At 70.8% G+C, this 56115-nt stretch carries 57 protein-coding genes and 2 pseudogenes (2 of these 59 running past the window's edge); 29 read left to right on the top strand and 30 right to left on the bottom strand.

Going from position 1 to position 56115, the window contains the following annotated elements; translation table 11 throughout:
- The 3 genes from paaA to G567_RS0112505 all read right to left on the bottom strand — a co-directional run.
- Positions 1–698, bottom strand: the 5' portion of a protein-coding gene (gene paaA / locus G567_RS0112495; protein WP_028930259.1) for a 1,2-phenylacetyl-CoA epoxidase subunit PaaA. 259 nt of this gene lie to the left of the window's left edge; only the first 698 of its 957 coding nucleotides appear in the window; the start codon lies at positions 696–698; the stop codon falls past the left edge of the window.
- Positions 699–789: 91 nt separating this feature from the next.
- Entirely contained in the window at positions 790–1449 is a 660-nt protein-coding gene (locus G567_RS28460) for a TetR/AcrR family transcriptional regulator (RefSeq protein ID WP_037057003.1), read from the bottom strand.
- Between the two features lie 34 nt (positions 1450–1483).
- Positions 1484–2284, bottom strand: a complete 801-nt coding sequence (locus G567_RS0112505; protein ID WP_186814207.1) for an enoyl-CoA hydratase/isomerase family protein — start codon at positions 2282–2284, stop codon at positions 1484–1486.
- A gap of 203 nt (positions 2285–2487) precedes the next feature.
- Here G567_RS0112505 and paaZ point away from each other — a divergent pair, with 203 nt between their 5' ends.
- From paaZ to G567_RS28465, 3 genes are read left to right on the top strand one after another with little or no spacing between them, the layout of a single operon-like run.
- Positions 2488–4518: a phenylacetic acid degradation bifunctional protein PaaZ gene (gene paaZ / locus G567_RS0112510; RefSeq protein ID WP_028930261.1), complete on the top strand. Its 2031-nt coding sequence runs from the start codon at positions 2488–2490 to the stop codon at positions 4516–4518.
- A 14-nt stretch (positions 4519–4532) separates the two neighbouring features.
- Positions 4533–5870: a phenylacetate--CoA ligase PaaK gene (paaK, locus tag G567_RS0112515; protein WP_028930262.1), complete on the top strand. Its 1338-nt coding sequence runs from the start codon at positions 4533–4535 to the stop codon at positions 5868–5870.
- Positions 5871–5917: 47 nt separating this feature from the next.
- Positions 5918–6328, top strand: a complete 411-nt coding sequence (locus G567_RS28465; RefSeq protein ID WP_037057004.1) for a hypothetical protein — start codon at positions 5918–5920, stop codon at positions 6326–6328.
- Positions 6329–6347: 19 nt separating this feature from the next.
- Here the strand turns inward: G567_RS28465 and G567_RS0112525 are convergent, their stop codons facing one another.
- Positions 6348–6572 (bottom strand): hypothetical protein, encoded by a 225-nt coding sequence (locus tag G567_RS0112525; RefSeq protein ID WP_028930263.1) that lies wholly within the window; start codon positions 6570–6572, stop codon positions 6348–6350.
- Positions 6573–6804: 232 nt separating this feature from the next.
- Between G567_RS0112525 and G567_RS0112530 the strand changes: the two genes are divergently transcribed.
- Both G567_RS0112530 and G567_RS34190 read left to right on the top strand, forming a co-directional pair.
- Positions 6805–7044: a DUF397 domain-containing protein gene (locus G567_RS0112530; protein WP_028930264.1), complete on the top strand. Its 240-nt coding sequence runs from the start codon at positions 6805–6807 to the stop codon at positions 7042–7044.
- A gap of 106 nt (positions 7045–7150) precedes the next feature.
- A complete protein-coding gene (locus G567_RS34190) occupies positions 7151–7528 on the top strand; it encodes a helix-turn-helix domain-containing protein (protein WP_425414252.1) in 378 nt (125 codons plus the stop codon).
- Here the strand turns inward: G567_RS34190 and G567_RS37170 are convergent.
- Positions 7504–7771: pseudogene (locus G567_RS37170) on the bottom strand (SAM-dependent methyltransferase); the annotation flags it as partial. The gene G567_RS34190 and the pseudogene G567_RS37170 sit on opposite strands and share 25 nt — an antisense overlap.
- Positions 7772–8004: 233 nt before the next feature.
- Here G567_RS37170 and G567_RS0112545 point away from each other — a divergent pair.
- Both G567_RS0112545 and G567_RS0112550 read left to right on the top strand, forming a co-directional pair.
- Positions 8005–8631: a carboxymuconolactone decarboxylase family protein gene (locus G567_RS0112545; RefSeq protein ID WP_028930266.1), complete on the top strand. Its 627-nt coding sequence runs from the start codon at positions 8005–8007 to the stop codon at positions 8629–8631.
- A gap of 90 nt (positions 8632–8721) precedes the next feature.
- On the top strand, positions 8722–9330 hold the full coding sequence (locus tag G567_RS0112550; protein WP_028930267.1) for a class I SAM-dependent methyltransferase: 609 nt from the start codon (positions 8722–8724) through the stop codon (positions 9328–9330).
- Positions 9331–9384: 54 nt separating this feature from the next.
- Here G567_RS0112550 and G567_RS0112555 read toward each other — a convergent pair whose 3' ends face one another.
- On the bottom strand, positions 9385–10500 hold the full coding sequence (locus G567_RS0112555) for a VIT1/CCC1 transporter family protein (protein WP_028930268.1): 1116 nt from the start codon (positions 10498–10500) through the stop codon (positions 9385–9387).
- Positions 10501–10612: 112 nt separating this feature from the next.
- Here G567_RS0112555 and G567_RS0112560 point away from each other — a divergent pair, with 112 nt between their 5' ends.
- Genes G567_RS0112560 through G567_RS0112575 form a run of 4 tightly spaced genes read left to right on the top strand, consistent with a single transcriptional unit; the run spans position 10613 to position 13237 of the window.
- Positions 10613–11017 carry a hypothetical protein gene (locus tag G567_RS0112560; protein WP_051232890.1) on the top strand — a complete coding sequence of 135 codons (405 nt, stop codon included), beginning with the start codon at positions 10613–10615 and terminating at the stop codon, positions 11015–11017.
- 40 nt (positions 11018–11057) lie between these two features.
- Positions 11058–11924, top strand: a complete 867-nt coding sequence (locus G567_RS0112565; RefSeq protein ID WP_028930270.1) for an alpha/beta fold hydrolase — start codon at positions 11058–11060, stop codon at positions 11922–11924.
- A 16-nt stretch (positions 11925–11940) separates the two neighbouring features.
- Entirely contained in the window at positions 11941–12363 is a 423-nt protein-coding gene (locus tag G567_RS0112570) for a hypothetical protein (protein ID WP_028930271.1), read from the top strand.
- Between the two features lie 13 nt (positions 12364–12376).
- Entirely contained in the window at positions 12377–13237 is an 861-nt protein-coding gene (locus G567_RS0112575) for an alpha/beta fold hydrolase (protein ID WP_028930272.1), read from the top strand.
- A gap of 61 nt (positions 13238–13298) precedes the next feature.
- Here G567_RS0112575 and G567_RS0112580 read toward each other — a convergent pair whose 3' ends face one another.
- The 5 genes from G567_RS0112580 to G567_RS0112600 form a co-directional block, all read right to left on the bottom strand.
- Positions 13299–14030: an ABC transporter permease gene (locus tag G567_RS0112580; RefSeq protein WP_028930273.1), complete on the bottom strand. Its 732-nt coding sequence runs from the start codon at positions 14028–14030 to the stop codon at positions 13299–13301.
- Positions 14027–14989 carry an ABC transporter ATP-binding protein gene (locus G567_RS0112585; protein WP_028930274.1) on the bottom strand — a complete coding sequence of 321 codons (963 nt, stop codon included), beginning with the start codon at positions 14987–14989 and terminating at the stop codon, positions 14027–14029. Before G567_RS0112585 ends, G567_RS0112580 begins: the two co-directional genes overlap by 4 nt.
- 130 nt (positions 14990–15119) lie before the next feature.
- Positions 15120–16226 (bottom strand): globin domain-containing protein, encoded by a 1107-nt coding sequence (locus tag G567_RS0112590; protein ID WP_028930275.1) that lies wholly within the window; start codon positions 16224–16226, stop codon positions 15120–15122.
- An 87-nt stretch (positions 16227–16313) separates the two neighbouring features.
- A complete protein-coding gene (locus tag G567_RS0112595; protein WP_161631699.1) occupies positions 16314–16826 on the bottom strand; it encodes a universal stress protein in 513 nt (170 codons plus the stop codon).
- 125 nt (positions 16827–16951) lie between these two features.
- Positions 16952–18184: a PucR family transcriptional regulator gene (locus G567_RS0112600; protein ID WP_028930277.1), complete on the bottom strand. Its 1233-nt coding sequence runs from the start codon at positions 18182–18184 to the stop codon at positions 16952–16954.
- 214 nt (positions 18185–18398) lie between these two features.
- Here G567_RS0112600 and G567_RS0112605 point away from each other — a divergent pair, with 214 nt between their 5' ends.
- The gene (locus G567_RS0112605) at positions 18399–18743 is read left to right on the top strand and encodes a hypothetical protein (RefSeq protein WP_028930278.1); all 345 of its coding nucleotides are present in this window, start codon (positions 18399–18401) and stop codon (positions 18741–18743) included.
- 48 nt (positions 18744–18791) lie between these two features.
- On the opposite strand, the gene G567_RS0112610 is transcribed toward G567_RS0112605, so the two are convergent.
- The 3 genes from G567_RS0112610 to G567_RS0112620 form a co-directional block, all read right to left on the bottom strand.
- Positions 18792–19112: a hypothetical protein gene (locus G567_RS0112610; protein WP_028930279.1), complete on the bottom strand. Its 321-nt coding sequence runs from the start codon at positions 19110–19112 to the stop codon at positions 18792–18794.
- Positions 19113–19210: 98 nt separating this feature from the next.
- Positions 19211–19486 (bottom strand): DUF3040 domain-containing protein, encoded by a 276-nt coding sequence (locus G567_RS34835; RefSeq protein WP_037057010.1) that lies wholly within the window; start codon positions 19484–19486, stop codon positions 19211–19213.
- 223 nt (positions 19487–19709) lie between these two features.
- On the bottom strand, positions 19710–20210 hold the full coding sequence (locus G567_RS0112620) for a GreA/GreB family elongation factor (protein ID WP_028930280.1): 501 nt from the start codon (positions 20208–20210) through the stop codon (positions 19710–19712).
- A 400-nt stretch (positions 20211–20610) separates the two neighbouring features.
- On the opposite strand from G567_RS0112620, the gene G567_RS28480 reads away from it, so the two are divergent.
- The 4 genes and pseudogenes from G567_RS28480 to G567_RS37175 all read left to right on the top strand — a co-directional run.
- Positions 20611–21090, top strand: coding sequence for a universal stress protein (locus G567_RS28480; protein WP_161631700.1), 480 nt, complete (start codon positions 20611–20613; stop codon positions 21088–21090).
- Positions 21087–21410, top strand: coding sequence for a WhiB family transcriptional regulator (locus tag G567_RS33190; protein WP_084796100.1), 324 nt, complete (start codon positions 21087–21089; stop codon positions 21408–21410). Before G567_RS28480 ends, G567_RS33190 begins: the two co-directional genes overlap by 4 nt.
- 61 nt (positions 21411–21471) lie before the next feature.
- Positions 21472–21960, top strand: a complete 489-nt coding sequence (locus tag G567_RS0112635) for a SixA phosphatase family protein (protein WP_211223910.1) — start codon at positions 21472–21474, stop codon at positions 21958–21960.
- A 195-nt stretch (positions 21961–22155) separates the two neighbouring features.
- Positions 22156–22296: pseudogene (locus G567_RS37175) on the top strand (anti-sigma-D factor RsdA); the annotation flags it as partial.
- A gap of 284 nt (positions 22297–22580) precedes the next feature.
- Here the strand turns inward: G567_RS37175 and G567_RS36200 are convergent.
- The gene (locus tag G567_RS36200) at positions 22581–23774 is read right to left on the bottom strand and encodes a hypothetical protein (RefSeq protein WP_028930284.1); all 1194 of its coding nucleotides are present in this window, start codon (positions 23772–23774) and stop codon (positions 22581–22583) included.
- Between the two features lie 60 nt (positions 23775–23834).
- On the opposite strand from G567_RS36200, the gene G567_RS28485 reads away from it, so the two are divergent.
- Complete coding sequence (locus tag G567_RS28485) at positions 23835–24974, top strand: MSMEG_0568 family radical SAM protein (protein ID WP_084796102.1); 1140 nt, start codon at positions 23835–23837, stop codon at positions 24972–24974.
- A 52-nt stretch (positions 24975–25026) separates the two neighbouring features.
- Here G567_RS28485 and glmS read toward each other — a convergent pair whose 3' ends face one another.
- From glmS to G567_RS0112680, 6 genes are all read right to left on the bottom strand, one after another.
- Complete coding sequence (glmS, locus tag G567_RS0112655) at positions 25027–26862, bottom strand: glutamine--fructose-6-phosphate transaminase (isomerizing) (protein WP_028930285.1); 1836 nt, start codon at positions 26860–26862, stop codon at positions 25027–25029.
- Positions 26863–26873: 11 nt separating this feature from the next.
- Positions 26874–27143 carry a hypothetical protein gene (locus G567_RS0112660; protein ID WP_028930286.1) on the bottom strand — a complete coding sequence of 90 codons (270 nt, stop codon included), beginning with the start codon at positions 27141–27143 and terminating at the stop codon, positions 26874–26876.
- A 275-nt stretch (positions 27144–27418) separates the two neighbouring features.
- Positions 27419–31279, bottom strand: coding sequence for an ABC transporter ATP-binding protein (locus G567_RS0112665; protein ID WP_051232894.1), 3861 nt, complete (start codon positions 31277–31279; stop codon positions 27419–27421).
- A gap of 40 nt (positions 31280–31319) precedes the next feature.
- Positions 31320–32162: an ABC transporter permease gene (locus tag G567_RS0112670; protein WP_028930288.1), complete on the bottom strand. Its 843-nt coding sequence runs from the start codon at positions 32160–32162 to the stop codon at positions 31320–31322.
- Positions 32159–33070, bottom strand: coding sequence for an ABC transporter ATP-binding protein (locus tag G567_RS28490; protein ID WP_037057012.1), 912 nt, complete (start codon positions 33068–33070; stop codon positions 32159–32161). The genes G567_RS0112670 and G567_RS28490 overlap by 4 nt, the downstream gene beginning before the upstream one ends.
- A gap of 77 nt (positions 33071–33147) precedes the next feature.
- Positions 33148–34080, bottom strand: coding sequence for an alpha/beta hydrolase (locus G567_RS0112680; RefSeq protein ID WP_028930289.1), 933 nt, complete (start codon positions 34078–34080; stop codon positions 33148–33150).
- Between the two features lie 195 nt (positions 34081–34275).
- On the opposite strand from G567_RS0112680, the gene G567_RS0112685 reads away from it, so the two are divergent.
- The 4 genes from G567_RS0112685 to G567_RS0112700 all read left to right on the top strand — a co-directional run bounded on the left by G567_RS0112685 (position 34276) and on the right by G567_RS0112700 (position 39720).
- Positions 34276–35832, top strand: a complete 1557-nt coding sequence (locus G567_RS0112685) for a long-chain-fatty-acid--CoA ligase (RefSeq protein WP_028930290.1) — start codon at positions 34276–34278, stop codon at positions 35830–35832.
- The gene (locus G567_RS36850; RefSeq protein WP_084796103.1) at positions 35718–36341 is read left to right on the top strand and encodes a DUF2382 domain-containing protein; all 624 of its coding nucleotides are present in this window, start codon (positions 35718–35720) and stop codon (positions 36339–36341) included. Before G567_RS0112685 ends, G567_RS36850 begins: the two co-directional genes overlap by 115 nt.
- Positions 36342–36447: 106 nt before the next feature.
- The gene (locus G567_RS0112695; RefSeq protein ID WP_028930292.1) at positions 36448–38577 is read left to right on the top strand and encodes a molybdopterin-containing oxidoreductase family protein; all 2130 of its coding nucleotides are present in this window, start codon (positions 36448–36450) and stop codon (positions 38575–38577) included.
- A gap of 111 nt (positions 38578–38688) precedes the next feature.
- Positions 38689–39720, top strand: a complete 1032-nt coding sequence (locus tag G567_RS0112700; RefSeq protein ID WP_028930293.1) for an LLM class F420-dependent oxidoreductase — start codon at positions 38689–38691, stop codon at positions 39718–39720.
- Here the strand turns inward: G567_RS0112700 and G567_RS36855 are convergent.
- Positions 39717–40049 (bottom strand): hypothetical protein, encoded by a 333-nt coding sequence (locus G567_RS36855; RefSeq protein ID WP_307724137.1) that lies wholly within the window; start codon positions 40047–40049, stop codon positions 39717–39719. The two genes, G567_RS0112700 and G567_RS36855, sit on opposite strands and share 4 nt — an antisense overlap.
- Complete coding sequence (locus G567_RS36860) at positions 40046–40300, bottom strand: POT-type proton-dependent oligopeptide transporter (protein WP_342662923.1); 255 nt, start codon at positions 40298–40300, stop codon at positions 40046–40048. Before G567_RS36860 ends, G567_RS36855 begins: the two co-directional genes overlap by 4 nt.
- Positions 40301–40974: 674 nt before the next feature.
- Here G567_RS36860 and G567_RS0112715 point away from each other — a divergent pair.
- Positions 40975–44676, top strand: coding sequence for a multifunctional oxoglutarate decarboxylase/oxoglutarate dehydrogenase thiamine pyrophosphate-binding subunit/dihydrolipoyllysine-residue succinyltransferase subunit (locus G567_RS0112715; protein WP_051232909.1), 3702 nt, complete (start codon positions 40975–40977; stop codon positions 44674–44676).
- Positions 44677–44687: 11 nt separating this feature from the next.
- Complete coding sequence (locus G567_RS0112720; protein ID WP_028930296.1) at positions 44688–44888, top strand: DUF6104 family protein; 201 nt, start codon at positions 44688–44690, stop codon at positions 44886–44888.
- Positions 44889–45027: 139 nt separating this feature from the next.
- Here G567_RS0112720 and G567_RS0112725 read toward each other — a convergent pair whose 3' ends face one another.
- The 4 genes from G567_RS0112725 to G567_RS32045 all read right to left on the bottom strand — a co-directional run bounded on the left by G567_RS0112725 (position 45028) and on the right by G567_RS32045 (position 50040).
- Positions 45028–45888 (bottom strand): hypothetical protein, encoded by an 861-nt coding sequence (locus tag G567_RS0112725; RefSeq protein ID WP_037057013.1) that lies wholly within the window; start codon positions 45886–45888, stop codon positions 45028–45030.
- Positions 45889–46134: 246 nt separating this feature from the next.
- On the bottom strand, positions 46135–46503 hold the full coding sequence (locus G567_RS28500; protein WP_051232896.1) for a hypothetical protein: 369 nt from the start codon (positions 46501–46503) through the stop codon (positions 46135–46137).
- Positions 46500–49232 carry an FtsK/SpoIIIE domain-containing protein gene (locus G567_RS0112735; protein ID WP_028930298.1) on the bottom strand — a complete coding sequence of 911 codons (2733 nt, stop codon included), beginning with the start codon at positions 49230–49232 and terminating at the stop codon, positions 46500–46502. Before G567_RS0112735 ends, G567_RS28500 begins: the two co-directional genes overlap by 4 nt.
- A gap of 124 nt (positions 49233–49356) precedes the next feature.
- A complete protein-coding gene (locus G567_RS32045; protein ID WP_051232898.1) occupies positions 49357–50040 on the bottom strand; it encodes a TetR/AcrR family transcriptional regulator in 684 nt (227 codons plus the stop codon).
- A 49-nt stretch (positions 50041–50089) separates the two neighbouring features.
- On the opposite strand from G567_RS32045, the gene G567_RS34195 reads away from it, so the two are divergent.
- Positions 50090–50281: a VOC family protein gene (locus G567_RS34195; protein ID WP_186814205.1), complete on the top strand. Its 192-nt coding sequence runs from the start codon at positions 50090–50092 to the stop codon at positions 50279–50281.
- Between the two features lie 81 nt (positions 50282–50362).
- On the opposite strand, the gene G567_RS0112750 is transcribed toward G567_RS34195, so the two are convergent.
- The 3 genes from G567_RS0112750 to G567_RS32050 form a co-directional block, all read right to left on the bottom strand.
- Positions 50363–50632: a hypothetical protein gene (locus tag G567_RS0112750; protein ID WP_028930300.1), complete on the bottom strand. Its 270-nt coding sequence runs from the start codon at positions 50630–50632 to the stop codon at positions 50363–50365.
- A complete protein-coding gene (locus G567_RS0112755; protein WP_028930301.1) occupies positions 50629–50889 on the bottom strand; it encodes a hypothetical protein in 261 nt (86 codons plus the stop codon). Before G567_RS0112755 ends, G567_RS0112750 begins: the two co-directional genes overlap by 4 nt.
- Before the next feature lie 96 nt (positions 50890–50985).
- Positions 50986–51609, bottom strand: a complete 624-nt coding sequence (locus G567_RS32050) for a DUF5134 domain-containing protein (RefSeq protein WP_028930302.1) — start codon at positions 51607–51609, stop codon at positions 50986–50988.
- 240 nt (positions 51610–51849) lie between these two features.
- Between G567_RS32050 and G567_RS0112765 the strand changes: the two genes are divergently transcribed.
- The 5 genes in view from G567_RS0112765 to G567_RS0112785 are tightly spaced (at most 60 nt apart) and all read left to right on the top strand, a layout consistent with a single transcriptional unit that may run on beyond the window.
- The gene (locus G567_RS0112765; protein ID WP_028930303.1) at positions 51850–52920 is read left to right on the top strand and encodes an NADH-quinone oxidoreductase subunit B family protein; all 1071 of its coding nucleotides are present in this window, start codon (positions 51850–51852) and stop codon (positions 52918–52920) included.
- Positions 52921–52933: 13 nt separating this feature from the next.
- On the top strand, positions 52934–54742 hold the full coding sequence (locus tag G567_RS0112770; protein WP_028930304.1) for a nickel-dependent hydrogenase large subunit: 1809 nt from the start codon (positions 52934–52936) through the stop codon (positions 54740–54742).
- A complete protein-coding gene (locus G567_RS28515) occupies positions 54742–55245 on the top strand; it encodes a hypothetical protein (RefSeq protein ID WP_051232899.1) in 504 nt (167 codons plus the stop codon). Before G567_RS0112770 ends, G567_RS28515 begins: the two co-directional genes overlap by 1 nt.
- 60 nt (positions 55246–55305) lie before the next feature.
- A complete protein-coding gene (locus G567_RS0112780; RefSeq protein ID WP_028930305.1) occupies positions 55306–55920 on the top strand; it encodes a DUF5947 family protein in 615 nt (204 codons plus the stop codon).
- A 1-nt stretch (position 55921) separates the two neighbouring features.
- Positions 55922–56115 carry the start of a DUF6084 family protein gene (locus tag G567_RS0112785; protein ID WP_028930306.1) on the top strand. 433 nt of this gene lie beyond the right edge of the window, so 194 of the gene's 627 nt are visible here — the first part of the coding sequence; the start codon lies at positions 55922–55924; its stop codon lies beyond the right edge, outside the window.

A 56115-nucleotide genomic window follows, 5' to 3' on the forward strand; every position in this document is an offset into this window, starting at 1 on the left:
ATGTCCACGAAGCGCTGGCGCAGCTCGTCGTTGGTGTGCCGCTTGATCCGCCACGCCATCGACTGCCGGGTGTTGGGCGAGTCGCCGTCCGGGGGGCCGAACATCATCAGCGACGGCCACCAGAACCGGTTGGTCGACTCCTGCACCATCTCCCGCTGCGCCTCGGTGCCGTTCACCATCGCCAGCAGCAGCTCGTAGCCCTGCCGCTGGTGGAACGACTCCTCCTTGCAGATGCGGATCATCGCCCGCGCATACGGGCCGTAGGAGCAGCGGCACAGCGGCACCTGGTTGCAGATCGCGGCGCCGTCGACGAGCCAGCCGATCACCCCGACGTCGGCGTAGGACAGCGTCGGGTAGTTGAAGATCGAGGAGTACTTCTGCTTGTTCGCGATGAGCTTCTCGGTGAGCTCCGCGCGGTCCACCCCGAGCGTCTCGGCGGCGGCGTAGAGGTACATCCCGTGGCCGGCCTCATCCTGCACCTTGGCCAGCAGGATCGCCTTGCGGCGCAGACTCGGCGCGCGAAGGATCCAGTTGCCCTCCGGCTGCATGCCGATGATCTCCGAGTGCGCATGCTGCGCGATCTGGCGGATCAGCGTCCTCCGGTAGGCCTCGGGCATCCAGTCCCGGGGCTCGATCCGCTGGTCCGCTGCGATCGTCTGCTCGAAGACCGCGGAAAGCTCCTGCTCGGTAGCGGCCAACTCAGCCTCCTACAACCGAATGTTCGTTCGCCTGATGATGACGCACTCCGCCGCCGGGTGCAAGGCGAAACCCCGAACGATCGGTCGCGAATCAGTCGCGCGCGAGAACGCCCTCGAACACGGTGCGCACCACGTCCTCCGGCAGCGCATCGGCGCCGGGGCGCCCGGGGCGATACCACTCGACGATGGAGTTGACGGTGCCGGACAGCAGCTTGGCCGCGACCGCGGGGTCCACGTCCGCGCGCACCTGCCCCGCGCCGGCGGCCTCCCGGACCAGTTCGGCGATGGCGGCGTCGAAGCTGCGGCGGCGCTCCAGGGCCCAGCGCTCGGTCTCGGTGTTGCCGCGCACCCGTAGCAGCAGCGTCACGTACGGCAGCTCCGCCTGCAGCACCTCGACCTGGCGGCGCACGATGTAGCGGAGCCGGTCGACCGGCCTCCCGGACGTCGCGTGCCGCTCGTCGAGTATCGCGAACAGGCCGTCGAGCGAGCGTTCGAGCGCCGCGCGCAGCAACTCTTCCTTGCCGCTGACGTGGTGGTAGAACGAGGACTTCGTGATGCCCGCGGCGCGCGAGAGGTCCTCCATCGAGGTGGCGTCGTAGCCGCGGGTGTTGAACTCGGCGACCGCGACGGCGAGCAGGGAGGCGACATCGTAGACCGGGCGGCGCGCCCCCGCCGCGCCTCGCGCCCGGCGGCTTCGAGGCCGTGCCGGGCCGATCCGCGGCGCGGTGCCGGACGCTGCATCGGCGCTCATGCCGCCTCCGCCGGAACGAGCGCGTCGGCGGGGCTCATACGCCCTCGAACGTCGGCCGCTGCTTGGCCAGGAACGCCTCGACGGCACCGGCGTGGTCGCGAGTCCGCCCGAGGCGGGCCTGCGCGGCGGCCTCGGCGGCGAGGGTCTCCTCCAGCGGGGACACCGCGCCGATCGCGACCGCCCTCTTGATCTCCGCGTACGCGGCGGTGGGCCCCGCGGCCAGTGTGCGCGCCAGGTCCAGTGCGGAGTCGAGTACCTGGTCCGCCGGCGCGACGGCACGTACCAGGCCCCACCGGGCGGCCTGCTCGGCGGTGAACGACTCGCCGAGCAGCAGGAGCTCCAGCGCCCGCGACGCACCGAGCGAATGCACCAGGGACGCCGACAGTCCCGAGTCGGCCGTCAGACCGATCGCGGAGAACGCCGTCGCGAACACGGCGCCCTCGGCGGCGACCCGCAGATCGCAGGCCAGCGCGAAACCGAGCCCCGCCCCGACGCAGACGCCGTTGATCGCGGCGACGACCGGCTTGGGCATCCCGGTCAGCCCCCGGACGATCGGGTTGTAGTGCCGCTCCACGGTGTCGAACGTCGAACCCGCCCCGGCACGCAGCGCCTCGGCATGCTCGCCGAGGTCCTGCCCGACGCAGAACGCGTTTCCCGAACCGGCAAGCACCACGGCGCGCACCGACGCATCGGCCGCCACCTGCTCCACGGCGGCGACCAGCGCCTGTTTCAGCTCCAGGGTCAGCGCGTTGCGGCGGGCGGGCCGGTTCAGCGTCAGCACCGCGACCGCGGGAACCGTCGCGTCCTTCTCGACCAGCACCGCGTCGCCGGCCACCGGCCGGTTCGCGCTCTCGGATTCGGCTCTGTCGTCTTCGGCTCTGTCGTCGGCCACCGGGACATGCTAGCGTACCAAGCAACCGAACGATCGTTCGCCGCAGGGAGATTTCGCCACGCCATGAGCGATACCGCCACGAAACCGGCCGCGCTCGACGAGACCACGCGGAGCGCCGCGCTCGCGTTGACTGGAGGGGAGACGGGATGACCATGCTACGGAGCTACGTGCAGGGGAGCTGGCACACCGCACCGGACGAGGGCAGACCGCTGTACGACGCGGTGACCGGCGCGGAGGTGGCCCGGCTGTCCTCCGCCGGCGTCGACTTCGCCGCCGCCCTCGAGCACGGCCGCCGCGTCGGCGGGCCCACGCTGCGGGAGCTGACGTTCCACCAGCGCGCCGCGCTGCTCAAGGCGCTCGGACAGCACCTGCGCGAGCATCGCGAACAGCTCTACGCGGTCTCCGCGCAGACCGGCGCCACCCTGTTCGACTCCAAGTTCGACATCGACGGCGGCATCGGCGTGCTGCTGGCATACGCCTCCAAGGGCCGCCGGGAGCTGCCCAACGACACCGTCCACGTCGAGGGCGCGGTCGAGCCGCTGAGCAAGGCCGGCACGTTCGTCGGCCAGCACATCTGCACCCCGCTGCGGGGGGTCGCCGTGCAGATCAACGCCTTCAACTTCCCGGTATGGGGACCGCTGGAGAAGCTCGCCCCGGCGTTCCTCGCCGGCGTCCCGAGCCTGATCAAGCCGGCCAGCCCGACCGCCTTCCTCACCGCCAAGCTCGTCGAGCTGATCGTGGAGTCCGGGCTGCTGCCCGAGGGGACGCTGCAGTTCGTCGCCGGCGGGGTCGGCGACCTGTTCGACCACCTCGGCGAACAGGACACGGTCGCCTTCACCGGCTCGGCATCCACCGGGGCCAAGCTGCGCACCCACCCCGTGATCGTCAACCGCGCCGTGCGCTTCACCGCCGAGGCCGACTCGCTGAACCTGTCGATCCTCGGCCCCGACGCCACCCCGGGCACGCCCGAGTTCGACCTCTACGTCAAGCAGCTCGTGCAGGAGATGACGGTCAAGGCCGGGCAGAAGTGCACCGCCATCCGCCGGGCGTTCGTCCCCGAGCCGCATCTCGACGCCGTGGTCGAGGCCGTGTCGGCCCGGCTGGCCCGGACCACGGTCGGCAACCCGGCCAACAGCGAGGTGCGGATGGGCGCGCTGGCCGGCCTCGAACAGCGCGAGGAGGTCCGGCGCAGCCTCAAGGCCCTCGCCGACGCCGGCCGCATCGTCCTCGGCGACCCGGAGAAGGTCGACGTGGTCGACGCCGACCCGGACCGCGGCGCGTTCATCTCCCCGATCCTGCTGGTCGCCGACCCGGACCGCGCCGAACCGCACGAGGTGGAGGCGTTCGGGCCCGTCTCGACCGTCATGTCCTACCGCGACACCGCACACGTGGTCGAGCTCGCGGCCCGCGGCCATGGCAGCCTCGCCGGCTCGGTCGTCACCGCGGACCCGGCGTTCGCCCGCGAGGTCGTGCTCGGCGTCGCCCCGTGGCACGGGCGGCTGCTGGTGCTCAACGAGCGCAACGGCAAGGAGTCGACGGGCCACGGCTCGCCGCTGCCGGCGCTGGTCCACGGCGGCCCCGGCCGCGCGGGCGGCGGCGAGGAGATGGGCGGCATCCGCGGGGTGCTGCACCACATGCAGCGCACGGCGGTCCAGGCCGATCCCGACACCCTCACCGTGGTCACCGGCCGGTGGGTGCAGGGCGCGCAGCGGCACGAGACGCCCGTCCACCCGTTCCGCAAGCACCTCGAGGAGCTGCGGATCGGCGACACGATCGTCGCCGGTCCCCGCCGGGTCACCCAGTCCGACGTCGAGCACTTCGCCGAGTTCACCGGCGACACCTTCTACGCCCATATGGATGCCGAGGCCGCCGCGGCCAACCCGCTGTTCGGTGAGCGCGTCGCGCACGGCTATCTCGTCGTCTCGCTGGCCGCCGGGCTGTTCGTCGACCCCGACCCGGGCCCGGTGCTGGCCAACTTCGGCGTCGACAACCTGCGGTTCCTCACGCCGGTGAAGTTCGGTGACGAGCTGACCGTGACGCTGACCTGCAAGCAGCTCACCCCGCGGGACACCTCGGACTACGGCGAGGTCCGCTGGGACGCCGACGTGACCCGCCAGGACGGCGAGTCCGTCGCCCGCTACGACGTACTGACCCTGGTGGCGAAGAAGGAAGCGTGATGACGACTCCGACGATGACGTCGAGCGGCACCCCGACGAACCGGAGGCTGGGCGAGGCGCCCGACGCGGACCTGCTGGATCCGGCCGAGCGGATGTCGGTCGACGAGCTGCGCGCCCTACAGCTTCGGCGGCTGCAATGGACGCTGCGGCACGCCTACGAGAACGTGTCCTTCTACCAGAAAAGCTTCGACGCCCACGGCGTGCATCCCGACGACTGCCGCGAGCTCGCCGACCTGGCGAAGTTCCCCACCACGTCGAAGGCCGATCTGCGCGACAACTACCCCTTCGGCATGTTCGCCGTGCCGCCGGACCAGGTGCGGCGCGTCCACGCCTCCTCCGGCACGACCGGCCGTCCCACGGTCGTCGGCTACACCGAACGCGATCTCGACGTCTGGGCGACGGTGGTGGCCCGTTCGATCCGCGCCGCGGGCGGGCGGGCGGGGCATCGGGTGCACAACGCCTATGGCTACGGCCTGTTCACCGGCGGGCTGGGCGCGCACTACGGCATCGAGCGGCTCGGCGCGACCGCGATCCCGGTCTCGGGCGGGATGACGCCGCGACAGGTCCAGCTCATCCAGGACTTCCGCCCCGACATCATCATGGTGACGCCGTCCTACATGCTCACGATCATCGACGAGTTCGCCAAGCACGGTCTCGACCCCGCCACCTCGTCGCTGCGGGTCGGCATCTTCGGCGCGGAGCCGTGGACCGAGGAGATGCGCGCCGAGATCGAGGAGCGCATGGACATGCACGCCGTCGACATCTACGGGCTTTCCGAGGTCATGGGTCCGGGCGTCTCGCAGGAGTGCGTGGAGAGCAAGGACGGCCTGCACATCTGGGAGGACCACTTCTATCCCGAGGTGGTCGACCCGATCGACGGCGTGCCGCTGCGCGACGGCGAGGAGGGCGAGCTGCTGTTCACCTCGCTCACCAAGGAGGCGCTGCCGATCATCCGCTACCACACCCGCGATCTCACCCGCCTGCTGCCGGGCACCGCACGGCCGGGAATGCGCCGGATGCAGAAGATCACCGGCCGTAGCGACGACATGATCATCCTGCGCGGGGTGAACCTGTTCCCCACCCAGATCGAGGAAATCGTGCTGCGCACCGCCGGGCTCGCACCGCATTTCCAGCTCGTGCTCAGCACCCAGGGCCGGATGGACGCGCTCACCGTTCGCGTCGAGTCCCGGCCCGGCTGCCCGGCCGAGCGCCGCACGGCGGCGGCCGCGGAGCTGGTCACGGGCGTCAAGCAGAGCATCGGGGTCAGCGTGCGGTGCGAGATCGTCGACCCCGAGACCCTGGAACGCTCGGTGGGCAAGCTGCAGCGGCTGAAGGACCTGCGGTCGAGATAGCGGCCACCCACCGGCGAGCGCCGCTCGGCGGCCCGGACACTGGCGCGGTGACCAGTACCGAGCGCGAGATCTGGAACACCCGCGAATGCGCCGAGGCGTGGGGGGTGAAGACCGGGACATGGCTGAGCTACGTGTCCCGCGGTCAGGCACCCCAGCCGTTGCCGGACAAGGACGAGAGGGGAGGCAACCGCTGGGACGCCGAGGAGGTCCGTCGGTTCCCCCGCCCCGGCGCCGGACGGTCGCGCTCGGGCGCCGGCCCGCGGGCCGAGGCGCTGCTCGCCGAGATGCGCGAGACGGCCGCGAGGATGGAGGAGCTCCGGTCGCGGCAGCGCACCCTGCTCATGGCCGGGCGGCGGCAGGGCCTGGAGATCCTCGCCATGTCCCGCGCGCTCGGCATCTCCCGGCAGACCGCCTACAGCTGGCTCGCCGGGAGTGAGGACGGCGACCCACGCCCGTGAGAGCGGGGTCCGCCGCGGGTCAGCGCCAGGTCCGATACCGCCGCCGCGGAGCGGGTTCGCGCAGCTGGGAGCATTCGGAACAGGGCACGCCGTCGGGGGAGGTCATGGACGCGGCGGTGATCACATGGCCGCACAGCGCACGGTAGTACCCGGAACCGACGACCAACTCGGTGTCGAGCACCTCGTGGGACCGGTCGTCGATGCAGCACGTGACCGAAACGGTCTCCGGTGGCAGTGGACCCACGGGTGTGGGTCGCTCTCGCTCAGCTCTGGCCACGGCCTTTCCCACTGCGCAGTCTCGGATGAACGGACGTGCCGGGGCTGTGCGGTGACATCCCCGGCTCCCTGTGAGTTTCCCGCGCACGCCTTGCATTCGCAAGGTCATCTGCAAGAACATCTGCACGAACCAGGCGGTTGGGGATCCCGCGAGCAGCGGCAACCCGACAGCACCGCCCGAACTGGACTTCGGAGGGACGATGCAGCATCCCCGCGCCAACGGCGTTCCCGCTGATCAGCTGGGGCCGCTGCCCTGGCGCAAGAGCCAGGCGAGCAACCCCAGCGGTGACTGTGTGGAGGTGGCGGAGCTGGCCGGCGGAAAGATCGCGGTCCGCAACTCACGCGATCCGCACGGTCCGGCGCTGGTCTACACCCGGGCGGAGATCGCCGCGTTCATCCGGGGCGCCAAGGCCGGTGAGTTCGACGACCTGGCCGCCTGACCGGCGGCAATCCGAGGATGAGGTCGTGAAGGGCGCGTCCGGCCGCCGGCCGAGCTCCGATGAGGTCGCGACCGGCCCGCAGACCGGGTCCACCGTCCTGCGGATCGTGCTCGGCACCCAGCTGCGACGGCTCCGGGAGGCCAACGGGATCAGCCGCGAGGCCGCGGGCGAGGCGATCCGCGCGTCCCATGCCAAGACCAGCCGGCTGGGGCTCGGACGGGTCGGGTTCAAGGAACGCGACGTCGCCGACCTGCTCACCCTCTACGGCATCACCGACGCGCGCAACGTCATTCTCGTCGACCCCGGCGTCCAGTTCACCGAGGAGATCGACCGGAGGGTGCACCTGCGGCGGAGCCGCCAGAAGATGCTGACCCAGCCCGGCGCGCCGCAGCTGTGGGCCATCGTCGACGAGGCGGCGGCGTACGGGTCGTCCTCGTCGGAGAGGTGGTGCAGGATCCCGGCCGTGAGCACGGCGAACGGCTGACCGAGGTCGATGAACTCCGTGGTCGCGGGATGGCCGAAGATGGAGCCGATGTCGATGATCTGCCGGATCCCCGCCTCGCGGACGAGGTACTGTACACCGCGGCGCAGCACATTCCGGTTGTCCTTGGCGATCTGGGCCGCCTGCGGCACGACGTCGAGGAAGGCGCCGGTCGACCTCGAAATGTTCCTTACCGCCGAGCACATAGTCGTAGACCCTTGCGATCGAGGCCTTGGTCAGGTCCACGCCGGGGGTGCGTTCGGCGCCCCCGCTCCGGGCTCCGAACCGTGCTGCTCCGCGTCCCCCACCACGATCTGACCTCCCTCGACGGAGTGCTGGACCGGATCCCGCGAGCCAGCGAGAGCCTAGCGTGATCTACTGTTCCGTCCTTCTTTGAGCCAAGATCCGATCTTCGTTCCATCCGAAAACGAATTCACGGTAGTCTTGTCACTACTCTCAGTCAGGAGGGCAGGTCCGCCATGGCGAGTGGGGTGCTTGATCGGCTCGCCGTCGGCGTGCTCGAGGGCATCGGCCGCCGCCTCTGGGGTTTCCCGCCGCTGTTGATGCCGCCGGTCGTCGAGGAGCTCGGACCCGTACGGTCGGTCGCCTGGTTCGCCACGAACATGCCCCCATACCAGCGGACCCTGCGCCGGATCGGCCCGCTGCGCACGCATCTGGTGTGTGTGACCGTGTCGCTGCTCAACGGTTGCCGGTACTGCGCGGTCGGCCACGCCCGTGCGCTGGAACTGATCTACCTACGAGATCGCGGCCGCCTGTTCCCCCGCGAAGCCGAGGCGCTCGCCGGATGGATCGGCCTTCCGCCTGCGGCGCTGCGCGAACGCCTCTCCTCGGTGCTGCACCGTGCCGACCTGCCGGTCGAGGTGCTCTGGGTCGACCGGACGCTCGCCATGGCCACCGGCGCACAGCAGCCGATCGACCCGACGGAGGCCCGGATCGCCCATCTCGTCCGGATGCTCGGGGTGCTCAACGCCGTCGGCGTCGCCAGCGCCACCCCGCCCGACGAGGCGCACGACCCGATCAACAAGGACGACGCGCTGAAGCGCGAGCACCAGCGGCTGCGCTCGGGAGCGGGCGTGACCGGCTGACTGCCCGGTCGCCGCGTGAGCGGCGCAAGCCTCGCTGCGCGGCGCATGAGCCGCTCAAGCGTCACCGGGAAGGTCGCGCAGAATGAAGCCGTGACCGTAGCCGACTGGAACCGCCGATACGACGACGCGCAGCGACGGGGCGCCTCGGTGTGGAGCACCGGGCCCAACGCGCTCGTCGCCGAACTGCTCGCCGACGTCCCCCCGGGCACCGCGGTGGATCTCGGGGCAGGCGAGGGCCGTAATGCCCTGTGGCTCGCCCGCCGGGGCTGGACCGTCACCGCCGTCGACTTCTCCGAGACGGGGTTGCGGCGCGGCCGGGACGCGGCCGAGGCCGACGGCCTCACCATCGAGTGGGTGTGCGCCGACGCCACGACATGGCAACCGCCGCAGCCGGTCGACCTGGTGCTGGTCGCCTACCTCCAGCTGCCCTCGGCCGTGCTCGGACCCTTGCTGCGGGCCCTGCCGGGCTGGCTCGCCCCGGGCGGCCGGCTGCTCGTGCTCGGGCACGACCGCGACAACCTCGTCCGCGGTGTCGGCGGTCCACCCGATCCGGACGTGCTCCACTCCGTCGACCAGTTGGCCCAAGCCACCGACGGGCTCGACGTGCAGCGGTGTGCGCAGGTCACTCGAACCGTCGCCACGCCGGAGGGCGAGCGCGCCGCCATCGACACCCTGCTGTGGGCCCGCCGGCTCGCCTGACTCCCGTTCCCTGTCGCGATCACGGCGCGGCGGGTCGAGCCGCAGGGCCGTGGATCAACCAACGGCCGCCCCGAGCAGCGTTCCGAGACCGAAGGTCGCCGCCGCGGCGATCAGGCCGAGCACCGTCTGGCGCAGCCCCGAGCGCAGCATCCCGCGCCCGGTGAACAGGGTCGTCGCCGCGCCGAGGACGAACAGCCCGAGCGCGCCGGCCGCCGCGCTGACCAGCACTCCCGGCCAGGTGCCGAGCCAGAAGAAGGGCAGCACCGGTATCACGGCCCCGATCGCGAACAACCCGAACGACGTCAGCGCCGCGGTCCACGGGTTGCCGCCGCGTTCGTCGGGATCGATGCCGAGCTCCTCACGAGCCAGCACGTCGAGGGCGATGTCCGGATCGTCAAGCACCTGTTTGGCGACCGAGTACGCCTCCTCCTCGGGCAGCCCGCGAGCCTGGTAGATCAACCGCAGCTCCTCGATCTCCTCCTCGGGGTTGGCGGCGATCTCGTCGGCCTCCAGCTCGAGCTGTCGTTCGACCAGCTCCCGGGAGCTCTGCACCGACACCCACTCCCCCAGCGCCATCGAGAACGCCCCGGCCAGCAACCCGGCCAGCCCGGTGATCATGACTGTGCTGGCGGCGACCCCGCTGCCCGCCACCCCGACGACGAGGCTCAGGTTGGACAGCAGGCCGTCGTTGGCACCCAGGACCGCAGCGCGCAGCGCGTTGCCCCCCGGCGTCCGGTGCCGACCCTCGAAGCGGGCCAGCGCAGGCCCCGGAACGCCACCGCGGATCTGCCCAAGGAGAAACGCGTGCGAGCGTTCGTCGCTTCGCATCGTCGTCGCCGCGGTCTCCGGCTGGTCGTCGTACATCGCGCGAGCGGCGACCTCGGACTGGGCCACCGTCGGGACCAGCACCCCGGCGCCGAACCGGCCGGCCAGCCAGATGAGCAGCCGGGTACGCGTCGAAGGGCGATCGTGACGGACAGGCCGACCGGCACGGGCCAGCCGATCGGCCCAGAAGCGGGCGTGCCGCTCCTCGACGTCGGCGAGGTTGCGGTACACCTGTGCCAGCTCCGGGCTCTCCTCGGCGTCCGCCATCGCCCGGTACAGCGCCGCGCCGTCGATCTCGTCCTGGTGGTTGCGCCGGTACCGGCGCAGATCGGCGTCGCTCGTCATGGGCCTCATTATCCGGTTGTCTCCCGATCTCGGCCGGACCTCCACATCACCGGCGGACCGTCGTACGCTTCCCCTCACACGGCGGCCGGCCTGCTGACGAGGAGGGGGGCGTATGGCCGCACTGGACCACCCGCTGCTCGAGCGGCTCCGGGATGCAATGCCCAACGACCCCGAGATGCAGATCGTCGGGAAGTTCATGCGCTGCGACGTGTTGCTCAGCAGCGGCGACAAGCGCTATCTGCTGCGTTTCGACCACGGCCGGCTGACGGAGATCGTCGAGGATCCGCACCCGGCGCTGGCGTGGAACTTCGCGCTCAAGGCCGGGCCCGGGACCTGGGAGCGGTTCCTGCAGGATCCCCCGCCGCCGGAGTTCCACGACGTCTGGGCCGCGGCGTGGCTCGGGCACCTGACGCTGGAAGGCGACATCAAGGTGTTCATGCAGAACCACTTCGCCTTCTGGCGCACGCTCAAGCTGCTGCGTATCCAGGCACAGGCCACATCGGGCGCCGCTGCTTAGGAGGCGGCCGCGCGGAGGAGGGCGCCGCACAGAGGAGGCCATGGTGGCACCCAAGATCTCGCCCGTGACCGGGCACTACGTGGACGTCGACGTCGCCGACGTCACCTACCAGGTGTTCTACCTGCACAACGGCACCGGGATCCCGCTCCTGTGCCAGCACACCGCCGGATGCCACAACCACCAGTACCGCAACCTGTTGCGTGACCCCGCCGTGACCGAGCGGTTCCAGGTCATCGCCTACGACCTTCCGTATCACGGCAAGTCCGACCCGCCGAACGGCGAACAGTGGTGGACCAGGCAGTACGACCTCACGGCCGAGTTCTTCCAGGAGTTCGTCGTCAACTTCGCCCGGACGCTGGAGCTCGACCGGCCGGTCTTCATGGGCTCGTCCATGGGCGGTGTTGTGGCGCTCCACCTGGCCCGCGACCACTCCGAGAAGTTCCGGGCGTTGATCGCGCTGGAGGCAGCGGACTACACGCCCGGGTTCTACCTGGACTGGTGGCACCATCCGGCTGTCGAGGACGGCTCGGTCGCCGCGTCGGTCATCGAAGGGCTGATCGCGCCACAGACCTCGGAGCTGGACCGTCGCCTCACGATGCACTACTACGCACAGGCCGCGCCGGGCGTGCTCAAGGGCGACCTGTACTTCTACTCCGTCGAACACGACATGCGGGAGACGGTCTCCGAGATCGACACCTCGAAGGTTCCGCTGTATCTGCTCACCGGCGAGTACGACTACCTCTCGACGCCGACCCAGACGATCGCGACGGCCGAGAAGATCGTCGGGGCGAAGGTGGAGACCATGTGCGAGATCGGGCACTTCCCGATGAGCGAGAACCACGACACGTTCATGACCTACCTACGGCCGATCCTGGACGAGATCGCCGAACGACACAAGGAGCCATGACGGAGGGAGATCGCAGGTGACCACGTTCGACTCACGGTGGATGAACTCCTGGATGGACACGGTCAACTCCGATCTGGTCATGCCGCGCATCGGCAGATATTTCACGGCCGGCTTCCTGCTCGGCATCGGAGATGAGGAATGGGTCGTGTCGATGCAGCGCGGACAGATCGAACGCATCACCGACAATCTCAGCATCGAGACGCCATGGAGCTTTGCCCTGCGGGCGCCGCGTGAATCGTGGGAGAAGTTCGTACAGAAGATTCCGCCGCCGATGTACAACGATATCTGGGCGATGGCACACCCCCTCCACGGCCGGCTTCGGATGGACGGCGATGTCAAGGTGCTGTGGCAGAACATTCGGGCCCTGACCTGGATGCTCGCATGCATGCGCCAGGTCGGCGATCGCGAAGTGGTTGAACAGAGGGCGACCCGGGTCTGAAAGGGAAGCAGCCATGACTGCACTCCACGAGCCGGTGACCGGCAGGTACGTCTACGTCCCCCATGGGGGTCACGAGTACCGGATCTACTACGAGGAGGCCGGCGATGGGATTCCGCTGGTCTGCCTGCACACCGCCGGAACCGATGCGCGCGAGTGGCGACACCAGTTGAACGATGCGGACATCACGTCGCACTACCGGGTCATCGCCTTCGACATGCCTCGGCACGGCAAGTCGATTCCTCCGGTAGGGTTCGAGCGCGAAGAATATCGGCTGACCGCCACATTCTACTCGGAGTTCGTGATGGCGTTCTGTGACGCGCTCGAACTCGAGCGTCCGGTGGTCATGGGCAGCTCGATGGGCGGGAACATCTGCCTGCACATCGCACTGAACTTCGAGGAGAAGATCCGGGCGCTCATCGCCATCGAGGCGTGCGACCACTCGCCCGGCTGGTACATCTCCTGGCTCGAGCATCCACACGTTCACGGTGGCGAGGCCTGCGCGACGTCGGTCTACGGGCTCATGGCACCACAAAGCCCCGACGAGTACCGCTGGGAAACCTGGTGGTACTACGCGCAGGGCGGGCCGGGGATTTTCAAGGGTGACCTGTACTTCTACAGCGTGGACCACGATTTCCGGAAGCTGAACGAAAAGATCACCGGAAATGTACCCCTGTACCTCATGACCGGCGTCTACGACTTCGCGTGCACGCCCGAGATGACCGAGGCCACCGCCCAGAAGATCAAGGGCGCCGAGAGCATCATCATGGAGGAGATCGGCCACTTCCCGATGTCGGAAAACCCGGTGACGTTCAAGCGGTACCTGATGCCGGTGCTCGAGACGATTCGGGGCGTGGGCTCGGGCGGCGGAGCGTGAGATCACGGGCCACGAGCGGCCCGGGCGCGGCGGCGCGCAGGGCGCCCGCCGCAGCGGAGGCTCAGGCGTCGCGGCGCTGGGCGACCAACAGCCCGACGACCAGCACCGCAAGGGAGACGGCCGCGAAGTAGGCCAGCGCACCCCACGGCCCGTAGGGGATCTCGGGCACCGACTCGGTCATGGTGAGGAACCGGTTGGCGGCGGTGAACGGCAGCCAGTCCTGGATGTCCCGTCCGACGTTCGGGATCAGCTGCACCAGCTGTTCCAGCAGTAACGGCCAGACGAGCAGGATCGACACCGCGGCGGCGCTCTGCCGGACCAGGATGCCGATGCCCAGGGCGAAGATCGCGGCGAACAGATAGGTGAGCCCGGCACCCGCCACCATCCGCCAGTCCGCCGCGGTGCGCAGGCCGAGGTCGACCGATGGGCGGATCAGCGCCCCGGTGCCCCAGCTCAGAAACGCGGCGGCCAGCCCGACCAGCCCCGTGACCACGGCGACCACGGTGGTCTTGGCCACCAGCGCGCGGGTCCGGGACGGGACGGCGAGGAAGGTGGCGCGGATGGTGCCGAACCGGTACTCCGTGGTGACGGCCAGCGCGGCCATCACCATCATGATCATCATTCCCAGCGCGTTGCCGATCTGGGTGGACGAGACGTCCATCGGGACGTCACCGTCGGCCAGCCCCGCGTAGAGCGCGGCGATCCCCACGACGGCAGTGAGCGCCAGCCCGGTGCACCACCACGGCGAACGGGTCGAGGTGAGCTTGATCCGCTCGACGGCCAGCGTGCTCATGACGTCGCTCCCACGGGGTTGTTCTCATTGCGGTGCCGGCCGTTCCCGGAACCGGATGCGTACTCCACGTCATCGCCGGTGATCTGCATGAACGCTTCTTCCAGCGAGCCGCGCCGCGGCGAGAGTTCGTGCAGCGCGATCCCGTTCGCGGCGGCGGTGTCACCGATCTGCTCGGCGGTCACGCCGGTGACGAGCAATGCCGGTGGCCCGTCGCCGGGATCGGCCACCACGCTCGCACCGTTCGCGGTCAGCAACACGCTGAGCCTGTCGGACCGGGGGCTGCGGACGAGGATCGACTGTCCGGCCGCGGCGTCCACGAACTCGGCGGTGCTCGCCTGCGCGATCAGCCGGCCGCGCCCGATCACCACCAGATCGCTCGCGGTCAGTGCCATCTCCGACAGCAGGTGACTGGACACCAGCACGGTCCGCCCCTCCGCGGCGAGACCCTGCATCAGCTGCCGGATCCAAAGGATGCCCTCGGGGTCGAGACCGTTGACCGGCTCGTCGAACAGCAGCACCTGCGGGTCGCCGAGCAGCGCCCCCGCGATGCCGAGCCGTTGGGACATGCCCAGCGAGAAGCCTCCGGCCCGCTTGTCGGCCACCGAACTCAGCCCGACCAGGTCGAGGACCTCATCCACTCTGGACCGCGGCAGCTGGTTCGATCGGGCCAGCCAGCGCAGATGCGACCGGGCCGACCGGTTCGGATGCGCCCACCGGGCGTCGAGCAGCGCTCCGACGGTGCGTAACGGATGTTCCAGCTCGCCGTAGCGGCGCCCATCGATCAGCACCTGCCCGCCCGTCGGCCGATCGAGCCCGAGGATCATCCGCATCGTGGTCGACTTGCCGGCACCGTTGGGTCCGAGGAATCCGGTGACCCGGCCTGGTTTTACGACAAAGGATAGATCGTCAACGGCCACTGTGGGTCCGTAGCGTTTGGTCAGATCGCTGGCCTCGATCACGGGCCCTTACCTTTCGTCCGGTTTGAGGTGTCCGGAGCAAGGATGTCGCACGGATGGGTGACGGCGGATCAGGGCTCAACCCTGATTCGGCCCCGAGGGCCCCGGAGCGCGCCGCGACGTGGCCCGGAGCCTACGCGGCGCGGTCGGTGAGGAGCGGATCGTGCCGGATGCGGTCGGGAGGGGTACCGGCCGTGACCAGCCGCGCCACCGTGGCCCGGATCATGTCCGGCGATCCTGCGACGATCACATCGTGATCGGTCCACGGGCCGTGCCTGCCGACGACGTCGCCGACGGCGCCATGCTCGGCCTCCCCGGCGTTGTGCTCGACGGCCGGGACCACGTCGAGCCACGGGCTCCGATGGGCGAGGGCCGTGAGGCTCGGAACCGCATAGAGATCGATCCAGGTTCGGCCGCCGACGAAGACGTGGGTCCGGCGAGGTCCACCCTGGACGGCCAGCTGGGTCACGATCGCCTTGATCGGTGCGGCGCCGGTACCGCCCGCGACCAGGAGCAGATCCCGGCGCGACTCGGCATCGAGCGGCAATCCGCCCATCGGTGGCCCGAGTCGCCAGACGTCGTCGACCCGGGTGTGCGCCACCAGCGCGGGACTGACCAGACCGCCCGCCACGGCCCGGACGTGGAACTGCAGCAGCCCGTCCGGTCGCGGCGGGTTCGCCGGCGACAGGTAGCGCCACAGCCGGGGCCGATGCGGGGTCTCGATGGACAGGTACTGGCCGGCGCGGTACGGGATCGGTTCGAGCGCCTGCACCGAGATGACGGCCAGATCCCAGCTCAGCCGGTGGTGGTCGACCACCCGGCCCAGCCAGGACGCGGGTCCGTTCCCGGCGGCCGCTCCGGCGAGCATGCGCGCAGAGACGACGGAGTAGGCCGCGGCCCAGGCGTCGGCGACCTCGGCCGTCCACGCCGCGCCGAGCAGCTGCTCGACCGCGCCGAGCAGCGCCACCCCGACCGTCTCGTAGTGCGTTGCGGCGATGCCGAACTTGCGGTGGTCGCGCCCGAGCTGCGCCAGGATCGGGCTCAGCTCGCGGGGCCGGTCGACCCGTTGGAGAACGTGGACGAGAGCGGGCAGCAACCGGCTGCGGTGCGGAGGCAGGTCCACCGGGAACAGCGTCCGCGCCTGCGGGGCGTGTTCGAACAACAACCGGTAGAACGTCGTGGCCAGCTCGTGCGCCCGTGGCTCGACCAGCGCCCAGCTCTCCCGGACGACGGCGGCCACCGCGGGATCGAGATCGTGGACGCGCCGGGGACGGCGGCGTGCTGCTGCGGGCCGGTCGCCACGGAGTGGTGGCCGGATCCCGGACATCTATGTCACGGATCCCCGGCCCGTCAGGACCGCGACGAGGCCGCGGTCCCGGCGGGCGAGCGCCGCGCGAGCCATCTCGTGCGGGGGAACGATCAACACCGGGCAACGCGCGTGCCGGGTGCAGTACCCGGCGACCGAGTCGCCCAGCCGGGGCCGCCGCCAGGTCCGGGTGGTCGCGCCGACGACCAGGAGGTCGGTGTCCTTGTCCCCGAGCCGGGCGAGCCGGGCCTCCGGCTGGCCCTCGACGACGACCAGGCGCACGTCGACGTCGCGTGGGAGCCCGCCCAGCGCCTCGGAGAAAGCCTTGTGCACATGCAGAACCCGGGGGAAGTTTCCAGACGCCGGCGCGGCCGCCGGTGGGCGTTCGAGCCGGCGGCCCGGCTCCCAGACATGAACCGCGTACAGCACGGCATCCCGCTCCCTGGCCACGTCCACCGCCGTCCGGATGGCCTGGAGGTTGGTCAGCGAGCCGGTCACACCGACGAGCACGCGGCGCCGGGTGGGTGTCAACACGCGTCCACGATGCCGGTGCGCCCGCGGGTCCGGCAGCTCCCGACCCCGGACAACATCGGCGTGGCCAGCCTGCCGAGCCTCGGCAATATCCGTGTGCCTGGCACCGTGCCGGCCCGTCCGGTCGTTCAGCCGCCCCGGCCCGCGACGTCGGTCAGGTCGTGCTGGGGCCAGCCGAGCAGCCGGGCGCCGAGCACAGCCGCATGAATCGTGAACCGTTGAGCGGGATCGGTGGGGTCGTAGCCGGTCAGCGTCGCGATCCGATCGAGCCGGTAGGTCACCGCCCGCACCGAGAGGTGCAGCCTGCGCGCGGTCTCGGTGACCACGCAGCCGGCGGCGAAGTAGGCGTCGAGGGTGACCAGCAACGGTTCGGCGCCGCCGCGGGCACCGGCCAGCGGGCTCACCACCGCCTGGACAAGGTCGGCGATCGCGGGTTGATCGCGCAGCAGGACGCGGTAGATCAGCAGTTCCTCGGCGTGGATGACCGGGGTGTCCAGCCGCAGCCGGATCCCCATCGTCAACGCCTCGCGGGCCTCCTCGTAGGAACGGGCGATGCCGTAGGACCCGGGATACGGTCGTCCGACGGCGATCCGCCACGGCCCGCCGCGCGCCGAGCGGCTGAGCTCGGAGTGCATGAAGGTGCCGAGGTTGCCGGTGGTGGCACCGGACCGGGACTCCGCCGTCCGGGTGGGGTCGGCGGGCGCCACAACGACGATCGAGCCGTCTTTGGTGGCGATCAGCACGTCCCGATCACCGAGCCGCTGCACCACGGCGCGTTCCAGCGACCCGATGGCGGCCTCGGCCTCCGCCAACCTGCCGGTGGGCGCCGCGAGCGCGACCTGGTGCGGCTGTGCCATGTCGAGGCCGAACGGTTCCGCCCGTTCCACCAGACCGCCGACGTCGGCGTCACCGCGCAGCAGGTCCTCGATCAGCTCCCGACGCAGCGTCTCCTCCCGCCGCACCATGTCCCTGCGGGCGGCCGTGTAGCCGTCGACCAGGCTCGCGACCGCGCGGTCCACCACACGCAGCACCGCCTCGGCGGCGAGGCGGACCGTCTCGCTGTCCGCGGAACGGACCACCATGGGCAGCTCCCGCCACAGCCGCCACGCGGCGGAAAGGTACAGCTGCACCGCATTGCCCGCGGCGATGCCCGACTCGGCGGCCCGGCGGCCCAGCAGACCGACCACCTCCAGCTCCTGCGGCTGGGGTCGACGCCCGGTCGTGGCGGCCTCGGCCAGCAACGACAGGTAGTCGCCCAGCAGCTCTACCGGTACCCCACCCGCCGCCCGGCTCGCGTCCTGGGCCACCTCGGCCAGCCACGCCTCCTCCGCCCACGTGCGCCGCTCGTTCGCCCCTGCCATGTCCGCCACTCCCGATCCGGCCGTCCAGGCCCCGTCGGCGCTGCGACGTGCCGAGACGCGACTTGCCGGGACCCGGCAGCATCGCGGGACCGAACTTGGTCGATCGACGCCGATGACCAGGCTGCCAGGGTCTGGCAACCTCGGTCGAGAGACGCGCCCACTGTCATTCCGCCGGCGGCGGTGGGCGAAGCGGTGAGCACGAGAGGAGCGGCAGTTGCGCAGGCAGGATAGGACCGACGGAGCGGACCGCTCGGACGCGTCGATCTGTCTGGCCGCGGCGCTTCACCTGCGGGGCCGGTCGGGGCGCGGCGGCCACGACAGGCGCACCTCCGCGGCCGCCGGTGAGCTGATGGCGGCGCTGGGCCTCGCCCTGTACCGCGATCCCGCCTCGGTCCCCCCGTCCGCGCGCCGAGCCGCACTCCGGCTGGCCCGCCAGCTCCAGCTGGAAGCCGATCCCCGCGCGCTCGCGGGTCCGCCGGACCGGGCCCGCAGACCCACCGCAGCCAAACGACGGTCCGCACCTTTCACCGCGTCGATCAAGCTGGGACGGATGGGATGACGGGGCGCCGCCGGCCGGGCCGACCCCGCGCCGCTCGCGCCGATCTCGTCATTGCGGCCGGGCCGGCCGCCGAGACGAGGGTGTCAGGACCAACCGGCCGAGCACACCGCGAGCGAGCATCAGGACGTCGGGCCGTGGGGCGAACGGGCGGTTACCCGGCACCGAACACAGCCGGACCCGGGCCGTCTGCCAGCCCGCGACCGCATCGGCGGACACGAACACCGGGACGCCACCGATATCGGCCACCAGCCCGCTGACCACCGTGCCGGTCGGATCGGGCGACCGGCGGGCGACGACGTCGCGAACATGTCCCAGATGTGCACCGTGCTCACCGACGACGGACCGCCCGAGCAACCGCCGGACCGACACGCTCCCAGGACCGCGATCGACGGCATCGGCCGACGGCACCGACAACGCCCGGCCGGGTTCCGGGATTAGCGGCAACAGTGCCGGCCGACGAGGCCGCCTCACTGATCCTTCCGACTGAAAAGGACGTGCGCACGACGCCACGAGAAATACATCGCGGCGCCGGACGTCATCAGTGCGGGAAGCGGGAACGACAGTGTGAGCAGCACGAGCGTCAGCATCACCGACGCGCAGATCGCGATGGTGTACGTGCTGGTGTCGGGGCGACCGGGGAGGCGCCGCTGTGCGCTTCGGAAAGAAGCGGCAAACTCGGGATCGTCGGCGATGAGCAGGTCCTCGACCGCACGCAACGACTTCCGTTCGTGTTCGCTGAGCACACGCACCTCCTGGGACAAGCAGGCCGGCGTTCCGATATCAACGACTGACTTTCGAACTCCCGGTTCGCTCGCGCCTGCATCCAATTCTGCCCCGCCGCAGGGTCGCTCACCGGGGCGGGAGCAGGCTAAGTTCTCCCCGTCCAGGTTGCCGATGGCCGGCAACCTGGACGGGGAGACCAGGGATCCGGCCTGGGGCTTCGAGTACCTCAGCCGGGGGCAGACGTCACAGGTCCTGCAAATGGCTCCCGTAGGGCACGGCACGAACCAACGACACGGTCATCGTCTGGTCGTTCGGCAGCCGGTACTGTCGCTTATCGCCCTGCTTGGCGCCGGTCAATGCCTGCCCCAGCGGAGAATCGGGCGAGTAGATCTCGATATCGCCATAACTGCCCTGCTCCCGGTCGGCCAGCAGGAACGTCTCGGTGTCGGTCTCGTCCTCGAAGCGGACGGTGAGCACCATCCCGGGTTCGGCGATTCCGTCGTCCGGGGGTTCGTGCCCGACGAGCGGGTTCTGCAGGATCTCCTGCAGTTTCCTGATCCGCTGGTCGCGCTCGCGCTGGTCGGCGTACACGGCATCATCGGTGCTGTCGCGGTTCGCGTCCCCACTTCCGTTGGATCCGCTTCCCGGGCTGCGCCCGGCACGCTCCTCGAGGAGTTCGGCGAGCTCTTCCTTCAGACGCTCGTATGCGTCCTGGGTCAGCCAGACTTGCGGTGCCTCAGTCATCCTCGATACTCCTCGCCTCGGCCCGGACATGCGTTTCGACCGGTCGCGCCGGTGTGCGCAGCACCACGTCGGTGATCGTCCGGATGCAAACGAGCACGGCGCCCAGAAGGGACCGTGCTCGGCGCTAGCCTACGCGATTGTCAAGCCGAGCGCATGCCCGCGATTGCCGATGGACAGCAATCACACGGACCGACCAGGACTGCGCGCGCGGCCCGGTCGCCGGGTGCAGAACGGCGTGGAGCGCACGTTGCCGAAACTCGGCAACCTGTGGCAGGGCAAGTCTGCGCGGGTCAATCGCTGAAAGAACGGTCGCCGGCCGTCAAGATGGAACGCGAGGCGACCGACGGCTCGGGCATGCGCGGCGCGTTCGGTGCGCGCCAGGCCCGGCGGGAAGGATGGGGTGAGCTCGGCTGTGCAGCGACGGGTGATCGTCGGTGTGGACGGATCGGGCACGGATCGTCAACTCCTGCATACGGCCCTTGCGCTCGCCCGGGCGCACGGGGCGGTGCTGTATGCGGTGGACGTACAGGAGAGCGAGGCCCGATCGCGGCGCGCGACCGAGGAGCCGCCCCGGATGCAGGGCGTCCACCAGGCGTTCTCCGCGCTCGGCGATGTCGCCGACGACGTCGACCTTCGGATCGTCGTCCTCGATGGACAGCCGAGCGAACAGCTGATCCGGCTCGCCAACCAGAGCACCGATCTCCTCGTCGTCGGCCGTAGCCAGCGAGGCAACCGGCCGCCAGGATCGATCGGTTCCGTCGCACGGGACTGTGTCGCGAACGCCGGCTGTGCCGTCGTGGTCGTCCCTGCGGGCGAGGCGAGCTCCGTGACGGCCGACAACGCGGCGCGGCACGCCTCCGCAGAGCTCCAGAGGGCATGATGACGGTACGTGTCGAGCGGGCGGGCTGGCAGAGCCGCGCGCACTGCGTGAAGATCGACCCTTTGGCGCTGTCGCCGTCGCGGAGCGGGGCCCGTAGCCCACATATCACTAGCGAGCTGTGCCGCACCTGTCCCGTGCAGTCGACCTGCCTGGGCTGGGCGCTGGTGACCAATGTGACCGACGGGATCCACGGTGGGCTCAACCCGGCCCATCGGCGGCGGCTTCGCGCCGAGCTGATCCGCGAGCTGGAGGGCAGGCAGATGGCGGGCTCACCGGAACTTGCGGCGGTCGTGCGCGCCAACACCGGTTCGGTCCCGTGAGCGCATAACACTGTTCCAGCGGTGCTCAACGCTCACGAGCGCGATAGCGCACGATAAGGGGGTGGCTATCGCACAGCATCGACTCGTGATCGTCCGGCATGCCAAATCGGCTTGGCCGGAGGGCGTCCCCGACCTGCGCCGCCCGCTCGGCGAGCGGGGCCTGCGGGACGCACCCGCGATCGGCCGGTGGTTGCGCGAGCGCATCGGTCAGGTCGACATGGTGCTCTGCTCGCCGGCGCTGCGGACCCGGCAGACCTGGGAGCTCGCCGCGGCCGAGCTCGACGATCCGCCCGCTCCGCGGTTCGACGACCGGGTGTACGCCGCGGGCGCCGGCGAGCTGCTCGGTGTCATCCGAGAGCTGCCCGAGGACACCGGGACCGCGGTGGTGGTCGGCCACAACCCCGCCCTCCAGGACTTCGTCGAGCTGCTCACCGGCAAAGCCCTGGAGATGAAGACCTCGGCGATCGCGGTCGTCGCCTGGCCCCGCGGCTGGGTCGACGCCGCCGCCCGCGTCGCCGTCCTCGAGGAACACGCGACTCCGCGCGGGTGACGAGCACCAGCGCGAGGAGAAGTTGCGGGACGACCGGCCCGCGCCGCACCCTGGAGACAGCGCCGAAGTTCAGCTCAGCAATGGCGGATGCCCACATCGCGCGGTTTGCCCGGCTCCTGACGCCCAGTAACGCCGGCGCGACCCGCAGCGACTTCCTTGGCGAGGGCTTGACAGGAGGGTCGCGTGCGCGAGCCAGTGGAGGACCCGGGCGACGACGGTCGTCGCCCAGGTCATGCTGGCCGGGACGACCAGCCCGTCGACCTGGGCGCCGTCCACGCCGATGACGCGCTGCTCGACGCCCTCGGCAGCGGGCGACTGCGGCCGGACCCCGAGCTGGCCGCGAGCGACGACCCCGACGAACGGCTGGCCGCGATGCTGGCCGGCTGGGTCACGGCGGTGCAGCAACCAGCGGCGGACGAACCGCACACCCCGGAACCCGCCGAGGCACCCCGCACCACCGCCACCCAGCCGGCCGCCGTTGCGCTCAGCCCATGGCGGGCCCGTTTCCTCGTCCGTCTGGCGGCCGCGGCGCTGTTCACGCTGGTCGTCCTGTCCGGGCTGGCCATCGGCGCGCAGAGCGCCCGCCCCGGTGATCCGCTGTGGACGGTCACGCAGGTCCTCTACACCGAACATGCGCGCTCGATCGAAGCGGCGACCGCGGCCAGCGACGGGCTGGAACGGGCACGTGCCGCGTTGCAAGAGGGTCGTACCGCCGACGCTGTCCGGAACATTTCGCGGGTGCGCTCGGCGCTACCTGAGGTCCGCCCCGGGGATGGCCGCGACGCGCTGGTCCGCGAGCACGACCAGCTGATCGCGAAGCTGCCGCCCACCGCGGGCCCCACCCCCGGTCCCACCGCCGGCCGCAGCGCCGCCGCGACCGGACGCGGCCCGGCCGCCGCCCCGAGCCACGGTTCCTCGTCCGCCCCGGCTGCCGCAGCCCCGGACATCACCACGACGACCGGCTCGACCCCCGCTGCCCCCGCCCCTGGCACTCCGTCGCGTGCCGCTCCGCCGGCCGCCCCGGGGACCTCCACGCCCGGCCCCGGCCCGTCCATCCAGACATCGACACCCACCCCGACACCGCCGATCCACGCCGCGCAGCCACCCACCGCCACGGCGCCCGCGGCGGACACCGGGCAGGCCTTGACCGAGCAGACACCGTCGACGAGCGAAAGCCCGCCGCCCACCACCCCGCCGTCGGGTACGCCGTCGCCCAGCACCCCGTCGACCACATCGGGGAGCTCCACCCCCGTCCCCAGCCCGTCCGCCCGGACATCGACACCCACCCCGACGCCGACCAGCACCGGGCGGCCTGAACCCAGCTCCGAGCCGAAGACCACGACCCGCGAGAGCTCGCCGCGACGCGCCCAGCCGGCCGCGCAGCCGTCGACGACCTCGCGGCAGGCCCGACCGCCGGCCACCACCCCCCAACAGCCGACCCAGCTCACCAAGGCAACACCAGCCCAGCCCGCGAAGCCGAAGCCACCCCGGCAGTCGGCCAGCACGCACCCGAGGTCGCAGAGCCTCGAGCCGACGTCGGCGCCGGTCACGACCGAGCGTCCGGGCGACGCGTACGAACCCAGCCGCACGCGGCCGGGCAAGATCATGTCTGAATCAGGCGCGGCCACGCCCGAGAAGCAGCATTCGAGCACCGCCACGAAACCGGTCGACCGCACGCCGGACGCACAGTCGTCGGCCAAGTCCTCGGCGAGTTCCATCCCGCATTCCTCGGCCACGACCCGAACCGGCACCAGCCGGTAGGCGGCGTTGTTCCCGGCGGCGCCGGACGCCCCCGACCCCCAGCCGTATCGCATATGACAACCCCACCTCCTATAGTGGATATACCTGTCCGCGATCCTCGAGGTGGTTGTCGCATGACCGACGTGCTGGATACCGCTCAGCCTTCCGGGGCCCCGACTCCCGCACGCGCGGCGGACCCCGGCGCCGTGGCGGCCCTGATCATGGAACTGCAGGCGGTGGGGCTGCGGATCGAAACCGAGCTGGAGACCCGGCGTCAGGGCGGCGCAGGCCCCTCGGACTCCGGGATGATGTGGATCGATGGTGTTCCCGCCACGGTGCCACCGAGGGCCGACTCTCCCTACGCGCTGCGCGCCGAGGACGAGGGCCAGGGCATCTACCGCGACGGCGTCAAGCTCGCCGCGGTTTCGGGTACCTCGCGGCCCCGCTTCTACGACCTGACGACCGCCGACGGCATCCCCTATCACCAGATCGCCCTGCTGCATCTGGACTCCCTGGCCTCCACGGTGGTACAGGCCTGCAACTACTGGGGCACGTCCGACCAGTGCACGTTCTGCGGCATCGGCGTGTCACTGGCCGCCCGCCGCACCATCGCCAAGAAGACGCCGGAGATGCTCGCCGAGGTCGCCGTCGCCGCCCGCGACCTCGACGGCGCCGTCGATGCCACCCTCACCACCGGCTCCTCGGTCGCCCCCGACCGCGGCGCGCTCTACGTCGCCCGCTGCGGGCACGCCGTCAAGCAGGCCGCCGGGCTGCCCGTCGAGGTGCAGTTCGAACCGCCCCGCGACCTGGACATCGTCAACAAGGTCCACGACCTGGGCATCGACGCGGTCGGTATCCACATCGAGACCTTCGATCCCGCGGTGTTGGCGAGGGTCGCCCCTGGCAAGTACCGCACCGGCATCGACACCTATTTCCGGACCTGGGAGCGTGCGGTGGCGCTGTTCGGCGAAGGCCGGGTGTCCACCTACGTCATCCTCGGCATGGGCGAGGATCCCGATCTCACGGTCGCCATGTGCAAGCGGGCGATCGACATCGGCGTCTACCCGTTCGTCGTCCCCCTACGCCCCGTCGCTGGCTCGTTGATGGAGGACGTGCCGGCGCCGGCGCGCGAGTACACCGAACCGATCTACCGCAAGGTCGCCACCTATCTCGCCCAACGCGGCCTCGGCGCCGACACCGCCGTCGCCGGTTGTGCCCGCTGCCAAGCCTGCTCGGCCCTCAACCTCATCGCCCCAGCTACCAACCCCCGGTGAGTGCGTAACAGTGTTAGAACACTGTTACGCACTCACCGGCGCGACAGCGCAGCTATTCGACCGTGACGCTCTTGGCCAGGTTGCGGGGACGGTCGACGTCGCGGCCCAGTGCCACGGCTGCGTGGTAGGCCAGCAACTGCAGCGGCACCGACATCAGGATCGAGTCCAGCTCGGGCTCGTTCTTCGGCACGACGATCGTGTGGTCGGCGAGGTCCGTCGGAAGCTCGCGATGGGCCAGCGCGATCACCGGTCCCCGGCGGGCGCGGATCTCGGCCAGCGTCGAGGTGTTCTTGTCCAGCAGGTCGTCGTCGGGCACCACCGCGACCGTCGGCAGATCCGGGCTGACCAGCGCGAGCGGCCCGTGCTTGAGCTCGGCCGAGGCATAGGCCTCCGCGTGGATGTAGGAGATCTCCTTGAGCTTCTGCGCCCCCTCCCGGGCCACCGGATAGCCGCGACGCCTGCCGATGAACAGCACGCTGCGCCGCTGCACGATCTCGCCGGCCACCGCCACGACGGCGCCGGTCCGCCTCTCCGCCTCGAGGATCTCGGCGATCTGGCCGGGTAGCGCTGCCAGTCCGTCGAGGATCCGGCGACCCTCGGTCGGGGACAGGTCACGGATCCGCCCCAGATGCAGTGCGAGCAGCGCGAACGCCGAGACCGTCGAGGTGAACGACTTGGTGGCCGCCACCGACATCTCCGGCCCGGCGTGCAGGTAGATGCCGCCGTCGACCTGGCGGGCGATCGTGGACCCGACCACGTTGACGATGCCGATCACCCGGCCGCCCTTGCGCTGCAGCTCCTGCACCGCGGCCAGGGTGTCGGCGGTCTCGCCGGACTGGCTGACCGCGACGTAGAGCATGTCGGGCTCGACGACCGGGTTGCGGTAGCGGAACTCCGAGGCCGACTCCGAGGCCGCGGGCATCCGCGCCAGATCCTCGATGAGCTGGGCGCCGAGGTCACCGGCGTAGCACGCCGAGCCGCAGCCGAGGATCCGCACCCCGCGGAACTCGCGGGCCTCCCGCGTCGAGAGGTTGAGCCCACCGAGATGCGCGGTGGCGAAGCGTTCGTTCAACCGACCGCGCAATGCCCGCTCGATCGCGCGCGGCTGCTCGTCGATCTCCTTGATCAGGTAATGCGCGTGGTCACCGATCTCGGCGCCGATGATCTCCCAGTCGATGGTGGCGGGAGCCTTGGCCGTCGATCGGTCGTCGAGGGTGTACGTACGGTAGCCGCCCGCGATGATCGTGGCCAGCTCGCCGTCGTCGAGGTAGACGACCTGACGGGTGTAGCCGACGAGCGCGGCGGCGTCGGAGGCGACGAACATCTCCTTCTCGCCGACGCCGAGCAGCACCGGTGAGCCGTTGCGGGCGACGACGATCCGGTCGGGATGCTCGACGTCGAGGACGGCGAGCCCGTAGGCACCCACGACCTGGCGCAGCGCCTGTCGGACCGCCTGTTCGAGATCGTGCGCGCCGGCGGTGAACGCGGCCGCGATGAGGTGGGCGACGGTCTCGGTGTCGGTTTGCGAACGCAGCTCGACGCCGTCCGCGGTCAGCTTGGCCCGCAGCTCCTCGGCGTTCTCGATGATCCCGTTGTGCACGACGGCGATCCGGCCGGACGTATCGGTATGCGGATGCGCGTTGGCGACGCTCGGCTCCCCATGGGTGGCCCAGCGGGTGTGCCCGATGCCGGCGCCGCCCTTGAACCGGGCCGGAAGACCGGCCGCGAGGTCGGCCACCCGCCCGCTGACCTTGTGCACTCTGAGCGCTCCGCGGCCGATCACGGCGAGGCCCGCGGAGTCGTAACCGCGGTACTCCAATCGGCCCAGCCCCTCCAGCAGGATCGGGACGGCCTCCTGCGCCCCGACGTATCCGACGATCCCGCACATGACGGTTCCCCCTATCCGTAGACGATGCGTCGCAGCTGCCGGATGGACAGCGCGGGTGGTGCCACCCGGCGAACCCCCAGCTCGACGCTCACCTGTTCGAAGATCCGGTCGTTGGTCAGCCCGCGGCGCTGCAACTCGGTATGACGGCGCCGGACGAACTCCTCAACCGGCTCGGCGAAGTAGCTCAGGACCTCGGCCACCACCCGCTCCGCCTCCCCTGCGCTGAGCGGGCTGCCGCGGACCAGGTGAGCGATGAGATCGTCGTGAGGTCCGGCAGGCACCGGTCGATCGTGCCCGAACCTCATTCGCAAATGCCAGATTCTTGCCCGATATCGGGCAAGAATGAGGATTGAGCCACGGCGTAGCACTGAGTGGAAGCCCCAGCGACGGCTCCACGCCCCACCGCTCCCGGCGCTCCCGGCGGCCCCCGGTCATGATCGTCGTTCTGGAGCGGTTGGCCGCGATTTCCGCGGTTCCCGCTGCCGAAAGGCTGATCTTGCTGGGGCCGGGAGCGGGCTGGCGGAAGCCGGGGCCGGATCAGGATGGCGGGGCCGGATCAGGCCGAGCGGGCCGAGGTGTAGTCGTCATCGGCCGTCCCGGCGGGCTCAAGTTCCCCGGCCCGCCACAGCGCCGCATACCGCCCGCCCGCGGCGAGGAGCTCGGCATGTGGCCCCTGCTCGACGATGCGGCCACCGTCGAGCACGACGATGCGGTCGGAGCGGGCCGCGGTGGCCAGCCGGTGCGCGACGACGAACGCGGTTCGACCGGGCCCGTTCACGCCGCCGGGAGCCGGGCTGCGGCCCGTCAACCGCTCGCCCGCGGCCAGGACGGCGGCCTCGGTGGCCGGGTCCAGCGCGGCGGTGGCCTCGTCGAAGATCAGCAGGTCGGGGTCGACGAGCTCGGCACGGGCCAGCGCGACGAGCTGGCGCTGGCCCGCCGACAGGCCCTGGCCGCGCTCGCCCACCGGGTGCCGGAAACCGCCCGGCAACGCCCGGACCATCTCGAGCGCGCCGACCGCGCGGGCCGCGCCCTCGATCTCGGCCGGTGTGGCGTCCGGACGGCCGTAGGCGATGTTGGCCGCGATGTCGCCGGTGAACAGATGCGGTTCCTGGGGCACGACGCCGAGCCGGTGACGATAGTCGGCCAGCACGAACGTGCGCAGGTCGACCCCGTCGACCAGCACCGCGCCCTCGTCCACGTCGTAGTACCGGGCCAGCAGCTTGGCCAGCGTCGACTTGCCGGCCCCGGTCGCACCGACCAGCGCCACGGTCTCCCCCGGCCGGACCCGCAGCGACACCCTCGTCAGCGCGGGCTTCTCGGCTCCGGGATAGGTGAAGGTGACATCGCGCAGCTCGACCTCGCCGCGCAGCCGCTGTGGCACCGAAACGCCGGCACCGGCCGGGACGGCGGGGACCGAGGTCGGGGTGCGCAGCAGGTCGGAGATGCGCCGCAGCCCGACGCGGGCCTGCTGGTAGCCGTCGAAGACCTGGGAGAGCTGCTGCACCGGGGCGAAGAACAGGTTCAGGTACAGCAGGAACGCGGTCAGCACACCGGCCGTGAGGTCGCCGTGGGCGACCCGGACGGCGCCGACGCCGAGCACCGCGGCCTGCGCCACGTCGGACAGGAACGCCACACCCGGGAAGTACGTCGCGATATAGCGCTGGGCGCGCAGCCGCGACCGCCGGTAGGCGGCGCTGCGCTCGCTGAACGCGGCGGCGCTGCGCCTCTCCCGGACGAACGCCTGCGCGACCCGGACACCCGAGACGTTCTCCTGCATATCGGCGTTCACCGCGCTCACCCGCTCGCGTGCCTCGGCGTAGGCCACCGAGGACAGCCTGCGGAACACCACGGTGGCCGCGAGCAGGATCGGGAGCACGGCCAGCGCGACGAGTGCGAGCTGGGCGTCGGTGACGAGCAGGGCGACGGTGACGCCCATGATCGTCAGCAGGCTGACCACGGCCTGCGCGAGCCCGGTCTGCAGGAACGTCGAGAGGGCGTCGACATCGGTGGTCATCCGGGTCATGATCCGGCCGGCGAGCTCGCGCTCGTAGTAATCCAGCCCCAGTCGCTGCAGATGCGCATAGCTGCGCACGCGCAACAGGTAGAGCAGGCTCTCTCCGGCCCGCGACGTGACCACCGTCTGCACGGCGACCACCAGCCACCCGGCGGCCACCAGGCCGAGGCCGAGCAGCGTCGCGGTGAGCATCACCGAGCCCGAGCCAGGCGTGATACCGCGGTCCACGGCGTAGCGCGCCACGCTCGGGAAGGCCAGCGTGACGAGCGCGTCGGCCGAGACCAGCGCCATCGTCAGGACGAGCAGGGCGCGGACCGGCCGCAGCAGCCGGGCGAGCCGGAAGCCCGGATCCGGGGTGGTGGGGTCGAGCGTGCCCAGGCGGGGCCGCTCGGTGGTCCTGGGCAGCGCCTCGACCGCCGCGAGCAGTTCCGGTGTCGCCGGGATGCCGCCGACCATGGCCGACGCTCCGCTGCGCGGCGCGCCGAGCGCCGAACCCGCCGAGGCCGCCGCGCTGCGCAGCGCCCGCTCGGACGTGGCGGGGGTGTCGGCCGGATCCGGCCACAGCTCGGGGGTGCCGTCGAGGGGCGCGGCGGGCTCGTCGCCGACGGGGCCGGTCGGTGCGGCGGTGCCGCCCGGGGCGGGATCGACGCCGTCGGCCGGGGCGGCAGCCAGCAGCTCGCGGAACAGCGGGCTGCGCGCGGTGAGCTCGTCCTGCGTGCCGATGTCGACGACGCGACCGCGGTCGAGCACCGCGATCCGGTCGGCCAGCGCGAGGGTGGAGCGCCGGTGCGCGATGAGCAACGTGGTGCGCCCCGCCGTCACCTCGCGCAGCGTGGCGTGGATCGCGGCCTCGGTGGCGGTGTCGACGGCGGAGGTGGCGTCGTCGAGCACGAGCACGCGCGGGTCGGTGAGCATGGCCCTGGCCAGCGCGATCCGCTGCCGTTGCCCACCGGAGAGGGTGAGCCCGCGCTCCCCGACCTGGGTGTCGTAGCCATCGGGCAGCGTGTCGACGAAGGCGGCGATCTGGGCGGCCTCGGCGGCGGCCCGAACCTCGGCATCGGTCGCGTCCGGCCTGCCGTAGGCGATGTTGGCGCGGATGGTGTCGGAGAACAGGAACGCCTCCTCGAACACCACCCCCAGCTCCGAACGCAGGTCGGCCAGCGGCAGCCGCGGCAGCGGCACCCCGCCGAGGCGCAGCTCGCCGGACTGCGGGTCGTAGAAGCGCGGAAGCAGCAGCGCGACCGTCGACTTGCCCGATCCCGACGTCCCGATCAACGCCATGGTCTCGCCGGGCTCGACCCGGAGCGAGAGCCCGTCGAGGACGGGTTCGCGGCTGCTGTAGCCGAAGCGGACATCGTCGAGTTCGATCGGCAGCGGCCCGGCGGGCAGCCGCGACGGATCCGGCGGGTCGGTGACCTCGGGGGTGGAGTCGACCAGGTCGTAGACCCGCTCTACGCCCGCCCGCGCCAGCTGCGCGGAGACGACCAGCGAGCCGACCAGCCGGGCGGGCCCGACGAGCTGCGCGACGTAGGTCATGAAGGCCAGGAAGGTGCCGAGGGTGATCGAACCGTGCAGCGCGAGCATCCCGCCGACCCCGATCACGCCGACCTGCCCGAGCGTGGGCAGCGCGAGCAGCGTGGGGCTGAACCTGGCGGTCATCCGGGCCGCGCGCATCCGTTCGGCGTACAGCCGGCCGGCCAGCCGTTCGAGCTTGGCGACCTCGCGCGCCTCCTGCCCGAAACCCTTGACCACCCGGACGCCGGTGACGGTCTCCTCGACCTGCTGCGCGACGTCGGCGGCGCGCTGCTGCGCCGACCAGGTGGCCGGGAACAGCTTGCGCCGGGTGCGGTTCGTGATCAACCCCGCGACCGGCAGCATGATCAGCGCGATCGCGGTGAGCGGCGGTGACAGGTACAGCATCGCCGCCACCGAGGCGGCGACCAGCGCGACCGTTCCCGTCGCCAGCGGCACCATCGACAGCAGCGACTGGACGAGCTGCAGGTCGGTGATCGCGCGGGAGACGACCTGACCGGTGCGCAGAGCGTCCTGGCGCTGGCCGTCGAGCCGCTGGACCGCGGCGAAGACCTGGCGGCGCAGATCGTGCTGGACGTCGAGGGCCATCCAGCCCGCGAGGTAACGGCGCAGGAACGATGCGGCGAACCGGATCGCCGCCAACCCCAGGATCGCCGCGACGATCACGCCGATCAGGTCCGTGGTCCCGGCGACGGCGTCGTCGACGGCCACCCTGGTGAGCAGCGGCCCGATCGCATCGAGACTGACACCGAGCACCGAGGCCAGCAGCGCGCCGACGGTGACTCCGCGGTGGCGCAGGCAGGCCCCGGCCAGCCGGCGGATCCAGCCCCGCCGGTGGACGACCTCACCCGCCGAGCTGGAGTTCACCACCCGGCCAGGCTAAGCCCGGTCACCGACGCTCGCCCATGGCTCAGGTGATATCGCGGCGGGCGCCGACCAGCCAGGCGGCGGCCACCGCCGCCGTCACCCACGTGGCGAGCACGACCAGCGACACCCATCCCGTCGGCGGCGCGGTGACCCCGGCCAGCCCCTCGATGACGACGCCGGACAGCCTCGGGCCGGCGAGCTCGCGGGCCGGAACGTCGTAGAGCGCGATATCACCCGCGTTGACCGGCAGGTATGCGGTCAGCCGGGCGAGCAGCGGCGGCCCGGTGGAACCGACCGCGGGCTCGGCCGAGTTGAGCACGAGCGCGAGCACGTTCTCCCCGGCCAGCACGTAGACCAGTGCGAGTACCAGCGCCCCCACCTGACTGGTGACCAACATGCCCAGCGCCACCCCGAACACCGACCACAGCCAGCACACGACGATCCCAGTGGCGGTCACGCCGAGCAGCGGGCCCGGCGCGGGCAGGGCGCCGCCGCCCTGTACGGCGAGACCGACGCCCAGCCCGAACACGACCGCGGCCGCCGCATATCCGGTGCCTATGGCGCCCGCGGTGAGGATCTTCGCGACCAGCACGCGGTCGCGGCCCGGCGCGGTGAGATAGGTCGTCGTGATCGTGCGATGCCGGAACTCGCTGGTCACGACGACGACCCCGTGGACCATGGCGAGCACGCTGGTCAGGCCGAGGGTGTAGGCCAGCGATGCCAGCAGCACCACCGCCGACCCCGCGCCCAGCCCGGTGACCGTCGCGCCGAACAGCCCGCCGAACGCATTGATCGACACCGTGAGCAGGACCACCGGGACGAGCAGCGCCCACCACGATCCCGTCGAGGCGGTCTTGCGCAGCTCCGCGCGAAGCAGTCCCCTCATCGCGGCCCGACCCCCTGGTCGGCGGTGAGCTGGAAGTACAGCTGCTCGAGATCGAGGCGCTCCTCGACCATCCCGTAGATGGCCACGCCCGCGGCCAGCGCCGCATCGCCCACCCGGACCGCGTCGGCGGCGACCGCGAGCCTGCCGTCGGGCAGCGTGTCGATCTCCAGCAGCCCGCCCCTGGCCAGCTGCTCAGCCAGTTCCACCGGGGACGCGCAGCGCACCAGCACCCGCGGCCGGTTCGACGCCCGCAACCGATCGAGCCCGCCCTGGTAGACACACCGCCCGTCGCGGAGGACGACGACGTGATCGGCCGTCTGGTCGACTTCGGCGAGCAGATGGCTGGAGACGAGCACGCTGCGCCCGTCGCGGGCGAACCCGCGCAGGAACGACCGCAGCCAGGCGACGCCTTCGGGGTCGAGCCCGTTGCCCGGCTCGTCGAGCACCAGCGCCCGCGGATCGCCGAGCAGCGCGGTGGCCAGCGCGAGCCGCTGCCGCATGCCCAGCGAGAAGCCCCCGACGGGACGGCGGGCATCACCCGCGAGCCCGACGAGCGCGAGGACCTCCTCGACCCGCTCGTCCGGGACACCGATGGCGGCCGCGTGCACCCGCAGGTGGGCCCGCGCCGTACGGGCGGGGTGAAAGCCCTGCGCCTCCAGCACCCCGCCCACCGCGCCGGCCGGATGGGGCAGTTCGGCGAAGCGCAGCCCGTCGATCCGAGCCTCGCCGGAGGTGGGCGTGACCAGGCCCAGCAGCATCCGCAGCGTGGTGGTCTTTCCCGAGCCGTTGGGCCCGAGGAACCCCGTCACCGTGCCGGGCTCGACGGTGAAACTGAGCCCCTCCACGGCCGTGACCGACCCGAACCGCTTGCTCAGCGCGTCGGCGGTGATCCGCCCGCTCGGTTCCACTGCCTGCCGTCCCCCGGTTCCTCGACGCGCCTCCCATCCTGCCGGAGGCTCGCGGGCGACGCGCCGGGGCCGGGGGGTCAGGTGCCGAACGCGGCCTTCAGCTGCCTGCCGACCTGGTCGAACGCCCCGCGGGTGTGGTCGATGGCGCCGAGCATCCAGAAGAAGCCGTGGATCATCGTCGGGTTCGTGACGTGCTCGGTCTTCACCCCGGCCTCGGCCAGCTTGCGCGCGTAGGCGTCGCCCTCGTCGCGCAGCGGGTCGTAGCCCGCGGTGATCACGGTGGCCGGGGGCAGACGGGAGAGGTCGCTGCGGATCGGCGAGGCCGTCGGCTCCTCGGCCACCGAATGGTCACCGCCGAAGTAGTGGCGGTAGAACCAGTCCATCGCGGACTTGGTGAGCAGGTAGCCCTCACCGTTCTCGACGTAGGAGGGGTAGTCGCCCGCGGCGTCCACGGCCGGATAGATGAGCAGCTGGTAGACCAGCGACGGCCCGCCACGCTGCTTGGCCAGCTGCGCGATGATCGCGGCGAGGTTCCCGCCCGCACTGTCGCCCGCCACCGCGATCCGGGAGATGTCCAGCCCCAGTTCGGCGCCGTTCTCGGCCACCCACTTCGTCGCGGCGTAGCAGTCCTCCACCGCCGCCGGGTAGCGGTGCTCGGGGGCCTTGCGGTAGCCGACCGAGACCACCGCAGTGTTCGCGGCGTTCGTCAACGTCCGGCAGGGCTTGTCGACGACATCGAGATCACCGATCACCCAGCCGCCGCCGTGGAAGTAGACGACTACCGGGTGCGGGCCCTCGCCCGCGGGCGTGTAGACCCGAACCGGGATCTCCCCCTCCGGGCCGGGGATGGACCGCTCCTCGACGTTCCCGACCTCCTCGGGTTCGCCCTGCAGGTCGATGAAGGCCAGCCCCGTCTCGCGAGCCTCCTCGACGGTCATCTCCGAGAAGTCCTTCATCCCTTGCGCCTCCAAGGCATCGATCAGCGCCTTGGCCTGTGGATCGAGCGCCATTGCCCAACTCCTCCGCCGATTGGTTGAGGTGCGACAGACTGCAAGCCGACCATCGCGGCGGGCCAGCGTCAAGGGCCCCGGATGGCCGCTGGACGTGGGGTGGTATAGGCGAGTTCGTCGGATCCGGGCCGCCGGGAGCAGCGCTACCATCCGCGGTGACGACCATGTGTTTCCCGCCGTACCCCGGGAGTTGCCATGACTGTCCCCGTCAAGGTCTCCGATCTGCTTTCCCGGTGGGAGCGTGAGCGGCCCGATACCGAGGCGCTTCGCTTCGGGGGTTCGAGCTGGACCTGGCGGCAACTGGCCGAGCGCGTGCGTCGAGCGGCCGCTGGGTTGCGCGCCAACGGAATCGGCCCCGGCGACCGGATCGCTGTCCTCGACCTCAACCACCCGTCCTGTCTGGAGCTGACCCTGGCCTGCGCCCAGATCGGCGCGGCGAACGCCATCGTCAACTTCCGGCTGGCGCCGCCCGAGATCGTCTACGTGATCAACGACGCCACCGCCAGGATCCTCTTCGTCGGGCCCGAGTTCGCCGGCGCCGCCGAGCAGATCCGCGACAAGCTACCGAGCGTCGAGCGGGTGCTGCGTCTCGGTGGGGACGCCGATGAGTACGAGGCGCTGCTGGGCACGCACGAACCCGACACGGCCGTCCATCCCGCCCGTCCGGACGACTGCTTCGTCCAGCTCTACACCTCGGGCACCACCGGGTTCCCCAAGGGGGCGATGCTCACCCACCGCGGGGTCCTCGCGCATTCGGCCGCCGTGGCCACGGACTTCGTGCTCAGCGACGACGACGTGGTGCAGATCGCGATGCCGCTGTTCCACGTCGGCGGGACGAGCTACGCATTGGTCGCGCTCTACGGCGGGACCCGGATGGTGATGCTGCGGATGCCCGACCCGGTCGCGGTGCTGGACATGCTGGAGCGCGAGCGGATCACCCACACCTTCCTGGTGCCCGCCCTGCTGGCGGCGATCACCCAGATTCCCGGCGTCGAGCAACGCGATTTCTCGGCGCTGCGCGCGCTGTCCTACGGCGCCTCCCCGATGCCGCTGCCGGTGATGCGGGCCTGTCTCGCGCTGTTCCCGGGGCGGCTGCACCAGGTGTATGGCATGACCGAGGCGGCGGGGGTCGTGAGCTCGCTGGGCCCGCAGGACCACGAGAACTCGGCGGTCGCACACCGGCTGGTTTCGGCCGGCACTCCGATCCACGGCGTCGAGATCGAGATCCGCGACCCGGCCACCGGCGAGCCGGTGCCCGCCGGCACACCCGGGGAGATCTGGGTCCGCACCGAGCAGCTGATGAGCGGCTACTGGGGAAAGCCCGAGGCGACGGCCGACACGATCACCCCGGACGGCTGGCTGCGGTCCGGCGACGGGGGGTACCTGGACGCCGACGGCTACATCTACGTCACCGACCGAATCAAGGACATGATCATCAGCGGCGGGGAGAACATCTACCCCGCCGAGATCGAGCGGGTGCTCGCCGAGCACCCGGGCATCGCCGACGTCGCGGTGATCGGGGTGCCCGACGACCGCTGGGGCGAGGTTCCGATGGCGGTCGTCGTCGCCGCCCCCGGCGCGAGTATCGACGAGAACGAACTGCTCGCCCACGGCCGCAAGCACCTCGCCTCGTTCAAATGCCCGAAGGCCGTCGAGGTCGTCGACGAGCTGCCGCGCAACCCCACCGGCAAGGTCCTCAAGAAGGAGCTGCGCAAACCGTACTGGGCAGGCCGAGAACGCCAGGTCGTGTGAGGCTGCTGGCCCCTCCAGCGGTCACCTCCCGCCGCAGCAGGAGTCCGAGCTGTACAGCTACTACGGCCTCGACCCGGCCAGCCGCGAACCGGTACCGGCACCGATACCGCGGCCGCGACGGGTACGGCGGCGACAGCGGGAACCGCGGCGGAACGAGACAGCGCCGTCGAGCCGGAAACCGCCGTCGGGCGAGACGTCTCCGGGCCGACCACCGACGCGGGCCCGACATCTCCGAGGAGGAACACGAGGTCACGCTGCACTCCGAACGCCCGGTCGTCAGCAAGCAGACCGAACCGGTCGAACGGGTCCGGATCGAACCGGACACCGTGCCCGAGCAGGAGACCGTCTCGGGCGAGGTCCGCAAGGAGCACGACGATCCCAGCGGCCAGGTCGAGCGGGTGGTGGCGTCGGAGCAGGCGGGTCCGGACATCGAGCGGATGCTCGCCGAGCATCCGCTCGATGTCGCGATGATCGGGGTGCCCGACGACCGCTGGCCCCGTCGGGGCTAGGCAGGCCGTCCCGGGACGGCGCACAATGCGCGGACGGCCGCCGATACGGTTCCGGGCCGCGATCCCGGCCCAGGGCGGCATCCGATCCAGCGCCCGGGAGATCTCCATGACCGCGACCGAGGCCCTTCCCGTCACCACGACCGTGCGCGCCGCCTGCCCGCACGACTGCCCGGACACCTGCGCGATGCTGGTCACGGTCGCCGACGGCCGGGCCACCGAGGTGCGCGGCGACCCCGAGCACCCGTTCACCCGCGGCGGCCTCTGCGTCAAGGTCAACAACTACGTCGACAAGGTGTACAGCCCGGACCGCGTGCTCTACCCGCTGCGGCGCACCGGCCCCAAGGGCAGCGGCCGGTTCGCCCGGATCTCCTGGGACGCCGCGCTGGACGAGATCGCAGCCCGGTTCCGGGAGACGATCGCCGAGCACGGCGCCGAGGCGATCATGCCGGTCAGCTACCTGGGCACCGAGGGCATCCTCAACGGGCTCAATGTGGGCGACCCGTTCTTCAACAAGCTCGGCGCGACGATCGCCGAACGCACCTACTGCGACTCCGGCGCGTGCACCGCGTACACGATGACCATCGGCGCCACCGCGGGCGTCGACCCGGAGAGCCTCGTGCACTCCCGCTACATCATCATCTGGGCCTGCAACATGGTCTCGACCAACCTGCACCTGTGGCCGGTCGTCGCCGAGGCCCAGCGCCGCGGCGCGAAGGTCGTGGTGATCGACCCGGTGCGGCACCAGACGGCGCGGCGGGCCGACTGGTACCTCCCGATCCGGCCGGGGACCGACGGTGCGCTCGCGCTGGCCATGATGCACGTGATCACCAATGAGGGGCTGGCCGACGAGGCGTACGTCCGCGACCACACGGTCGGCTACGACGAACTTGTCGAGCGGGTGCGGCAGTACAGCCCGGAGTGGGCGGAGGCCGAGACCGGCATCCCGGCCGCGGACATCCGCACGCTGGCCCGCGAGTACGCCACCACCCAGCCGTCGATGATCCGGATCGGGGTGGCGATCGAGCGACACGCCGGCGGCGGCCAGACGGTGCGCGCGATCTCCTGCCTGCCCGCGCTCGTCGGCGCGTGGCGCAACGTCGGCGGCGGGCTGCTGCAGCTGCCGCTGTGGGCCTTCCCGGTGAACTGGGGCGCGCTGATGCATCCCGAGCTGGCCACCCCGGGCACCCGGGTCGTCAACCAGTTCCTGCTGGGCCGGGCGCTGACCGGGGAGCTGGGGCTGGACCCACCGATCACGGCGCTGATGGTCTACAACTCCAACCCGATGGTCGTGTGTCCCGAGCAGGCCAAGGTGGCCGCCGGGCTCGCCCGGGAGGATCTGTTCACCGTGGTCAGCGACCACTTCCTCACCGACACGGCGAGCTACGCCGACCTCGTGCTGCCGGCCACGACCCAGCTCGAACAGCACGACATCATGTTCAGCTGGGGCCACTTCTACGTGTCGCTGAACACCCCGGCGGTCGCCCCGCTGGGCGAGGCGATGTCCAACACGGAGCTGTTCCGCAGGCTCGCCGTCCGGATGGGCTTCACCGAACCCTGCTTCCGCCGCACCGACGAGGAACTGATCGCCGAGGCCTTCGACTGGTCGTCCCCGGTGATGGAGGGCATCACGGTCGAGTCGCTGCGGGAGCGGGGCTGGGCCCGGTTGAATCTGCCCTCGGCCGACGAGTACGCGCCGCACGCCGAGGGCAACTTCCCGACCCCGTCGGGCAAGACCGAGTTCCGGTCCTCGGTCGCGGCCGAGGCGGGCAACTTCGTCATACCGCTGTTCCGGCAGGGCTCGAACGAGTTCCAGCCCGGCGGCGTCGTCGACCCGCTCCCGTACTACGTCCCGCCCCGGGAGACCGCCGACACCGGCTACCGGCTCAACCTCATCTCGCCCAAGTCGCACGCCTACCTCAACTCCAGCGCCGCCGACCAGCCGGCCCAGCGGCGGGTGCAGGGCGAGCCGGCGGTGACGATCCACCCGCGGGACGCGGCCGAGCGCGGCATCGCCGATGGGCAGTACGTGCGGGTGTTCAATGACCGCGGCCAGTTCGTCGCGCTGGCCAGGGTCACCGACGAGATCGCGCCCGGCGTGGTGATGTCGCCGATGGGCGCATGGCCCAAGAACGCCAAGGACCACTCCACGGTCAACACCGTGAACCCGTTCGTCTTCGCCGATCTGGGCAATGCACCGACGTTCTCCGACACCCGGGTCGAGGTCGAGAGCTCCTGATGGCCACCCGGGTGGCGCACCGGGCTCGCCGGTGTACCTCGGCCGCGCGCCCTTTCCCCGTGGTCGTGGCGTCACTTGACTCGCGAGTAACCCTGCGCTAGACCCCGGCACATGAAGCTGTCGACCCAAGTCCAGTACAGCGACGATCCCCTCGCCAGCGTCGAGCGCGTGGTCGCCCTCGAAAGCGCAGGCCTCGACGTCGCCTGGGTCGCCGAGGCATACAGCTACGACGCCGTGTCGCTGATGGGCTATCTGGCGGCGAAGACCGAACGGGTGGAGATCGGATCGGGGATCCTGCCGATCTACACACGCACCCCGACACTGACGGCGATGACGGCCGCCGGCCTCGATGCCCTCTCCGGCGGCCGGATGATCCTCGGTCTCGGCGCGTCCGGCCCGCAGGTCATCGAGGGTTTCCACGGGGTTCCCTATGACAAGCCCATCGCCCGCACCCGGGAGATCATCGGGATCTGCCGGAAGGCGTGGCGCCGCGAGCGGGTCACCAACGAGGGCCTCTACCCGATCCCGCTGCCGGAGGGCCAGGGCACCGGGCTGGGCAAGCCGCTCAAGCTCATCAACCATCCCCTCCGCTCCGATATCCCGATCTGGGTGGCCGCGCTGGGCGACCGCAACGTCGAGATGACCGCGGAGATCGCCAACGGCTGGCTGCCGCATGTGCTCATGCCGGAGAAGATCCGCGAGGTGTTCGGCCCCGCCCTCGACGCCGGGCTCGCCAAGCGGGCCCCCGAGCTCGGCCCGCTGCAGATCACCGGCGGCGGCATCCTCGCCATCGAGGAGGAGATGTTCGAACCCGCCCGTCGGCTGGCCCGTGGGATGTTCGCGCTCTACATCGGCGGGATGGGCGCCCGCGGGCGCAACTTCTACAACACGGTGTTCGCCCGGCAGGGCTACGGCGACGCCGCGCGGACCGTGCAGGATCTGTACCTCGACGGGAAGAAGGAGGAGGCCGCCGCGGCGTTGCCGGACGACTTCATCGACAACGTCACTCTCATCGGCCCGCCGTCGTTCGTCCGGGAGCGAATCGCCGCGCTGCAGGCGGCGGGGGTGACACATCTGCACGTCGACCCGGTCAGCCGGGCAGCGCCGAAGGTGTTCACCCAGGTCAAGGAGTGGATCTCCTAGTGCACGCCCTCCATCCTCCCCCGGATCCACGGCACCAGGGACAGCACGATCAGGCCGACTACGATGGTCACCGCGCCGCTGATCCCGAAGTAGGGCACCTCGTGTGCCGGGGAGTAGAACCTGGCCAGCACCCCGGCCGTTGACGTGCCGATGCCGACCGAGAAGAAGTACAGCGCCATGAGGAAGAAGACCGCGATCGCCGGACTGGTCTTGCCGGTACCGCCGGCCATCGGCAGGAACAGCAGGAACGCCACGCCCATGCCGATCACACCGAGCGCGAACTTGCTCGGCGTGGACGGCGCCCGATCGCCCAGCTTCGTCCGCATCACGGCGAACACCGGTGACAGCAGGATGATCCAATGGCCGCGGCCACCAGCAGCGCCTTGACCCGCGCAGGGCCGTCCAAGGGGTTGGGCACATCCCTGCCGTGTGTGCCCGGGTTCCGCCGGAAGATCACGTACTGGGTCAGGCCGAGGGCCATCCCGACCGCGGCCGCCCCGAAGCCGTAGTGGAGCCCGAGCTGGGTCTGCAGCAGCCCGGTGACCAGCGGACCGACGAAGGCACCGATGTTGATGCCCAGGTAGAACGCCGACCCCGCTCAGCCCCGGCAACGCGGCGAGCGCGACGTGGCCGAGCATGACCACGAACCCGCCGTAGAACACCATGCGTTCCATGCCGAACAGCCGATCGGCCAACCACCCGCCGAGCACCGTGGACAGGCACACCAGGCCGCCGTAGGCGCCGACGATGCCGGTCGCCGTGCTCTGCGGCAGCGCCAGCCCGCCCTGCTCCAGCGAGTAGTACAGATAGAGCCGAGGATGAGCAGCATCCGTAGAAGGAGAACCGTTCCCAGAGCTCGACGTTGAACAGGTTCACCAGGCCGATCGGGTGCCCGAGGACCGTGCGCCTGGCCGGCTGTTCGGCGGTTTCGACCGTCCGGGACATAGCAGTCCTCCCCCGCCGTGGAGCCGGCCCCGCCCCAGCTCCGCAACCGGGTCAGCCTAGACTTGCGTACGGCACCCGGCTGTGCGCTGGTGAGATGAGCGGTGGTGGGTTGCGAGTTCTCCGTGCTCTGGACCATCACCGGCCGCGAACACACCGCGATGCCCACCCCGCCCCCCGGTGGGGGGACTAATCTGGCAGCGGTCCAGCCACGACGTCGAGCAAGCGATCAAGGCGGTTGAGAGCGTGTCCAGCAGCAGTACATCCGGTCAGGCGAGCCAGTTCGGCCCCAACGAGTGGCTCGTCGAGGAGATGTACCAGCGCTTCCTTGATGACCCATCCGCGGTCGACCCGGCATGGCACGACTTCTTCGCCGACTACCGGCCGCAGGGCCCGGACAACGGGGTCGCCGAGGATGCCGCCTCGTCCCAGGCGGTCCCCGCCGCACCCACACCCGCGGTCGAGCCCGCCGAACCGAGCGAGCAACGCCGGACCGCCGACCGTGGCGTCCGGGACGAGCCGGCCACCGCCCACGGCGCCAGCGCCCGGGTCGACGGCGCGGCACCGGTCGCCCCACCGGTCGCCGCACCGATGAAGGACACCGGAAAGCCGGCGGCGGGCACCACCTCCAAGGCCGCCGCCAAGCCCGCCCCGAGGACCGACGCCGGCGAGGTCACCCTGCTGCGCGGCGCGGCGAGCGCCGTCGCCAAGAACATGAACGCCTCGCTGACGGTGCCCACCGCGACGAGCGTGCGCGCCGTCCCCGCGAAGCTGCTCGCCGACAACCGGGTCGTCATCAACAACCAGCTGCAGCGCACCCGTGGCGGCAAGATCTCCTTCACCCACCTCATCGGGTACGCCGTGGTGAAGGCGCTGGCCGACTTCCCGGTGATGAACCGGCACTTCGCCGAGACCGACGGCAGGCCGTCGGTCATCCAGCCCGAGCACGTCAACCTCGGCCTCGCCATCGACCTGCCGGGACGCGACGGGCAACGCTCGCTCGTCGTCGCGTCGATCAAGGGCTGCGAGGCGATGACGTTCGCCCAGTTCTGGTCGGCCTACGAGGACGTCGTGCGCAAGGCGCGCGGCAGCCGTCTGACGGCCGACGACTTCGCCGGCACCACGATCAGCCTGACCAACCCGGGCACGCTCGGCACCAACCACAGCGTGCCGCGGCTGATGCAGGGACAGGGCGCGATCATCGGCGTCGGTGCGATGGAGTACCCGGCCGAGTTCCAGGGAGCCAGCGAGGAACGACTCGCCGAGATCGGCGTCAGCAAGATCATCACACTGACCTCGACCTACGACCACCGGATCATCCAGGGGGCCGAGTCGGGGGACTTCCTGCGCCGGGTGCACCAACTGCTGCTCGGGACGGACGGCTTCTACGACGAGATCTTCGCCTCGCTGCGGGTGCCCTACGAGCCCGTCCGCTGGGTGCAGGACATCCCGGAGGGCGCGGTCGACAAGACCGCCAGGGTGCTGGAGCTGATCGAGTCCTACCGGACCCGCGGCCATCTGATGGCCGACACCGATCCGCTGAACTACCGACAGCGGCGCCATCCCGACCTCGACGTCCTCTCCCACGGCCTCACGCTCTGGGACCTCGACCGCGAGTTCGCCGTCGGCGGGTTCGCCGGCCAGGCGCACATGAAGCTGCGCGACGTCCTCGGGGTGCTGCGCGACGCCTACTGCCGCACGATCGGCACCGAGTACATGCACATCTCGGACCCGGCGCAGCGGGCCTGGTTGCAGGAGCGCATCGAGGTCCCGCACCCCAAGCCGCAGGTGGCCGAGCAGAAGTACATCCTGTCCAAGCTCAACGCCGCGGAGGCATTCGAGACTTTCCTCCAGACCAAGTACGTCGGGCAGAAGCGGTTCTCGCTGGAGGGCGGCGAGACCGTCATCCCGCTGCTCGACGCGGTGCTGGACAAGGCCGCCGAATACGAGCTCGACGAGGTCGTCATCGGGATGCCGCACCGCGGACGGCTCAACGTACTGGCCAATATCGTCGGCAAGCCCATAAGCCAGATCTTCCGGGAGTTCGAGGGCAACCTCGACCCCGCCCAGGCGCACGGTTCCGGCGACGTGAAGTACCACCTCGGCGCCGAGGGCAAGTACTTCCGGATGTTCGGCGACGGCGAGACGGTGGTGTCGCTGACCGCGAACCCGTCGCACCTCGAGGCCGTCGACCCGGTGCTGGAGGGCATCGTCCGCGCCAAGCAGGACCTGCTCGACAAGGGCGAGGCCGGGTTCACCGTGCTGCCGCTGCTGCTGCACGGCGATGCGGCGTTCGCCGGCCAGGGCGTCGTGGCCGAGACCCTGAACCTCGCGCTGCTGCGCGGCTACCGCACCGGCGGCACCGTGCACGTCGTGATCAACAACCAGGTCGGTTTCACCACGGCGCCCGAGCACTCCCGCTCGTCGCAGTACTCCACCGATGTGGCGAAGATGATCGGCGCCCCCGTCTTCCACGTGAACGGCGACGACCCCGAGGCGTGCGTCTGGGTGGCCAAGCTGGCGGTCGACTACCGCGAACGCTGGCACAACGACGTCGTCATCGACATGATCTGCTACCGGCGCCGCGGCCACAACGAGGGCGACGACCCCTCGATGACCCAGCCCGCGATGTACGACATCATCGACGCCAAGCGCAGCGTCCGGAAGATCTACACGGAGTCGCTGATCGGCCGCGGGGACATCACCATGGAGGAGGCCGAGCACGCGCTCAAGGACTTCTCCAGTCAGCTCGAACATGTCTTCGAGGAGGTCCGTGAGCTGGAACGGACCCCGCCGGCCGCCTCGCCGTCGGTCGAGCAGGAGCAGCTGGCTCCGAGCGACCTGGACACCGCGATCCCGCTGGAGGTCGTCCACCGAATCGGGGACGCACACGTCAACCTCCCCGAGGGATTCACCGTCCACCAGCGGGTCAAGCCGGTGCTGAAGCGCCGGTACACGATGTCCCGGGAAGGGAACATCGACTGGGCCTTCGCCGAACTCATCGCCATGGGCTCGCTGGTCATGCAGGGCAAGCTGGTCCGGCTCGCCGGCCAGGACTCCCGGCGCGGGACCTTCGTCCAGCGGCACTCGGTGATCATCGACCGGAAGACGGGCGAGGAGTACTATCCGCTGCGCAACCTTGCCCAGGACCAGGGCCGCTTCCTGCCCTACGACTCGGCGCTCTCGGAGTTCGCCGCACTCGGCTTCGAATACGGCTACTCGGTGGCCAACCCGGACGCACTGGTGCTGTGGGAGGCGCAGTTCGGCGACTTCGTCAACGGCGCCCAGTCGATCATCGACGAGTTCGTCTCCTCCGGCGAGGCCAAATGGGGTCAGCTGGCCGACGTCGGTCTCCTGCTGCCGCACGGTCTCGAGGGCCAGGGCCCGGACCACTCGTCGGGCCGGATCGAGCGGTTCCTGCAACTGTGCGCCGAATGGTCGATGACCGTCGCGCTGCCGTCCGAGCCCGCGAACTACTTCCACCTCCTGCGCAGGCACGCCCTCGACGGGGTGCGCCGGCCGTTGGTGGTGTTCACGCCGAAGTGGATGTTGCGGGCCAAGCAGGTCGTCTCGCCGATCAGCGATTTCACCGGCGGGCGCTTCCGGAGCGTCATCGACGACCCGCGCTACCGCGAGACCGATCACCCGGCCGGTGTCCGCAAGCTCCTGATGTGCAGCGGCAAGATCTACTGGGAGCTGGCCGCGGCGCGTGAGAAGCGAGGTATCACCGACACCGCGATCGTGCGCGTCGAACAGCTCTATCCCCTGCCGGAGCGGCAGATCGCCGCGGTGCTGGAGCGCTATCCGGACGTCACCGATATCTGCTGGGTCCAGGAGGAGCCGGCCAACCAGGGCGTCTGGCCCTACTTCGGCCTCGAGCTGCCGGAGCGGCTGCCCAAGCGGCTGTCCGGGCTCACGCGGGTCTCCCGGCGCCGGATGGCCGCCCCTGCCGCGGGCTCGTCGAAGGTCCATGAGGTGGAGCAGGCCGAAGTGATCGACAAGGCCTTCGGCTAGAACATCGAACCGTGTACTTCACCGACCGCGGAATCGAAGAGCTCGCCGAACGACGGGGTGACGAGCAGGTCACCTGGGCGTGGGTGGCCGACCGGCTGCGCGCGTTCGTGGATCTGCATCCCGAGTTCGAGGACGCCGTGGAGCGAGTGGCCAGCTTCCTCGCTCGCGACGACTCCGGCCTCGATGAGGCGCTCGACATGATGGAGCCATAGCGCGCTCGGCTCTCGCCCGCCGCCCCCCATCGCGCATTATGGAGCCATAACGTGTTTCAGGGCGCCACCTCCCGTGCGTTATGGAGCCATAACGCGATCCGGGGCCACTTGTCCTGCGCATTATGGAGCCATAATGCGGTCAGGAGCGGCGGGCGAGAGCCGAGCGAACAGTTGCGATCAGTTGCTCTTTGTCCCGCAGCAGCGGCGCGGTCACGAAAACGACTGTCCAACCGGCGTCGTGGACTCGATTGAGCCGATCCCGGTCACGATTGAGGGCCCACATTTCGCCGTCTCGCCAGTCACCGTCGTACTCGACGGACACCTTCTGGGCGGGGAACGCGAGATCGGTGCGGGCAATCTTGACGCCGCGGTCACAGATCCAGTACTGGGGAACGGGCTGCAGGCCATCGAGCACCAGCAGCACGCGCAGCTTCGACTCAGGCAGCGACTCGGCCCGGGGATCGGCCAGCTGCACGGCTCGGCGGGCGCCGCGGATGCCGTTGTCCGACCGGGCGTCAACCATCGTGGCGACGTCGGACAGCTCGACCAGATCCGCCCGGAGTACGGCGTCGAGATCGGCGACGGCGTCGTGCAGCGGCCGCGCGAGCAGCAGATCCAGCACCGTACGCAGCGGGCTGGCCAGCCTGCCGTGGGCCCAGTCGCGCGATTCGCCGGGGGCGAGCTCGGTGCGCCGGATCCGCAGGCCCGTCCGGCGAGCAAGCCGCATCTCCAGCGGTGCGACCACCTGGACGTCGTCGTCCGGCCAGCACAGGCGGACGCCCCGGACGGTGGCGGCCGACCGTCCGGTGACCACCGCGCCGCGGGGGAGCGCCAGCGTGGCCGCCCTGCATCGCAGCTCGTGGGTCACGTCCCGATCGGCCGTGGTGTAGACGTTGCGGAACAGCGGGCGAAACCACGGGCCGCGAAGCTGACCGACGGTCAGCAATCCTTCGGCGATGGCGTCCGAGCCGCGAAAGACCGGGATCGAGGACAGGTCCACAGATGCACGATCCAGGAGGACCCGCGCCGCGTCGAACGACCGGCCACAGACGGGTCCCTCATCGCGTGATGGCTCGGCAGTCCGCGCAGACGTCCACAGCGCCGCGCCGCCTCGGTTGCCTCATGGCTCCATAACGTGTTTAATGCGCCACCCTCGGCCGCACTATGGCTCCATAATGCGCAGGACAAGCGGCCCCGTAACGCACTATGGCTCCATAATGCGCTGAAAAGGGTGGAAGGCGCAGAGTCAGCCGCGGCGGGGAAGACGAAACCCGCGCCTGCGGACAGCGCCGAGGAGATCCTCGAACCGTTGTGCGACGGCGGCGTCCAGGGCATCCAGGGCTGCCGGCCCCGGGGCGGCGCCGCCGTCCGGGGCCGGCAGCGGGCGCAACGTCATCCACGACTCCGCCCACAACGCCTTCAGGGCAGCCTCCCAATGCAGCTCCACGCCGAGCCGGGACAGCGCGGCCCGCTCCTCGGCGCGGAGCATTGCAGCGTCCAGCTCGACGAGGCGGCGGGCCAGGGCGGCGACGCACTCCCGGTCGCGCTCGCGCAGCGCCTCGGCGGCGGCGGTGATCCCGGCGATGATGTCCTTGTACTCGCGCGCCGCACTCATGGCCCCTCCAGCGAGGGCACGATCACGACCTCCGGGCGGGCATGCTGGGCACGGTCGAACAGCAGCGCGCGACCGGGGCGCGGCGACCAGCTCACCAGCATCCCGGGCGCGAGTGCGCCGAGCTCGCTGCCCTGGACGTCGAGGCCGACCCAGGCGCCCAGGTCGTCGGCCGATGCGGCCATGGTCAGCAACGCCCTGAGCCGCTGGGCGCTGCGCCACCAGCCGAGCACGTGGATGCCGGTCTCCGGCCCGAACCGGAGCACCTGGCGCAGCGCATCGGTCCCGGCCCGATCGAGCACAATGTCCGCGGCATCCGCGGCGTAGAGAACAAGATGCAGCGGACGCCGTTCGCCGCTGGACCGCCGGGACGTCACGTCGGCCGCGAGCGCCTCCACCCGGGCGCGGACCGCGTCGAGTCCCACCGTCTCCGGCGCGTGCCCGGCCTCGACGAGCCGCCCGGCCAGCGCGGCGGCGGGCCCGGCCGCCTCGGCCACCAACGGCACCAGCACGAACCCCGCCGCCCCCGGCGCATACTGCAGCCCCAGCGATCCCGCGGCCGCGCCGAGCACCCGTTCGGCGTCCGGCCCGCCCGCACCGATCACCCCGAGGTTGCGCCCCGGCGCGGCGGGCAGCCGCACCGCGGCCGCGCTTCCCGCGACATCGATGCGCTGCCCGACCAGCGCATTCGGCGGATCCGTGCCGGGCCTCAGCTCGACGGCCAGCTCGGCCAGGCGGGGCGCCCGGCTGCCGTCGAACAGCCGGGGCTGCTCGCGGCCGGCCGCGTAACTCTCGTGCAGGGCGCGCTGCACCTCGTCGACCGATCCCTTGCCGGTGGCGTCGGGGATGCGCACGACCTCGTTGCCGTGCGGGACGCCGGACTCGTGGTTGAGCACGGCGTGCCAGCGCGGCAGATCGAGTGCGGTGGCGTTGAGGTCGGCGAGCACCCGGCGCGCGCGGGGCAACGCGATCCGCAGCACGAACTGCTCGAAGATCGCCGGGCGGCCCCAGAACGCCTCGATGCCCGATACGTCCTGGCTGGCGAGCACGAGGTGGATGCCCTGCGAGCGGCCGCGCCGCGCGACGTCCTCCAGCAGCTGGGTCGCCTGCCGGGTGACGGCGTCACGCTCGGCGAACAGGTACTGGAACTCGTCGATCACCGCGACGATCCGCGGCCAGCGGCCGTCCGGGTCGGCCGAGCGCAGCTCCTCCAGCTTGGTCACCTCGTGCGCCTTGGCCGCCTCGGCGCGACGGCGCATCTCGTGGGCGAGGAACTGCAGCAGCGCGAGCCCGAACTCCCGATCGGTGTTGATGTTGACGCCGATCAGCCGGGCATGTGGGAGCCACGTCGTATCGCGGCGGCCGGGAGCGAACTGCGCGAACGATACGCCCTCCTTGAAGTCGAGCAGGTAGAGCTCGAGCTCGTCGGGATCGTAGCGGGCGGCCATCGAGCTGATCATGGCGAGCAGCAGGTTCGTCTTGCCCGAACCGCTCGGCCCGCCGACCAGTGCGTGCGGCGACGCGTCGGCCAGCGCCATCTCGACCGGGATGCCGTCGGCGAACCCGACCGGGGCGTGCAGGCCGGTCACCGAGCTGAACCGGCCCCGCTGCTCGGGCGGGGGCAGCAGGTCGGCGAACGTGCCGACCCTGGTTCGCCAACGTTCGTGCTCATCGGCGATCGCGTGGCAGGCCCTGGTCACGGCCTCACCAGGCAGCGGAGGATCGGGCCTGAGGGTGACGTACGGGCCGGTCATCGACGTCACCGCGGTGCCGTCGTCACGCATCCGCACGCTCTCCACGGGCGCCCCGACGGTCATCGGCACATCGAGCAGCACGAGCTGGATACCGCAGGCGAGACCGCCGCGCATCACCCGCTGGAGCTGGCGGTGGTCCTCCTCCTTCCACGCCGCCCGGTTGCCGGCCAGCACGGCGAGGACCCATGGCTCGCTGCGCGCACCCGTCACTTCCGCCAGCGCCCGCAGCGACGGATGCCCGTCGACGAGCACCCGGGTGTGGACCCGCCGGATCCGGTCCGACAGCTCCGCCAGCAGGTGCTCCAGCCGGCCCGGGTCGTGCACGGTCAGCAGACCGGTGCGGGTGAGCGGATACAGCCCGGGCATGGCCCCGGTGAACTGCCCGACATCCCACACGTGTACCTGCACGAGCCCGGGCCGGAAGTAGCTCACGACGCGGATCAGCAGCGCCTCGACCAGCGCCTCGGCGGCGGCTCGCGTGGCGTGCGTCGACGTGATCTGCAGATGCGACTCGTCGAGCAGCGGCACGCCGACCGGGAAGCCGCGCCCCGCGGCCCCGACGCCGCCGGCTCCGATCCGCCACAGCTGGGGCAGCGGCCCACTGCCGTCGACCTTGCCGACCTGGCCGAGCCATTCGACCGGGTCACACCCGGCCGAACCGGGGGCCACCTCGTCCAGCAGGCCGGCCAGCCGGTCTGGGCCGGTCGCGAGCCACTCGTCGAACGCGGCTGCCCGGTCGGCCTCGACGCGGGCGACGGTGGCCGCCAGCCGTGAGTTGGCGAACACGGCCTGCAACCCCGGATCGGCTCGGGCGGCGGCGATTCCGTCGGTGCGTAGCCACATCTCCGCGATCGTCTCGGCGCGGGCATGCGCGATCCCCTCGCGCAGTCGGGCCGCTGCGCTGAGCGCGGCGCCAGCCGCGGCGTGGAACTCCTCGAAGGCGGCCGTGATCCGGTCGCGCCGGGCCCGTTTCGCCATCAGCGGCTGGTGCTACCGGCGACCCCGGCCGCCCGGATGTCGTCGATGCCTGCCATATGCCTCCTGCTCTCGTCGCTGCGCAACCGCCCGTATGCATCCGCTCAGGAATCTAGCCCGCGGTCCGTCACGTCCCGGCGCGGCCCGCCGGCCCCGTGCCGGTCGCGCCGGGGGAGGCGATCAGCCGGGTGAGGGTGTCGCGCAGCCAGGCCTCGTAGGTGTCGAGCGGCCAGCCGAACATGCGGGTGATGAGCAGGTAGGTCTCGGCGCCGGTGAGGACGCTGGCGGTGTCGATCAGACGATCGAGGTCGCGGGAGTCGGCGATCAGGCCGTCGGCCGCCATCCGGGTCCACACCACGCGCTGAGCGTGGCGACTCTGTTCCCGGCCCTGTTGCCACTGCCCGGCGATGAGCGGTTCGATCGCGGCGGCCTGCTGGGCGACAGCGAACAGCGCGCCCGCGCGGTCCATGATCTGCCGGGTGGCCGCGGCGAGAGCGTTGATGCGATCGGTTGCGGTCGGGGCGGTCAGCGCCGTCTGTACCCAGTCCCGGCCCAGCACGTCCACCTCGTCGGTGTCCCCGACGATGGCGACGTCGACGACCCGTTCGAGCAACGCGGCCTTGGACCCGAACCGGACGTAGACGGTGCGCTCGCCCACGCCGGCCGCCTCGGCTACCGCGCCCAGCGTGGTGGCGACGTAGCCGTCGGCGACGAACAGCCGGGTCGCCGCCTCGATGATCCGCTGCTCGGTCCGGGCCACCTGCCGGCCGCGCGGGCGGGCTCCGTCCGGGGTGTTGACGCGCGCGGGCACGAGGTGCAGTCGAACTGCAAAATACAGTCCGACTGCAATGGGGGTGGAGATGAGCACCACAGCGGCTCCCGAGCTGGCCGGCGTCCATCACCTCAAGTTGCCGGTCCGCGACCTGGGCCGGTCGCGTGACTGGTACGCGAACCGGCTCGGCTACGAGGTCGCGGCCGAGTTCGTGGAGGGCGGCCGGCTCATGGGCTGCCGAGGGCTTCACGACCGTGCACGACCCCCGGGAGAGCGCTGAGTGCCAGGAGCAAGAAACCCCAGCTCAACCCCGCCTGTGAGTGCGTAACAGTGTTAGAACACTGTTACGCACTCACAGGGATTAGAGACGTGCGTCGATGTCCGCCACGGCGGCGGCCGCGGTGGTGAGCAGCTGCAGCCCTCGCTCCAGCTCGGTCTCGGCACGGATCAGACCCACGGGGACCAGCGGCTCCTGGTGCTGGCGCCCGAGCTCGGCCAGGTGGGCGGTCGCGTCCGCGAGCCGGACCATGGCCAGCTCGACATGCCGGTAGGCTGCCCGCGTCAGCTCGGCGACGTCGGCGAGCACGACCTTGACCTCGGCCAACGAGGACGAGTCGAACGACGCGCTCACAGCCGGTTCGCGACGGCTTCGGACTCCTGGATCGCAGCCGACACCGCCTGCTGCACCTCCGAGATGCTGCGGACCGCCTCGGCGTAGGCGGCGTTGGCCTGGTCCACATCAGCCTGCCCGCTGCCCTCGGTGACCTGTTGCAGCGTGGCCTGAGCCTGCTCGATGCAGGACTGGGCCTGCTGCAGCGCACCCAGGCTCTCCGAGGCCTTGTCGTTGGCCAGCGCGATCCCAGCCCGGACCTCTTCGATGCTTGCCATGGCGGGTGTGCCTCCGCTTCCCTCGTCGCGACGTTGCCGGCGGGAATCTAGCGCCATGGCCGTTCCGTCCCCGCCGGGGTCACCTCCGGTTCGGCATCAGACCATCGGCAGCAGCATGACGATCATCGCGCCGGTCATCGCCAGCTGGGCGAGAGCCGCGGGCTCCGGCGCATGCAGCCCCGCCCGCCGAGACCGGCGGACGGCGACGCGGTTCGGTCCGGCGGCCTCGGCCATTGCCCCACGGCGGTGGCGACGGGCGGCCGCGCGGCGGGCGATGAGGACCCGGTCACCGCAGCGCAGCACGTACCAGCCGAAATAGCCGGTCAGCACGATCGCCACGACCGACACCAGCCCGAGCACGCCCGCCGCCACCGTGGGCCCCGCCTCGCCGCCGTGCTCGTGCACCCCGGCGAACAGCATGAACAGCATCGCCCCGCTGCCCACGACGTGGTGGCCCGCATCGCAGGTGCCGAACCCGCAGCGCAGCGCCAGCCCGGTGAACCAGACGGCGCTCAGCGCGAAGATCCCGGTCCAGACCGGTGCGGGTACCGGATCGCCCACCGGGGAGAACATGGCCGCCATCCCGAACCCCATCACGGCGTGCGAAGCCTCGGCGGCGGTGTTCGATCCGACGCTCCGCCCGATCAGCCGTGCCACGTGGAACAGCCCGACGAGTAGGCACCCGAACGTGAGAACCGCATCGAGCCAAACCAGCTGCACCTGGTCCTCCCTCGCCCGTTCGGCGGAGCCGCGACACGCCCAAAGGGTAAGCGGACACGGCCGCTCGGCTCCATACGGTGTGGGGGTAGGGCACCTCGGTCCCGGATGGTGGTGGCACGGCGGACCTACCCGCGGTCACCTAGCGGATGCGATCACTTACCCCATTCCCCTCGTCCCGTTACAACAGTGATCTCCAGTCACCGGTACGGCGCTGTCCGCAGCGCCGGGGGGAGCGACGAGATGTCAGCATCGACAGCCCAGTCGGCCACCCAGGGCGAATCCGACGAGGGCGTTGTGCACGTCCTGTGGATCAATGCGGGGCTGAGCTGCGACGGCGACTCTGTCGCGCTCACCGCCGCCACTCAGCCGACCATCGAGGAGATCGCCCTCGGTGCCCTCCCCGGGCTGCCCAAGATCGCGGTGCACTGGCCGCTCATCGACTTCGAATGCGGCCCCGATCAGGGCGCTGACACGTTCATCGAATGGTTCTTCAAGGCCGACCGCGGCGAGCTCGAGCCGTTTGTGCTGGTCGTCGAGGGATCGATCCCGAACGAGTCGATCAAGGCCGAGGGTTACTGGTGCGGCTTCGGCAACAATCCCGACACCGGCCAACCGATGACCACCAGCGAATGGCTCGACCGGCTCGCGCCGAAGGCACTCGCCGTGCTGGCGGCCGGGACGTGCGCCACCTACGGCGGCATCCACGCGATGGCCGGCAACCCGACCGGCGCGATGGGCGTACCGGACTATCTCGGCTGGAGCTGGAAGTCGAAGGCCGGCATCCCGATCGTGTGCGTGCCCGGGTGCCCGACCCATCCCGACAACCTCTCCGAGACGATCCTCTATCTGCTCTACCAGGCCGCCGGGTCCGCCCCGATGATTCCGCTCGACGAGGCGTTGCGGCCGAAATGGCTGTTCGGCGCCACGGTGCACGAGGGCTGTGACCGCGGCGGTTACTACGAGCAGGGAGAGTTCGCCACCGACTACGGCCAGCCGCAATGCCTGGTCAAGCTGGGCTGCTGGGGACCGGTCGTCAAGTGCAACGTGCCCAAACGCGGGTGGCTCAACGGTGTCGGTGGCTGCCCGAATGTCGGCGGTATCTGTATCGGCTGCACGATGCCCGGATTCCCGGACAAGTTCATGCCGTTCATGGACGCCCCGCCGGGCAGCCTGGTCTCCGGCACGGCGAGCAAGGCCTACGGGGGGGTCATCCGCACCCTCCGCAAGATCACCGAACGCAAGCTCGACGCCGAGCCCAAGTGGCGCCACAAGGGCCGCGAGCTGACCACCGGCTACACGAAGGTCTGGTAAGGAGCCCCAGGCGATGACCACCACGCAGCCTCGGCACGCCGCGCCCACCAAGGACGAGACCACTCTCGTCGAGATGGCCTGGGACCCGATCACCCGGATCGTGGGCAGCCTCGGCATCTACGCAAAGATCGACTTCGCGGGCAAGCGGGTGGCGGAGTGCCACTCGACCTCGTCGATCTTCCGTGGTTACTCGATCTTCATGAAGGGCAAGGACCCCCGCGACGCCCACTTCATCACCAGCCGCATCTGCGGCATCTGCGGCGACAACCACGCCACCTGCTCGGTCTACAACCAGAACATGGCCTACGGGGTACGCCCGCCGCATCTCGGAGAGTGGATCATCAACCTCGGCGAGGCCGCCGAGTACATGTTCGACCACAACATCTTCCAGGAGAACCTGGTCGGGGTGGACTACTGCGAGAAGATGATCTCGGAGACCAACCCCGGGGTGCTGGAGCTCGCCAACCGCACCGAGGCACCCCACGCGGCCGACCACGGCTATCGGACCATCGGCGACATCATGCGCGCGCTCAACCCGTTCACCGGGGAGTTCTACCGGGAGGCCCTACAGGTCAGTCGCACCACGCGCGAGATGTTCTGCCTGATGGAGGGCCGTCACGTGCACCCGTCGACACTCTATCCCGGCGGCGTCGGCACCCACGCGACCCACCAGCTGTTCACCGACTACTACACGCGGCTGATGCGGTATGTGGAGTTCCTCAAGCGGGTCGTGCCGATGCACGACGACCTGTTCGACTTCATGTACGAGGCGCTGCCCGGCTACGAGGAGGTCGGACGCCGCCGGGTGCTGCTGGGCTGCTGGGGCTCGCTCAACGACCCCGAGGCCTGCGACTTCACCTACCGGAACATGACCGACTGGGGTCGGCGGATGTTCGTGACCCCGGGCATCGTCGTCGACGGCAAGCTGGTCACCACCGACCTCGTCGAGATCAACCTAGGCATCCGGATCCTGCTCGGGCACTCCTTCTACCGCGACTGGACGGACCAGGAGACGTTCGTGACGCAGGATCCGCTGGGCAACCCGGTGGACAAGCGCCACCCGTGGAACCAGCACACGATCCCGGCGCCGCAGAAGCGCGACTTCGACGACAAGTACAGCTGGACGATGTCGCCGCGCTGGTTCGACGGCACCGACCACCTGCCGCTGGACACCGGCGGCGGTCCGCTGGCCCGGCTGTGGGTGACGGCGCTGGCCGGGCTGGTCGACTGCGGTCATGTGCGCTCGACCGGGCACAGCGTGCAGATCAACCTGCCGCGCACGGCGCTGCGGCCAGAGACCTCCTATGAGTGGAAGCCGCCCGTCGACAAGCAGGGCCGCCCGCTGTCCAACGCGATCGAACGCAACCGGGCCCGAACCTACTTCCAGGCCTACTCCGCGGCCGCCGCGGTGCATTTCGTCGAGCAGGCGCTCGCCGAGGTGCGCGGTGGCAACAGCAAGACCTGGGAGCGCTTCACCGTCCCGGACGAGGCGATCAGCTGCGGGTTCACCGAGGCGGTGCGCGGGCTGCTGTCCCACCACATGGTGATCCGCGGCGGCAAGATCGCCAACTATCACCCGTATCCGCCGACCCCGTGGAACGGCAGCGTCCGGGACTCCTTCGGCACGCCCGGCCCGTACGAGGACGCCGTGCAGAACACGCCGATCTTCGAGGAGAATCCGCCCGGCGAGTTCAAAGGCATCGACATCATGCGCGCGGTCCGCAGCTTCGACCCGTGCCTGCCGTGCGGCGTGCACATGTACCTCGGCAACGGCAAACCGCTGCACAAGATGCATTCGCCCGGCACGCTCAACCTCATCTGATGGCCGATCAGCTGGATCCCCAGGAGGTCGCGCGGCGGGTCGAGACCGTGCTCGCCGGGATGGCCGAGCCGCGGACGGGCGAGGAGCTGGTTCGGCTGCTGATGCGGTTCTACGGCGCGGGGCTCGAGCAGATCGTCGCGATCGCGCGGGCTGCGGGCGGCGAGCCGATGGTGCATCGGCTCGCCGCCGACCCGCTGGTCGGTGGATTGCTCGCGCTGCACGACCTGCACCCGGTCGAGGTACGCACGCGCGTCGAGCACGCGATGACGGTCGCCAAACGCAAGCTCGGCTCGCACGCCTCCGACGCCGACCTGCTCGGCATCGATCCCGACGGCACGGTCCGGGTGGCGCTGTCGGCGGGCGGCTGCGGGGCGGAGACCGTACGGCAGATCGTGGAGGAGGAGATCGTTGCGGCAGCGCCCGACACGGTCGGCGTCGCCTTCGTCGAGGCCGACCGCGGCCCACCCCTGCTCCAGATCGGGGTGCGCCGTGGCCCCCTGTGAGTGCGTAACAGTGTTAGAACACTGTTACGCACTCACAGGAGCGGCTGAGGAGCGCAAACGGTGACCGGGTTGCGGCGGTTCCTCGTCGAGGACCGCGAGCCGCCCCCTCCTGTCGAGCACTGCGACCTGTGCTCGACCCCGATCCCGCCCGAGCACCCGCACCTGGTCCAGCTCGACGAACGCCGGATGCTGTGCGCCTGCGGGCCCTGTGGGTTCCTGTTCGACAATCCCGGCGCGGGCGCGGGCAACTACCGCCGCGTCCCCGATCGCTATCTCGCCGACCCTGCGTTCACCCTCTCGACCACCGACTGGGACGCGCTGCAGATCCCGGTCGGGTTGGCGTTCTTCCTGCACAACTCGGCGCGGGGCACCGTCGTCGCCTGCTATCCCGGCCCGGCCGGGGCCACCGAGAGCGAGCTGGGGCTGGCGGCCTGGGACTCGGGGATCGGGGCGAGTGCGCTGGCCACCGAGCTCCGCCCGGACGTCGAGGCGCTGCTCGTGCGCCGTGATCCACCCGCGTGCCTGCTCGTCCCGATCGATGCCTGCTACCGGCTCGTCGGGCTCGTCCGGACGCACTGGCGCGGCTTCGACGGCGGGGCCGAGGCCTGGCGGGCTATCGACGGCTGCTTCGACGAGCTGCGGGCGCGGGCCCAGACCTTGGAACGAGAGGCCTGACATGCTCCGGTTCGCCTGCACCGGGTCACGTCCCGAGCCCTACGCCGCCGGGCCGAGCCTGCAACTGGACCTGCGGATCACCGAGCTCAGTGGCCGCAAGGTGCACACGGCCTCGTTGCGGGTACAGATCCGCATCGACCCACGCCGTCGCCGCTATACCGGCGCCGAGACGGACAAGCTCGGTGACCTGTTCGG

The sequence above is a fragment of the Pseudonocardia asaccharolytica DSM 44247 = NBRC 16224 genome (assembly GCF_000423625.1).
GTDB classification, from domain to species: Bacteria; Actinomycetota; Actinomycetes; order Mycobacteriales; family Pseudonocardiaceae; genus Pseudonocardia; species Pseudonocardia asaccharolytica.

Bases quoted from the DNA above. Each gene is read 5' to 3' on its own strand.
- G567_RS28500 (WP_051232896.1), bottom strand. From the start codon at position 46,503: ATGAGTGCGGCGCGCGAGTACAAGGACATCATCGCCGGGATCACCGCC.
- G567_RS0112670 (WP_028930288.1), bottom strand. From the start codon at position 32,162: ATGAGGGGACTGCTTCGCGCGGAGCTGCGCAAGACCGCCTCGACGGGA.
- G567_RS0112735 (WP_028930298.1), bottom strand. From the start codon at position 49,232: ATGGCGAAACGGGCCCGGCGCGACCGGATCACGGCCGCCTTCGAGGAG.
- G567_RS33190 (WP_084796100.1), top strand. From the start codon at position 21,087: ATGATGACGGTACGTGTCGAGCGGGCGGGCTGGCAGAGCCGCGCGCAC.
- G567_RS0112685 (WP_028930290.1), top strand. From the start codon at position 34,276: ATGACTGTCCCCGTCAAGGTCTCCGATCTGCTTTCCCGGTGGGAGCGT.
- G567_RS0112600 (WP_028930277.1), bottom strand. From the start codon at position 18,184: ATGGCAGGGGCGAACGAGCGGCGCACGTGGGCGGAGGAGGCGTGGCTG.
- G567_RS0112575 (WP_028930272.1), top strand. From the start codon at position 12,377: ATGACTGCACTCCACGAGCCGGTGACCGGCAGGTACGTCTACGTCCCC.
- G567_RS0112770 (WP_028930304.1), top strand. From the start codon at position 52,934: ATGACCACCACGCAGCCTCGGCACGCCGCGCCCACCAAGGACGAGACC.
- G567_RS0112715 (WP_051232909.1), top strand. From the start codon at position 40,975: ATGTACCAGCGCTTCCTTGATGACCCATCCGCGGTCGACCCGGCATGG.
- G567_RS0112620 (WP_028930280.1), bottom strand. From the start codon at position 20,210: ATGACTGAGGCACCGCAAGTCTGGCTGACCCAGGACGCATACGAGCGT.
- G567_RS0112680 (WP_028930289.1), bottom strand. From the start codon at position 34,080: ATGGCGCTCGATCCACAGGCCAAGGCGCTGATCGATGCCTTGGAGGCG.
- G567_RS28515 (WP_051232899.1), top strand. From the start codon at position 54,742: ATGGCCGATCAGCTGGATCCCCAGGAGGTCGCGCGGCGGGTCGAGACC.
- G567_RS34195 (WP_186814205.1), top strand. From the start codon at position 50,090: ATGAGCACCACAGCGGCTCCCGAGCTGGCCGGCGTCCATCACCTCAAG.
- G567_RS28460 (WP_037057003.1), bottom strand. From the start codon at position 1,449: ATGAGCGCCGATGCAGCGTCCGGCACCGCGCCGCGGATCGGCCCGGCA.
- G567_RS0112765 (WP_028930303.1), top strand. From the start codon at position 51,850: ATGTCAGCATCGACAGCCCAGTCGGCCACCCAGGGCGAATCCGACGAG.
- G567_RS0112565 (WP_028930270.1), top strand. From the start codon at position 11,058: ATGGTGGCACCCAAGATCTCGCCCGTGACCGGGCACTACGTGGACGTC.
- G567_RS36850 (WP_084796103.1), top strand. From the start codon at position 35,718: ATGCCCGAAGGCCGTCGAGGTCGTCGACGAGCTGCCGCGCAACCCCAC.
- glmS (WP_028930285.1), bottom strand. From the start codon at position 26,862: ATGTGCGGGATCGTCGGATACGTCGGGGCGCAGGAGGCCGTCCCGATC.
- G567_RS0112530 (WP_028930264.1), top strand. From the start codon at position 6,805: ATGCAGCATCCCCGCGCCAACGGCGTTCCCGCTGATCAGCTGGGGCCG.
- G567_RS28485 (WP_084796102.1), top strand. From the start codon at position 23,835: ATGACCGACGTGCTGGATACCGCTCAGCCTTCCGGGGCCCCGACTCCC.
- G567_RS0112545 (WP_028930266.1), top strand. From the start codon at position 8,005: ATGGCGAGTGGGGTGCTTGATCGGCTCGCCGTCGGCGTGCTCGAGGGC.
- G567_RS0112580 (WP_028930273.1), bottom strand. From the start codon at position 14,030: ATGAGCACGCTGGCCGTCGAGCGGATCAAGCTCACCTCGACCCGTTCG.
- G567_RS0112755 (WP_028930301.1), bottom strand. From the start codon at position 50,889: ATGGCAAGCATCGAAGAGGTCCGGGCTGGGATCGCGCTGGCCAACGAC.
- G567_RS0112695 (WP_028930292.1), top strand. From the start codon at position 36,448: ATGACCGCGACCGAGGCCCTTCCCGTCACCACGACCGTGCGCGCCGCC.
- G567_RS0112560 (WP_051232890.1), top strand. From the start codon at position 10,613: ATGGCCGCACTGGACCACCCGCTGCTCGAGCGGCTCCGGGATGCAATG.
- paaZ (WP_028930261.1), top strand. From the start codon at position 2,488: ATGACCATGCTACGGAGCTACGTGCAGGGGAGCTGGCACACCGCACCG.
- paaK (WP_028930262.1), top strand. From the start codon at position 4,533: ATGACGTCGAGCGGCACCCCGACGAACCGGAGGCTGGGCGAGGCGCCC.
- G567_RS0112700 (WP_028930293.1), top strand. From the start codon at position 38,689: ATGAAGCTGTCGACCCAAGTCCAGTACAGCGACGATCCCCTCGCCAGC.
- G567_RS0112555 (WP_028930268.1), bottom strand. From the start codon at position 10,500: ATGACGAGCGACGCCGATCTGCGCCGGTACCGGCGCAACCACCAGGAC.
- G567_RS36200 (WP_028930284.1), bottom strand. From the start codon at position 23,774: ATGCGATACGGCTGGGGGTCGGGGGCGTCCGGCGCCGCCGGGAACAAC.